This is a genomic window from Streptomyces gilvus (genome assembly GCF_022513565.1).
GTDB classification, from domain to species: Bacteria; Actinomycetota; Actinomycetes; order Streptomycetales; family Streptomycetaceae; genus Streptomyces; species Streptomyces gilvus.
On sequence record NZ_JAKWBE010000001.1, the window covers coordinates 461,374 to 516,495 of the forward strand.

At 72.6% G+C, this 55,122-nt stretch carries 52 protein-coding genes, 3 tRNA genes and 2 pseudogenes (2 of these 57 cut by a window edge); 32 read left to right on the forward strand and 25 right to left on the reverse strand.

From position 1 onward, the window contains the following. Together MKW14_RS02030 and MKW14_RS02035 are read left to right on the forward strand one after the other, a co-directional pair. Window positions 1-145, forward strand: the 3' portion of a protein-coding gene (locus MKW14_RS02030; RefSeq protein ID WP_240858376.1) for a phosphocholine-specific phospholipase C. The gene continues 1,910 nt to the left of window position 1, outside the view; only the last 145 of its 2,055 coding nucleotides appear in the window; its start codon lies off the left edge, out of view; the stop codon is at window positions 143-145. A gap of 77 nt (window positions 146-222) precedes the next feature. After that, complete coding sequence (locus tag MKW14_RS02035; protein ID WP_240858377.1) at window positions 223-1,047, forward strand: LURP-one-related family protein; 825 nt, start codon at window positions 223-225, stop codon at window positions 1,045-1,047. Between the two features lie 25 nt (window positions 1,048-1,072). Here the strand turns inward: MKW14_RS02035 and MKW14_RS02040 are convergent, their stop codons facing one another. Next, window positions 1,073-2,020 (reverse strand): DMT family protein, encoded by a 948-nt coding sequence (locus tag MKW14_RS02040; RefSeq protein WP_240858378.1) that lies wholly within the window; start codon window positions 2,018-2,020, stop codon window positions 1,073-1,075. Then, complete coding sequence (locus MKW14_RS02045; protein WP_240858379.1) at window positions 2,017-2,817, reverse strand: phosphatase PAP2 family protein; 801 nt, start codon at window positions 2,815-2,817, stop codon at window positions 2,017-2,019. Before MKW14_RS02045 ends, MKW14_RS02040 begins: the two co-directional genes overlap by 4 nt. A gap of 278 nt (window positions 2,818-3,095) precedes the next feature. Between MKW14_RS02045 and MKW14_RS02050 the strand changes: the two genes are divergently transcribed. Further along, the gene (locus tag MKW14_RS02050; protein ID WP_240858380.1) at window positions 3,096-3,710 is read left to right on the forward strand and encodes a TetR/AcrR family transcriptional regulator; all 615 of its coding nucleotides are present in this window, start codon (window positions 3,096-3,098) and stop codon (window positions 3,708-3,710) included. Between the two features lie 156 nt (window positions 3,711-3,866). Here the strand turns inward: MKW14_RS02050 and MKW14_RS02055 are convergent, their stop codons facing one another. Continuing rightward, entirely contained in the window at window positions 3,867-4,889 is a 1,023-nt protein-coding gene (locus MKW14_RS02055) for a DUF2510 domain-containing protein (RefSeq protein ID WP_240858381.1), read from the reverse strand. Window positions 4,890-5,118: 229 nt separating this feature from the next. On the opposite strand from MKW14_RS02055, the gene MKW14_RS02060 reads away from it, so the two are divergent. Beyond that, entirely contained in the window at window positions 5,119-7,803 is a 2,685-nt protein-coding gene (locus MKW14_RS02060; RefSeq protein WP_240858382.1) for an ATP-binding protein, read from the forward strand. Window position 7,804: 1 nt separating this feature from the next. Here the strand turns inward: MKW14_RS02060 and MKW14_RS02065 are convergent, their stop codons facing one another. From MKW14_RS02065 to MKW14_RS02090, 6 genes and pseudogenes are all read right to left on the reverse strand, one after another. Further along, complete coding sequence (locus MKW14_RS02065; RefSeq protein WP_240858383.1) at window positions 7,805-8,596, reverse strand: SDR family NAD(P)-dependent oxidoreductase; 792 nt, start codon at window positions 8,594-8,596, stop codon at window positions 7,805-7,807. 64 nt (window positions 8,597-8,660) lie between these two features. After that, complete coding sequence (pcaDC, locus tag MKW14_RS02070) at window positions 8,661-9,791, reverse strand: bifunctional 3-oxoadipate enol-lactonase/4-carboxymuconolactone decarboxylase PcaDC (protein WP_240858384.1); 1,131 nt, start codon at window positions 9,789-9,791, stop codon at window positions 8,661-8,663. Beyond that, window positions 9,788-11,122 carry a 3-carboxy-cis,cis-muconate cycloisomerase gene (gene pcaB, locus MKW14_RS02075; protein WP_240858385.1) on the reverse strand — a complete coding sequence of 445 codons (1,335 nt, stop codon included), beginning with the start codon at window positions 11,120-11,122 and terminating at the stop codon, window positions 9,788-9,790. Before pcaB ends, pcaDC begins: the two co-directional genes overlap by 4 nt. Further along, window positions 11,119-11,724 (reverse strand): protocatechuate 3,4-dioxygenase subunit alpha, encoded by a 606-nt coding sequence (gene pcaG, locus MKW14_RS02080; protein ID WP_240858386.1) that lies wholly within the window; start codon window positions 11,722-11,724, stop codon window positions 11,119-11,121. Before pcaG ends, pcaB begins: the two co-directional genes overlap by 4 nt. A gap of 6 nt (window positions 11,725-11,730) precedes the next feature. Next, window positions 11,731-12,504: a protocatechuate 3,4-dioxygenase subunit beta gene (pcaH, locus tag MKW14_RS02085; protein ID WP_240858387.1), complete on the reverse strand. Its 774-nt coding sequence runs from the start codon at window positions 12,502-12,504 to the stop codon at window positions 11,731-11,733. Window positions 12,505-12,524: 20 nt separating this feature from the next. Next, window positions 12,525-12,711, reverse strand: a pseudogene (locus MKW14_RS02090) (3-oxoadipyl-CoA thiolase); the annotation flags it as partial. 169 nt (window positions 12,712-12,880) lie between these two features. Between MKW14_RS02090 and MKW14_RS02095 the strand changes: the two are divergent. Then, the gene (locus MKW14_RS02095; RefSeq protein ID WP_240858389.1) at window positions 12,881-13,345 is read left to right on the forward strand and encodes a MarR family winged helix-turn-helix transcriptional regulator; all 465 of its coding nucleotides are present in this window, start codon (window positions 12,881-12,883) and stop codon (window positions 13,343-13,345) included. Window positions 13,346-13,361: 16 nt separating this feature from the next. Here MKW14_RS02095 and MKW14_RS02100 read toward each other — a convergent pair whose 3' ends face one another. Continuing rightward, window positions 13,362-14,324, reverse strand: coding sequence for a DUF3048 domain-containing protein (locus tag MKW14_RS02100; RefSeq protein WP_240858390.1), 963 nt, complete (start codon window positions 14,322-14,324; stop codon window positions 13,362-13,364). Window positions 14,325-14,576: 252 nt separating this feature from the next. On the opposite strand from MKW14_RS02100, the gene MKW14_RS02105 reads away from it, so the two are divergent. Then, window positions 14,577-15,767, forward strand: a complete 1,191-nt coding sequence (locus tag MKW14_RS02105) for a zinc-dependent alcohol dehydrogenase (RefSeq protein ID WP_240858391.1) — start codon at window positions 14,577-14,579, stop codon at window positions 15,765-15,767. A gap of 1 nt (window position 15,768) precedes the next feature. Here the strand turns inward: MKW14_RS02105 and MKW14_RS02110 are convergent, their stop codons facing one another. Continuing rightward, window positions 15,769-16,839, reverse strand: coding sequence for an ATP-dependent DNA ligase (locus MKW14_RS02110; RefSeq protein ID WP_240858392.1), 1,071 nt, complete (start codon window positions 16,837-16,839; stop codon window positions 15,769-15,771). Window positions 16,840-16,913: 74 nt separating this feature from the next. On the opposite strand from MKW14_RS02110, the gene ligD reads away from it, so the two are divergent. The 3 genes from ligD to MKW14_RS02125 all read left to right on the forward strand — a co-directional run bounded on the left by ligD (window position 16,914) and on the right by MKW14_RS02125 (window position 20,032). Then, on the forward strand, window positions 16,914-17,939 hold the full coding sequence (gene ligD / locus MKW14_RS02115; protein ID WP_240858393.1) for a non-homologous end-joining DNA ligase: 1,026 nt from the start codon (window positions 16,914-16,916) through the stop codon (window positions 17,937-17,939). Window positions 17,940-17,978: 39 nt separating this feature from the next. After that, the gene (locus MKW14_RS02120; RefSeq protein ID WP_240858394.1) at window positions 17,979-18,914 is read left to right on the forward strand and encodes an ornithine cyclodeaminase family protein; all 936 of its coding nucleotides are present in this window, start codon (window positions 17,979-17,981) and stop codon (window positions 18,912-18,914) included. Between the two features lie 80 nt (window positions 18,915-18,994). Further along, window positions 18,995-20,032 carry a LacI family DNA-binding transcriptional regulator gene (locus MKW14_RS02125; RefSeq protein ID WP_240858396.1) on the forward strand — a complete coding sequence of 346 codons (1,038 nt, stop codon included), beginning with the start codon at window positions 18,995-18,997 and terminating at the stop codon, window positions 20,030-20,032. Window positions 20,033-20,097: 65 nt separating this feature from the next. Here MKW14_RS02125 and MKW14_RS02130 read toward each other — a convergent pair whose 3' ends face one another. Further along, window positions 20,098-20,883 carry a VOC family protein gene (locus tag MKW14_RS02130; protein ID WP_240858397.1) on the reverse strand — a complete coding sequence of 262 codons (786 nt, stop codon included), beginning with the start codon at window positions 20,881-20,883 and terminating at the stop codon, window positions 20,098-20,100. 269 nt (window positions 20,884-21,152) lie between these two features. Here MKW14_RS02130 and MKW14_RS02135 point away from each other — a divergent pair, with 269 nt between their 5' ends. The 6 genes from MKW14_RS02135 to MKW14_RS02160 all read left to right on the forward strand — a co-directional run bounded on the left by MKW14_RS02135 (window position 21,153) and on the right by MKW14_RS02160 (window position 24,254). Beyond that, entirely contained in the window at window positions 21,153-21,401 is a 249-nt protein-coding gene (locus MKW14_RS02135; RefSeq protein WP_240858398.1) for a WhiB family transcriptional regulator, read from the forward strand. Between the two features lie 39 nt (window positions 21,402-21,440). After that, window positions 21,441-21,515: transfer RNA gene (locus MKW14_RS02140), tRNA-Gly, on the forward strand. A 7-nt stretch (window positions 21,516-21,522) separates the two neighbouring features. After that, a tRNA-Asp gene (locus MKW14_RS02145) sits at window positions 21,523-21,594 on the forward strand. An 11-nt stretch (window positions 21,595-21,605) separates the two neighbouring features. Further along, window positions 21,606-21,677, forward strand: a tRNA-Ala gene (locus tag MKW14_RS02150). A 28-nt stretch (window positions 21,678-21,705) separates the two neighbouring features. Beyond that, window positions 21,706-23,040: an SDR family NAD(P)-dependent oxidoreductase gene (locus MKW14_RS02155; RefSeq protein WP_240858399.1), complete on the forward strand. Its 1,335-nt coding sequence runs from the start codon at window positions 21,706-21,708 to the stop codon at window positions 23,038-23,040. After that, window positions 23,037-24,254 carry a leucine-rich repeat domain-containing protein gene (locus tag MKW14_RS02160; protein ID WP_240858400.1) on the forward strand — a complete coding sequence of 406 codons (1,218 nt, stop codon included), beginning with the start codon at window positions 23,037-23,039 and terminating at the stop codon, window positions 24,252-24,254. The genes MKW14_RS02155 and MKW14_RS02160 overlap by 4 nt, the downstream gene beginning before the upstream one ends. Before the next feature lie 42 nt (window positions 24,255-24,296). Here the strand turns inward: MKW14_RS02160 and MKW14_RS02165 are convergent, their stop codons facing one another. The 3 genes from MKW14_RS02165 to MKW14_RS02175 form a co-directional block, all read right to left on the reverse strand. After that, window positions 24,297-25,271 carry an acyl-ACP desaturase gene (locus MKW14_RS02165; RefSeq protein ID WP_240858401.1) on the reverse strand — a complete coding sequence of 325 codons (975 nt, stop codon included), beginning with the start codon at window positions 25,269-25,271 and terminating at the stop codon, window positions 24,297-24,299. Window positions 25,272-25,493: 222 nt separating this feature from the next. After that, the gene (gene ddaH / locus MKW14_RS02170; RefSeq protein ID WP_240858402.1) at window positions 25,494-26,270 is read right to left on the reverse strand and encodes a dimethylargininase; all 777 of its coding nucleotides are present in this window, start codon (window positions 26,268-26,270) and stop codon (window positions 25,494-25,496) included. A 98-nt stretch (window positions 26,271-26,368) separates the two neighbouring features. Next, window positions 26,369-28,009, reverse strand: coding sequence for an ABC-F family ATP-binding cassette domain-containing protein (locus MKW14_RS02175; protein WP_240858403.1), 1,641 nt, complete (start codon window positions 28,007-28,009; stop codon window positions 26,369-26,371). Window positions 28,010-28,330: 321 nt separating this feature from the next. Here MKW14_RS02175 and MKW14_RS02180 point away from each other — a divergent pair, with 321 nt between their 5' ends. After that, a complete protein-coding gene (locus tag MKW14_RS02180) occupies window positions 28,331-28,969 on the forward strand; it encodes a GOLPH3/VPS74 family protein (protein ID WP_240858405.1) in 639 nt (212 codons plus the stop codon). A gap of 73 nt (window positions 28,970-29,042) precedes the next feature. Here the strand turns inward: MKW14_RS02180 and ssgD are convergent, their stop codons facing one another. Beyond that, window positions 29,043-29,456 carry a spore wall synthesis regulator SsgD gene (ssgD, locus tag MKW14_RS02185; RefSeq protein WP_240858406.1) on the reverse strand — a complete coding sequence of 138 codons (414 nt, stop codon included), beginning with the start codon at window positions 29,454-29,456 and terminating at the stop codon, window positions 29,043-29,045. 272 nt (window positions 29,457-29,728) lie between these two features. Here ssgD and MKW14_RS02190 point away from each other — a divergent pair, with 272 nt between their 5' ends. Beyond that, window positions 29,729-30,781 (forward strand): WD40/YVTN/BNR-like repeat-containing protein, encoded by a 1,053-nt coding sequence (locus tag MKW14_RS02190; RefSeq protein ID WP_240858407.1) that lies wholly within the window; start codon window positions 29,729-29,731, stop codon window positions 30,779-30,781. Window positions 30,782-30,832: 51 nt separating this feature from the next. Next, window positions 30,833-31,171 (forward strand): plasmid stabilization protein, encoded by a 339-nt coding sequence (locus MKW14_RS02195; RefSeq protein WP_240858408.1) that lies wholly within the window; start codon window positions 30,833-30,835, stop codon window positions 31,169-31,171. A gap of 10 nt (window positions 31,172-31,181) precedes the next feature. Here the strand turns inward: MKW14_RS02195 and MKW14_RS02200 are convergent, their stop codons facing one another. Next, complete coding sequence (locus tag MKW14_RS02200) at window positions 31,182-31,478, reverse strand: YciI family protein (protein WP_240858409.1); 297 nt, start codon at window positions 31,476-31,478, stop codon at window positions 31,182-31,184. 50 nt (window positions 31,479-31,528) lie between these two features. Between MKW14_RS02200 and MKW14_RS02205 the strand changes: the two genes are divergently transcribed. Both MKW14_RS02205 and mmpA read left to right on the forward strand, forming a co-directional pair. Continuing rightward, complete coding sequence (locus MKW14_RS02205) at window positions 31,529-32,275, forward strand: endonuclease V (protein ID WP_240858410.1); 747 nt, start codon at window positions 31,529-31,531, stop codon at window positions 32,273-32,275. Window positions 32,276-32,469: 194 nt separating this feature from the next. Further along, window positions 32,470-32,622 (forward strand): morphogenic membrane protein MmpA, encoded by a 153-nt coding sequence (gene mmpA / locus MKW14_RS02210; protein WP_240858411.1) that lies wholly within the window; start codon window positions 32,470-32,472, stop codon window positions 32,620-32,622. Between the two features lie 6 nt (window positions 32,623-32,628). Here the strand turns inward: mmpA and MKW14_RS02215 are convergent, their stop codons facing one another. After that, complete coding sequence (locus tag MKW14_RS02215) at window positions 32,629-33,807, reverse strand: saccharopine dehydrogenase family protein (protein ID WP_240858412.1); 1,179 nt, start codon at window positions 33,805-33,807, stop codon at window positions 32,629-32,631. 182 nt (window positions 33,808-33,989) lie between these two features. On the opposite strand from MKW14_RS02215, the gene MKW14_RS02220 reads away from it, so the two are divergent. The 5 genes and pseudogenes from MKW14_RS02220 (at window position 33,990) to MKW14_RS02240 (ending at window position 40,324) form a co-directional block, all read left to right on the forward strand. After that, window positions 33,990-35,129, forward strand: coding sequence for a CaiB/BaiF CoA transferase family protein (locus MKW14_RS02220; protein WP_240858414.1), 1,140 nt, complete (start codon window positions 33,990-33,992; stop codon window positions 35,127-35,129). After that, on the forward strand, window positions 35,126-36,268 hold the full coding sequence (locus tag MKW14_RS02225) for an acyl-CoA dehydrogenase family protein (protein WP_240858415.1): 1,143 nt from the start codon (window positions 35,126-35,128) through the stop codon (window positions 36,266-36,268). The genes MKW14_RS02220 and MKW14_RS02225 overlap by 4 nt, the downstream gene beginning before the upstream one ends. Before the next feature lie 25 nt (window positions 36,269-36,293). Next, entirely contained in the window at window positions 36,294-37,508 is a 1,215-nt protein-coding gene (locus tag MKW14_RS02230) for an acetyl-CoA C-acetyltransferase (protein ID WP_240858416.1), read from the forward strand. A 33-nt stretch (window positions 37,509-37,541) separates the two neighbouring features. After that, entirely contained in the window at window positions 37,542-39,719 is a 2,178-nt protein-coding gene (locus MKW14_RS02235; protein WP_240858417.1) for a 3-hydroxyacyl-CoA dehydrogenase NAD-binding domain-containing protein, read from the forward strand. Between the two features lie 243 nt (window positions 39,720-39,962). After that, window positions 39,963-40,324, forward strand: a pseudogene (locus tag MKW14_RS02240) (thiamine pyrophosphate-dependent enzyme). Window positions 40,325-40,358: 34 nt separating this feature from the next. On the opposite strand, the gene MKW14_RS02245 reads toward MKW14_RS02240, so the two are convergent. Together MKW14_RS02245 and MKW14_RS02250 are read right to left on the reverse strand one after the other, a co-directional pair. After that, window positions 40,359-41,072 carry a MerR family transcriptional regulator gene (locus tag MKW14_RS02245; protein WP_240858418.1) on the reverse strand — a complete coding sequence of 238 codons (714 nt, stop codon included), beginning with the start codon at window positions 41,070-41,072 and terminating at the stop codon, window positions 40,359-40,361. A 102-nt stretch (window positions 41,073-41,174) separates the two neighbouring features. Next, on the reverse strand, window positions 41,175-42,659 hold the full coding sequence (locus tag MKW14_RS02250; RefSeq protein WP_240858419.1) for a M1 family metallopeptidase: 1,485 nt from the start codon (window positions 42,657-42,659) through the stop codon (window positions 41,175-41,177). Between the two features lie 219 nt (window positions 42,660-42,878). On the opposite strand from MKW14_RS02250, the gene MKW14_RS02255 reads away from it, so the two are divergent. The 4 genes from MKW14_RS02255 to MKW14_RS02270 all read left to right on the forward strand — a co-directional run bounded on the left by MKW14_RS02255 (window position 42,879) and on the right by MKW14_RS02270 (window position 48,208). Continuing rightward, window positions 42,879-44,843 carry a Xaa-Pro dipeptidyl-peptidase gene (locus MKW14_RS02255; RefSeq protein WP_240858420.1) on the forward strand — a complete coding sequence of 655 codons (1,965 nt, stop codon included), beginning with the start codon at window positions 42,879-42,881 and terminating at the stop codon, window positions 44,841-44,843. Window positions 44,844-44,961: 118 nt separating this feature from the next. Further along, window positions 44,962-45,978: an oxidoreductase gene (locus MKW14_RS02260; protein WP_240858422.1), complete on the forward strand. Its 1,017-nt coding sequence runs from the start codon at window positions 44,962-44,964 to the stop codon at window positions 45,976-45,978. Window positions 45,979-46,068: 90 nt separating this feature from the next. Further along, a complete protein-coding gene (locus MKW14_RS02265; RefSeq protein ID WP_240858423.1) occupies window positions 46,069-47,709 on the forward strand; it encodes an ABC-F family ATP-binding cassette domain-containing protein in 1,641 nt (546 codons plus the stop codon). Between the two features lie 22 nt (window positions 47,710-47,731). Further along, window positions 47,732-48,208, forward strand: coding sequence for a DUF1003 domain-containing protein (locus MKW14_RS02270; RefSeq protein WP_240858424.1), 477 nt, complete (start codon window positions 47,732-47,734; stop codon window positions 48,206-48,208). Between the two features lie 25 nt (window positions 48,209-48,233). Here the strand turns inward: MKW14_RS02270 and MKW14_RS02275 are convergent, their stop codons facing one another. From MKW14_RS02275 to MKW14_RS40800, 3 genes are all read right to left on the reverse strand, one after another. After that, window positions 48,234-48,809 (reverse strand): putative glycolipid-binding domain-containing protein, encoded by a 576-nt coding sequence (locus tag MKW14_RS02275; protein WP_240858425.1) that lies wholly within the window; start codon window positions 48,807-48,809, stop codon window positions 48,234-48,236. 16 nt (window positions 48,810-48,825) lie between these two features. After that, on the reverse strand, window positions 48,826-51,201 hold the full coding sequence (locus MKW14_RS02280) for a Tex family protein (protein ID WP_240858426.1): 2,376 nt from the start codon (window positions 51,199-51,201) through the stop codon (window positions 48,826-48,828). Window positions 51,202-51,302: 101 nt separating this feature from the next. Next, on the reverse strand, window positions 51,303-51,434 hold the full coding sequence (locus tag MKW14_RS40800; RefSeq protein WP_308314567.1) for an LPFR motif small protein: 132 nt from the start codon (window positions 51,432-51,434) through the stop codon (window positions 51,303-51,305). A 141-nt stretch (window positions 51,435-51,575) separates the two neighbouring features. On the opposite strand from MKW14_RS40800, the gene MKW14_RS02285 reads away from it, so the two are divergent. Continuing rightward, window positions 51,576-52,529 carry a GlxA family transcriptional regulator gene (locus tag MKW14_RS02285; RefSeq protein ID WP_240858428.1) on the forward strand — a complete coding sequence of 318 codons (954 nt, stop codon included), beginning with the start codon at window positions 51,576-51,578 and terminating at the stop codon, window positions 52,527-52,529. 10 nt (window positions 52,530-52,539) lie between these two features. After that, entirely contained in the window at window positions 52,540-53,190 is a 651-nt protein-coding gene (locus tag MKW14_RS02290; protein WP_240858429.1) for a DJ-1/PfpI family protein, read from the forward strand. Here the strand turns inward: MKW14_RS02290 and MKW14_RS02295 are convergent. Continuing rightward, complete coding sequence (locus MKW14_RS02295; protein ID WP_240858430.1) at window positions 53,162-53,917, reverse strand: enoyl-CoA hydratase/isomerase family protein; 756 nt, start codon at window positions 53,915-53,917, stop codon at window positions 53,162-53,164. The two genes, MKW14_RS02290 and MKW14_RS02295, sit on opposite strands and share 29 nt — an antisense overlap. A gap of 222 nt (window positions 53,918-54,139) precedes the next feature. Here MKW14_RS02295 and MKW14_RS02300 point away from each other — a divergent pair, with 222 nt between their 5' ends. Then, a complete protein-coding gene (locus MKW14_RS02300; RefSeq protein ID WP_240858924.1) occupies window positions 54,140-54,634 on the forward strand; it encodes an ATP-binding protein in 495 nt (164 codons plus the stop codon). 6 nt (window positions 54,635-54,640) lie between these two features. Here the strand turns inward: MKW14_RS02300 and idi are convergent, their stop codons facing one another. Beyond that, window positions 54,641-55,122 carry the 3' portion of an isopentenyl-diphosphate Delta-isomerase gene (idi, locus tag MKW14_RS02305; protein WP_240858431.1) on the reverse strand. It continues 112 nt past the right edge of the window, so only the last 482 of its 594 coding nucleotides appear in the window; its start codon lies beyond the right edge, outside the window — the gene reads right to left on this strand; it ends in the stop codon at window positions 54,641-54,643.

Below are 55,122 nucleotides of genomic sequence, written 5' to 3' on the forward strand. Positions count from 1 at the left end.
GCACACCGTCGACCTCACCGCGAGCCGCCGCTGGTACGACCTGACGGTCACCTCCGAGGCGGACCCGGCGTTCGTACGGCGGTTCGCGGGCCATGTCGAGAACGGGCGCCCGGGTGTGAGCGACCCGGCGATCCGCACCGCGTAGCGGAGTGGGTAAAGGGTGGTGCATGGTGGGGTGCTGAGGCTGGCCAGGCGGCGGTGGGCCCGGGGTAGTGTGCCCCGGTGACCACGCATTCGAACACACCTGCAGGCTGGTACCCGGATCCGCACGGCGCGTCCCAGACGCTCCGTTACTGGGACGGCGCCCAGTGGACCCAGCACACGCACGCGGAGCAGGCCCAGCAGGTGCCGCACCAGCAGGCGCCCCAGCAGCCCGCGGGGCCCGATCCGCGGGTGCAGCGTCAGGTGCAGCAGCAGGCCGGGGTCGCCGCGGGCGGCCCCGGTGGGGGCACCCTGTTCACCGAGCCGGTTCTGGTGGTCAACCAGAAGGCCAAGCTGATCGAGCTGACCAACGAGTACAAGGTCATGGATCAGAACGGCAACCAGATCGGCTCGGTGACCGAGGTCGGGCAGAGCACCCTGAAGAAGGTGGCGCGGTTCGTCTCCAGCCTCGACCAGTTCATGACGCACCGGCTGGAGATCCGGGACGCCCACGGGCAGCCGCAGTTGGTGCTGACCCGGCCCGCGAAGGTCTTCAAGTCCCGGGTGATCGTGTCCCGTCCGGACGGTTCGCCGGTCGGTGAGATCGTCCAGCAGAACATGATCGGGAAGATCAATTTCGCGATGAACGTCGACGGGCAGCAGGTCGGCGCGATCAAGGCGGAGAACTGGCGGGCCTGGAACTTCGCGATCGTCGACCACGCGGAGAACGAGGTCGCCCGGATCACGAAGACGTGGGAGGGGCTCGCCAAGACGATGTTCACGACCGCGGACAACTATGTGCTGCAGATCCACTACCAGTTGCCCGAGCCGCTGCTGAGTCTGGTCGTGGCGACGGCGCTGACCGTCGACACGGCGCTGAAGCAGGACTCCCGGGGCCTCGGCTGACGGCGGTCGCCTCGGCCGGCGGCGGTCAGAGCGAGGTGAGGTGCCCCGGGTCGGCCGACTGCCGGGGCACCAGCGCCGGTTCGAGGGTGGCCGTCTCCGGCTTGAGGGCCAGGACCGCCGCCACCGGGTGCTCCTCGTCCGCCGCGACCGGCGTCACCGGTGCCACGCGGGTCAGGAGCACGACCCCCCACGACGCGAGTGCCGCGCCCACGAGGCCCAGCAGCACACCCGCCGCGCCGCCGCGCAGGCCCTGGCCCAGCAGGGTGAGGCCGATCACCGCGGCCGCCACCGGGTTGGACAGGGTCACCACCGCGAGGGGAGCGCCGAGTCCGCCCCGGTAGGCGGTCTGCGACAGCAGCAGGCCGCCCACCGCGAAGGCGGCCACCAGGACCGCCACCAGGACGACCCGCAGGCTCAGCACCGGACCCGAGTGGTCGGTCGCGGCGACCGTCACCGTCTGGGTGAGCGCCGAGGCGGCACCCGAGGCGAAACCGGAGGCCGTGGCGTGGCGCAGGCCCGGGCGGGCTCCCGGACGGGCCAGCAGGCCGATCAGGGCGGCCGTGACGCCCGCGACGGCCACCGCCTCCGTCAGGCTCAGCACCTGCGCGGGCGCCGAGCCGGACGCGGTGACCAGCAGCGCGGCCAGTCCGGCCAGCGTCAGCGCCGTACCCCGCCACTCGCTTCTGCTCACCCTGCGGCCGGCCACCCGCGCCCCCATCGGCACCGCGGCGACCAGGGTGAGCGCGCCGAGCGGCTGTACGACGGTGAGGGGACCGTACTTGAGGGCGACCACGTGCAGCAGGGCCGCGCCGGCGTTGAGACCGACCGACGCCCACCAGGCGCCCGCGCCCAGCAGCCGCAGCATGCCGGTGTCGGAGCTGCGGGCGGCGAGCCGTTCCTGGGCGACGGCCGCGGCCGCGTAGGCGACGGCGGAGACCAGGGACAGGGCGACGGCGACGAGGGTGGCGGTCATCGGCCCGCTCCCACCAGGACGTTGTCCTCGGCCACGGGCGCGAGCTGTTCGGTGCCGCGCCCGGCTGTCGTGGTCGTGCGGTGAGGACGGGGGACGAGGGCGAGCGCGGCGCCGAGCATCGCGGTGGCCACGATCGCGTCGAGCCAGTAGTGGTTCGCCGTGCCGACGATGACCAGCAGGGTGACCAGCGGGTGCAGCAGCCAGAGCCGGCGCCAGCGGGACCTGGTCGCCGCGATCAGGCCGATCGCCACCATCAGGGCCCAGCCGAAGTGCAGCGAGGGCATCGCCGCGAACTGGTTGGAGAGGTGGTCGGAGGAGGGCGGGCCGTAGACCGAGGGGCCGTAGACGTGCGCGGTGTCGACGAGGCCGGTGGCGGCCAGCATGCGCGGCGGCGCCAGCGGGAACACGAAGGGCAGCACCAGGGCCGCCGAGGTCACGGTGGCGAGCACCCGGCGGGCCCAGACGTAGTGGGCGGGGCGCCGGAGGTAGAGCCAGACCAGGAAGGCCGCGGTGGCGGGGAAGTGGACGGTCGCGTAGTAGGTGTTGGCGATGTGCGCCAGGGTGTCGCCGTGCAGCAGCAGGGACTGCACCGAGCCCTCGCCGGGCAGATGGACCGCTCGCTCGAAGTCCCACACGCGGCGGGCGTTGTGCAGGGCCTCGCCGGTGTGTCCGGTCGCCAGCTGACGGCCGAACTTGTACACGAGGAAGAGCCCTGCGACGAGCAGGAGCTCACGGACGACCGGAGGCCGGGCTATGGCGCCGGTCGCTCCTTCTGCAGGCTCGGTGCGGGCATTCATCCCCCGGCCCCTTCGCTGACGGTGGTGCGGTGTGCTGGTACGACTCGCCGTGCGAGTCACTGGTACGAGTCCAGACCGCTGTCGTGGCCCGAACTCATCGGTACGCGTCCGTGCCGAAACGAAAGCGTTCCGATACGGGAGTGTACCGATACTGAGGCGTTCCGGTACACTGGCGTATCGATTGAGGAACGCCACACCGGATCCCGGGAATAAAGCCGGGATAAGGACTGATCGAGAGCCGGACCCGGCGCACCGCTTCGGACGAAGGAGAAGGGCACATGACGTCGCAGGCCGCGGACGGACCGGAGACGGTCGCCGCCTCGCGCCGCTCCAAGATCACGCCGGAGCGTGAGCAGGAGTTCTTCGACGCCGTGCTCGAGCAGATCCGCGAGTGCGGGTACGAGGCCGTGACCATGGAGGGCGTGGCCGCCAGCACGCGGTGCAGCAAGTCCACGCTGTACCGGCAGTGGAAGACCAAGCCCCAGTTCGTGGTGGCCGCCCTGCGCTCCCGGCAAAGCAAGCGTCTCGGTGGCATCGACACCGGGTCGCTCGCCGGGGACCTGCGGGAGGCCGCCCGCGCGATCGGACGCTGGTCCACCACGGACACCAAGCTGCTGCAGGCCCTCGGCCACGCCGTCACCCAGGACGCGGAACTCGCGCAGGCGCTGCGGGAGGCGGTGGTCTACCCGGAGATCGAGGCGCTGCGGGAACTGCTCCGGCGCGGGGTCGAGCGCGGTGAGGTGTCCGCCGACAACCTGGCGCTGGAGTACATCCCGGCCCAGATGTTCGGCATCGTGCGCGCCCGGCCCATCCTGGGCGACGGGTACGCCGACCCCGACTACATGGTCTGTTTCGTGGAGGCCGCCGTACTGCCGGTCCTGGGCCTGAGCTGAGACGCAGGCCGCCGTCCACGGGATGACTGGACGGTGACCTGGCCGCGCCGCACCGTGGGGACGGGGGCGGCGCGCACCCCCCGGCCGGGTGGGGCTCCTCCTTGAGCGGAGGGGAGCCCCGCCCGGCCGACCACTGTCCGGGGCCGCGGTCCGGGGTCAGACGTTGTGGCCGTCCCCGCCGCCGGTCGACACCTTGATGCCCTTGGTGATGTCGTCGATCACGGACTCCTTCTGACCGACGTCCACGCCGAAGCGGACCACGACGATCTCCGAGGGGTTCGCGGGCGACGGGAAGGCGAGCGACTCGACGTAGCCGTCGGCGCCCTTGCTGGTGATCGCCTTCCAGCGGACCAGATAGCCCTTCTGCCCGGCCACGGTCACGGCCTTGGACTCCAGCACGTCGTGGGAGGTGATCGAGCCGTAGGTGGTGCCGCCGTAGGACTCCTTGGCGTTCGCCGCGATGTCGGCCTTCGCCACCGCCTCGGCCGTGCTGCCGGCCGTCTTGAGCACGGAGGCCGGCGCCGAGTACGCACCGCCCTTCGTGCAGGTCTGGGAGGTGTCGCCGGGGCACTTGTAGGACGCGTCGGACGTGACCGAGGCGCCCACCTGGATCTGCTGCCCGTACCAGCCGTCCGGGATGGGCAGGCTGATCCCGCTGATCGGGTCGGCCACCGAACCGCTGGTGATCTTCGGCGCCTCCGACTGCCCGGGAGCGGGCGACTGACCGCCGTCGCCGCCGCCCGAACCGCCCGAACCACCCGAACCACCCGAGCCGCCCGAACCCCCGGAGCCGCCGCCCTGACCGCCGAATCCGCCCTGCCCGCCCGGACCCTGCTGGGAGGCGTTGCCGTTCGAGCCGCCGTTGTCGGTCAGCGCCCACACGCCCACCCCGATGCCGGCCAGCACCGCCGCGGCCACGGTGACGGCTATGCCCGTGCGCAGACCGCGCCTCGGGGCGGCCGGCGGGTGCGCGGGGTACGCCGGATAGGCGGGATACGCCGCGTACGCCGGATCCGCCCCGGCCGTCGGCGACTGCGCCGGGGGACCCCATACGGCGGCCGAGCCCACGGGTCGGGTCCGGTCCGTCCATGCCTTGCCGTCCCACCAGCGCTCGGCGGCGGGACCCTCACTCGTCTGCCCCGGATCGGGATACCACCCGGGAGGAGTCACCTGCGTCATGCCCCCACCGTATGAGGCGTCGGTGAAAGCGGGATGAGAGGATCCGGTCTTCCCCCCTCCGCCGCCTCGCGAGGCTCCCCAGCGGCAGGTCACACCCCGGGTGCGTCGACCCGTCGCGACCGGTGTCACCCGTCACGGGAACGGGTGGCCCGACCGGGCTCCGATCGCCGACGGCGACGGCTACGCTCGACCTCGGTACGTCGTTCGGGCGACTCGGGGAGGTAGCGGGATGACGGAGGCAGGGCCCATGGGGGCCGCCTCGGACTCCCTGTGGGAGCGCGAAGAGGAGATCGCCGCCGTCGAACAGGCGGTGGACGCCCTGTGCGTCGACCGTTCCTCCCCGGGCGGCCTGCTGGTGATCCGGGGCGAGGCGGGCCTCGGCAAGACCAGGCTGCTCGCCGAGATCCGGCGCATCGCCGAAGAGCGCGGCTGTGCCGTCTGGTCGGCCCGCGGCACCGAGACCCTCAGGTCCGTCCCCTTCAACGTGGTGCGCCGGCTGTTACAGCCCGCGCTGATCTCGCTGATGCCCGAGGAGGCCCGCGAGTACCTCGGCGACTGGTACGACGTCGCGGGCCCCGCCCTCGGCATCACCGAACCGGGCGAGCGCCAGGCCGACCCGCAGGGCGTCTGTGACGGCCTGGTCACCGCCGTCCGCCGACTGGCCCGGCGCGACTGGCCGTTGGTGCTGCTGATCGACGACGCGCACTGGGCCGACCAGGAGACCCTGCGCTGGCTCGCCGCGTTCGCCGAGCGCCTGGAGGACCTGTCGGTGCTGGTCGTCGTCACCCGCCGGCCCGCCGACCTCAGCGGTGAGAGCGCCCGCCACCTGGAGGCCGTCGCCGCCGCGGCCGGCCCCGCCGCCGTACTGCACGCCCTCACCCCCGAGGCCACCGCGGGCCTCACCCGCGCCACCCTCGGCGCGCACGCCGACGCCCCGTTCTGCCGCGAGGTGTGGGCCGTCACCGGCGGCAACCCGTACGAGACCGTCGAACTCCTCGCCAAGGTCCGCGACAGCGAGCTGGAGCCGACCGAGGCCGGCGCCGCCGAACTGCGCGCCCTCAACCGCTCGGCCCGGGGCGGCGGCCTCGTCGCCCGCCTGGAGGAACTGGGCATCGACGCCACCCGGTTCGCCTGGGCGGCCGCCATCCTCGGCACCGGCATCACCGTCGACCTGGTCGCCCGGCTCGCCACCATGCACCACGACGACGCCGCGCGCTGCGCCCGACTGCTCCAGGGCGCCCGCATCCTCACCGGGCCCGACCCCGCCGGCGCCCAAGGGGACGGCGCGGAGCTGGAGTTCGTCCACCCGCTGATCGCCTCCGCCGTCTACAACTCCATCCCGGACGCCCTGCGCACCGCCATGCACGGCATCGCCGCCCAGGTCGTCAGCGACTCCGGGCTCGGCGCGGCCATGGCCTCCCGGCATCTGCTGCGGGTCCACCCGGACGACGACGAGGAACTCGTCGCGCAACTGCGCGAGGCCGCCCGCGAGCACCTCGCCGTCGGCGCCCCCGACGCGGCCCGCCACTGCCTGGAACGCGCCCTGCTGGAACCGCCCACCCCGGACGTCCACGCGCACGTCCTCTACGAACTCGGCTGCGCCACCCTCCTCACGGCGCCGCCCGCCACCACCGTCGACCACCTCCGTGCCGCGCTCGCCCTGCCCGGACTCCAGGGCGACACGAGGGTGGACGCCGTCTTCCGGCTCTCCCAGGCGCTCATGCACAACGACCAGTTGGAGGAGGCCGTGCGCACCGCCGAGGCGGAGGCCGCCCGGCACGAGGACGGCCCCGCCAGACGGCGGCTGCAGGCCGGGCACTTCATGTGGGAGGCCGTCTACGTCGGCGAGGCCATCTCCCCCGACCGCTCCGAGCGCCTGGCGGCGCTCGCCCGCACCTGCACCGGCCGCGACAACTCCGAGCGCGCCCTGCTGATGCTGCGCGGCTTCGACGCCCTGATCCAGGGTCAGAACGCCGAGGAGGTCGTCGAGTTCTGCGACCGCTCCCTGGTCAACGGCCGGCTCGCGCCGGGGCTCGGCTGGACCGACACCGAGTGGGGCTTCGAACTGCTGCTGATGCTCGGCAACTGCTACGCCTTCACCGACCGTCTCGACCGCGCCGACAGCCTCTACAACGAGGCCCTGCACGCTTACGAGTCGGCCGGCTGGAGCGGCGGCCACCTCGCCCTGGCGCACGCCTGTGTGGGCCTCGGCCACCGGCGGCGCGGCCGCCTGCGGGAGGCGGAGACCTCCCTGCGCGAGTCGCTGCGCCTGGCCGAACGCGTCGGCCGCGGGCTGCCGTTGTACTGGAACGCCACCTGCAACCTCGTCGACACCCTGCTCGCCCGCGGACACGTCGAGCAGGCCTGGGAGATCGCCGAGCAGTACGGGTTCGCGCCGCCGTACCCGTCCACGATCGCCATGCCGGACTCACGGTCGGTGCGGGGCCGGCTGCTGCTCGCCGTCGGCCGGACCGAGGAGGGGATCGCCGAACTGGAGGCGGCCCAGAAGGCGGCGGCCGCCCGGGGCCGGCAGAACCCGGTCATCGTGCCCTGGGCACTGGACCTGGCGCGGGCCCTCGCCACGAAGGACCCGGACCGTGCCGCACGGCTCGCCGCGGACGCCCGTCGGCAGGCCGAGCGGTTCGGCACGGACACGGCGATCGGCGAGGCTCTGCGGTGTGCCGCGGCGCTGGAGAGCGGGCAGCGCGCGGCCCGGCTGGCCGCCCAGGCCGTGGCCTGCCTGGAGGCCTCGCCGTGCCAGTACGAGCACGCGGCGGCACGGATCGAGTACGGCATCGCCGCGCGGCAGGACGCCGACCTCGGACGGGGTCTGGCGCTGGCCCGTTCGTGCGGGGCGGACGGCCTGGTGGCGCAGGCACGTCAGGCACTGGAGGCGGGGCACGCGGTCCGGTAGGTCACAGCGCCAGCAGCTGGTCCGTGACCGCCGACAGACGCTTGTGCACCTCTCGGTCGTACGTCGCCTCGTGCGCCCTCGACGGGGTCGTGCCGTCGAAGTAGCCGCCCGTGCCCCGGTCCTCGGTGGCCAGGGACAGGACACCGACGGCGCCGTCGGCGACCGTGTTCCAGGGGGTGACGCCGCCCTCGCGGACCATGGCCGTGTCCATGAAGGTCGCCGGATGCAGCACGTTCACCGCCACCCCGGAGCCCGCCAGTTCCTCGGCCAGGGCGAAGGTGTGCGCGGCCAGGGCGAACTTGGCGCGGCAGTACGCGGCGAAGCCGGCGTAGCCGCGCCGGAACTCGATGTCGTCGAAGTCGACCGGTTCCTGGCCCACCGAGCCGACGTTGACGATCCGCGCGGGCGTGTTCGCGCGCAGCACCGGCAGCAGCGCCCGGGTGAGGACGACGGGCGCCAAGTAGTTGACCGCGAGGCGCAGTTCGTGCCCGTCGACGCTCAGCTCGCGGCCCGTGCCGGGGACGCCCGCGCCCACGCCCGCGTTGTTGATCAGGACGTCCAGGTCGGGGTGGGCGCCGGCCACGTGCGCCCCCAGCTCGCGGACCTGTGCGAGCGAGGCGAGGTCGGCGACGAAGCCCTCGGCGTCTCCCTCCGTGCGCAGCTCCTGAACCAGCCGCTCCGTACGGTCCGGATCGCGGCCGTGCGCGAGGACGACATGGCCCGAGCGGACCAGCTCGAAGGCGACGTACCGGCCCAGACCTGAGGTGGCGCCGGTGACGAGAATCGTGGACATGCCCCTACCGTAGGCACGCGGCGGGGGCATGTGCGAGGTGCTGCTGGAGCTACGACCAGCAGGGTCACCCTTGTTCCTCGTCCTCCTCCGCCAGCACCCGCTGGGCCGTCGCGAAGGCGGAGTTCGCCGCGGGCACCCCGCAGTACACCGCCGTCTGCAGCAGCACCGCGCCGATCTCCTCGGGCGTGAGCCCGTTGCGCCGGGCCGCCCGGACATGCATGGCGAGCTCGTCGTAGTGGCCGTGGGCGACCAGCGCGGTGAGCGTGATCATGCTGCGCTCGCGCCGGGAGAGCGTGGGGTCGGTCCAGATCTCGCCCCAGGCGTAGCGGGAGATGAAGTCCTGGAAGCGGGCGGTGAAGGGCGTCTGGCGGGCCTGCGCCCGGTCTACGTGCGCGTCCCCGAGGACCTGCCGCCGCACCTCCATGCCACGCCCCGCGCCTCCCCCGCCGAGGTGGGCCCGCAGGGCCGTGAGCACGGCTCGGGGGCACTGGGCGGGGGCGAGGTGCCCGGCGCCCGGCAGTTCGACGAGCGTGGAGCCGGACACGGCGTCCGCGATCTCCCGCAGATGCGGCGGCGGGGTGGCCCGGTCCTCGCGTCCGGCGATCAGCAGGGTGGGCACGGAGATGTCGGCGAGCCGTTCACGCAGGTCGAACGCGGCCAGCGCGTCACAGCAGGCCGCGTACGCCCCGGGGTCGGCGGCCCCCTGGTCCCGCACGAGTTCGGGATCGGTGAAACCGGGCGTGAACCAGCGCGCCGGAGCGTTCTCCACGAGCCACTCAAGGCCCTCGCGCCGTACCCGCTCGGCCCGCTCCTCCCACGGCCCGGCGCCGTTGAAGTGGGCGGAGGAGCAGATCACCGCCAGCGACGACACCCGCTCGGGATGGTGCACGGCGAGATGCAGGCCGACGGCCCCGCCCAGCGACACACCGGCGTAGGCGAACCGTTCGACGCCGAGTGAGTCGGCGAGCGCGAGCACCAGACCGGCGAGGTCGGCGACGGTGGCGCCGGGCCCGATCAGCCCGGGCGCGGAGCCGCCGTGCCCGGGCAGGTCCCAGCGCACCACCCGGTGGGTGGCGGACAGCTCGGGCGCCACCTTGTCCCACAGGGCGTACGACGTCCCGAGGGAGGGCCCGAGCAGCAGCGGAGGGGCGGAAGCGGGGCCCTCCGTGCGGTGGTTGAGGAGTTTCTCGGTCAACGTCGCTCCAGAGCACGGTCGGTGAGGTCTCCGGCGGAGCCGGTGCAGCGGGCGGGGTCGGTGAGCTCGGTGAGGTCGATGTCCTTCAACTCGAGCTCCTCGGCGAGGAGTTCGCCGAGGGAACGGCCCTCCGTGTAGGTCCGCCGGGCTGCCTCCGTCAGCAGGGACTTGGCGCGGGCGCGGCCCAGCACCGGTGCCAGCTCGGCGGACAGCCGCTCCGAGACGATCAACCCGTGGGTGAGACCGAGGTGTTCGCGCATCGCGGCGGCGTTCACCCGCAGCCCCTCGGTCAGTTCGGCCGCGTCCCGGGCGGCCCCGCCGACCAGCCGCAGCAGATCCCGCAGCGGCTCCCACTCGGCGTGCCAGGCCCCGGCGGGCCGCTCGTCCTCGGCGGCCATCGAACCGTAGAGCGTGGCCGCCAGCAGGGGCGCCCGTCGCGCGGCGGCCGCGATCAGCGTGGAGCGTACGGGATTGGCCTTGTGCGGCATGGCCGACGAGCCGCCGCCGCTGCCCTCCGCGACCTCGGCGATCTCGGTGCGGCCGAGGACGAGCACATCCGCCGCGATCCTGCCCAGCGCCCCGGCCGTGAAGGCCAGACAGCCGGCGAGGTCGGCGATCGGGGTGCGCAGGGTGTGCCAGGGCAGAAGGGGCTCCCGGAGGCCGAGTTCGCGGGCGAAGGCGGCCGTCAGCGCCCGGGTGTCCTCGGCGCCGTAGGCGGTGAAGGCGGCCAGGGTGCCGGCCGCGCCGCCGAGTTGGGCGGGCAGGTCCTCCCGTACCGCCCGGACGCGGTCCCGTGCGTCGAGCACCAGTGACCGCCAGCCGGCCGCCTTCAGCCCGAACGTCGTCGGTACGGCGTGCTGGGTGAGCGTGCGTCCCGGCAGCGCGGTGTCCCGGTGCGCGGCCGCGAGCCGGGCCAGGGCCCCCTCGGTGCGGGCGAGGTCGGCCAGGACCACGTCCAGGGTGCGCACGGCTACCAGCATCAGCGCCGTGTCCATGATGTCCTGGCTGGTCGCGCCCCGGTGGACATGGGGGCCGTACTCCTCGCCCACGGCCTGCGTCAGGTCCGCGACCAGGGGGATGACCGGGTTGCCGCCGGAACGGGCGCGCCCGGCGAGGGAACGCACGTCGAAGCGGCCGGCGGCGGCCGCCTCGGTCACCGCCGCCGACGCCTCGTGCGGGGCGAGATCCAGTGCGGCCTGGGCGCGGGTGAGGGCCGCCTCCGCGTCGAGGAGGGCCTGCAGGAAGGCCGTGTCGGAGGTCGCGGAGGCGGCCGGGGAGCCCACCCACCCGGGGGCGAGCAGGCCCGTGTCGTCGGGGTCGACAGAGGTCACGTGAACTCCAGGAAGACCGTCTCGCCTTCGCCCTGAAGGCGGATGTCGAAACGGTAGGTCCCCTTGCCCTCGTCCCGCGCGATCAGCGTGTCGCGTCGCGCCCCGTCCAGCCGGGCCAGCAGCGGGTCGGCGGCCAGCGCCGTCTCGTCGCCCGGCAGGTAGATCCGGGTGAACAGGTGCACCAGGAGCCCGCGTGCGAACACGCACACGCTGATGTACGGGGCGCTGCGCCCGTGGGCGCCCGGCCGCAGGGTGCGCGCGTACCAGTGGCCGTCGGCGTCGGTCTGGATGCGCCCCCAGCCGGTGAACTCCACGCCGTTGCGGCCCAGATAGCCGCCGGTCGCCGGGTCGCGGCGGATCGAGCCGTCGGTGGTGGGCACATTGCCGTCGGGGTCCGCGCCCCACAGCTCGACGAAGGCGTCGGGCAGCGGCTCGCCCGCGCCGTCCAGGACGTACCCGTGGACGGTGACGGTGTCCGGGTGTCCGACGGGCGCGATCTCCTCGCCGCCGCGGAAGGGCAGCGCGTACCCGTAGAAGGGGCCCACCGTGTGCGAGGGGGTGGGCAGAACGCTCTCCGGCCTGTTGGTGTCGATCTTCGTCATGGCAGGTCAGCGCCCTTCCTCGAGCCAGGTGGCGTTCGGTCCGTCCAGCACGATGTCCCAGTGGTAGCCCATCGAGAACTCCGGCACGGACAGGCTGTGGTCGTAGGTGGCGACCAGCCGCTGCCGCGCCGCGTCGTCCGTCACCGACTGGATGATCGGGTCGTAGGGGAACAGCGGGTCGCTCGGGAAGTACATCTGCGTCACCAGCCGCTGGGTGAACGCCGTGCCGAACATGGAGAAGTGGATGTGGGCAGGCCGCCAGGCGTTGAGGTGGTTGCGCCAGGGGTAGGGGCCGGGCTGGACGGTGGTGAAGTGGTAGCGGCCCTCGGCGTCCGTGAGGGTACGGCCGACACCGGTGAAGTTCGGGTCCAGCGGGGCGTCGTGCTGCTCGCGCTGATGGGCGTAGCGGCCCGCGGAGTTGGCCTGCCAGATCTCGATCAGCTGGCCGCGCACGGGCTTCCCGGCCCGGTCCAGCAGGCGGCCGGAGACGGTGATGCGCTCGCCGATCGGCTCGCCCCGGTGGTGCCGGGTGAGGTCGTTGTCGATCTCGGTGATGTCGCGCTCGCCGAAGGCGGGGGAGTGCAGCTCCACCAGCTCCGGGTCCTTGCTGACGTCGATGGCGACCGGCGGCTGCAGCGGGTGGCGCAGCACGGAGGAGCGGTAGGGCGCGTAGTCGCGGCGCGGGTGGTGTTCGACGGGGGCGCCGTCGGCGACCCGCTTCTCGTACGCGGCGCGCTCCGCCGCGATCTCCTGGTCGATGTCGTGCTGGGTGAGAGTCATGGGGATTCCTCGGGGGTTTCCTAATGTTCGAGGACGAGGACGAGGACGAGGGCGAGGCCCTGGCCGACGCCGACGCAGAGGGTGGCGACGCCGGTGCCGGAGCCCTTGCTGGCGAGCTGGTGGGCGACGGTGCCGGCGAGGCGCAGGCCCTAGCGGGTGGCCGAGCGCGATGGCGCCCCCCTGTGGGTTGAGGACGGCCGGGTCGAAGCGGATTAATCAGAGTACTGACTATTTCGGTGAAGTTTCCTTCACGCTGCCATCGGAGCCGCCCGGCGTCAAGACCCCGGAGGTCAGTGGGCACGTGCGGGGCCGGAGACATTGGCCTGAACCCCCGGTATCGTTCAGTGCACCAACGAATTCGACACGGGGAGCGCACATGGCAGCGGTGGACCTCGCCACCCACCCCGGGCATCTCGCCCGGCGCCTGCAGCAGGCCCACTACCTGCTGTGGAACACGATGGTCTCGGAGGAGATCACCTCGCCGCAGTTCGCGGTCCTCAACGCGCTCGTCGCCGAGCCGGGCCTGGACCAGCGCACGGTGGGGGAGCGGGTGGGACTCGACCGGTCCACCATCGCCGAGGTGATCAGCCGGCTCGGCAGGCGCGGCCTGCTCGACAAGGTGCGCGACCCGCAGGACGGCCGCCGGTTCCTGCTGCGTCTGACGGAGGACGGGGTGCGCACCCACCGCAAGCTGACCGTGCGCACCGCCCGGATGAACCAGGTCTTCCTCGCCCCGCTGTCGCCCGCCGAGCAGACGGTGTTCTTCGAGCTGATCCAGCGGGTCGCGGACGCGGCCGAGGGGCTCCGCAACCCCGCGGAGCCCCTGGCGGCGCAAGGCTGAGCGGGGCACCTGCCGCTCAGGAGGCCTTCGCGAACACGACCCAGACCTGACCCTTCGCGAAGTCGACGGGCTTGCCGTCGTTGGTCGTGAAGTCCGTGCCGTCCGTGGCCTTGGCGCGCTTCCAGCCGACGTCGTAGGCCCTGCCGTCGCGCAGCACCTTCGCCCGGCCCGAGCCGACCGTGACGGTGTAGGGCGTGTTGTTGCCGAGGAAGTCGTGGAAGCGGGACTGGCGCATCGTCACGTACTGCACGACGACCGTCGCCGGGGCCACCGGCTGCCCGTCGGTCGTCCTGCTGGGCGTGCCGTCCATCGCGACCAGCCAGCCGTGGCGGCTCGCGGACCAGGTGAAGGTGAAGCGGGCGGCCGGGTAGCGCACGGTGAGCGAGGTGTCCGGAGTGCCGCCGGCGGGCGCGGGGCCGTAGCGGAAGCCGTTGGTCAGCGCGCCGGGGCCGGGGGCGGTGCGCATCAGACGGGCCGGGCGCAGATAGAGGTTGTGCGGTGCGGCCCGGTCGCTGCCGCGGAAGTAGGCGTCGGACGCCTTCTCCGGCGGCTCGGCCTTCAGCGGGGCCTTGGCGATCAGCGGCAGCAGCTTGTGCTGCGCCCCGGAGAAGGCGAGCGTCGGATCGTCGTACTGGCGCAGCAGTTCCAGATCGGACTCGCGGGCGCTGCGCACCGGGCCGACGGCCTTGGGCAGGGTGCTCGCGTACACCGCCATCAGCCGGCTCAGTCCGCCCTCGACCTGTTCGACGTAGACGACGTCGGCCTGCCGCAGCCCGGTGTGGGGGCGGGCGTCGGGGGCGTTGTCGATCTTCACGGCGAGGACGTGGCCGTGTCTGGTGGCGCTGGTGGTCGGGCTCGGGGAGGTGGGGGTGGCGCTCGGCGGTTTGGTGCGGTCGCGGTCGTCGTCCGACGTGTGCGACTGCGTGCAGCCCGCCGCGAGCGCGGCGCTTGCCATGGCGGCCAGCAGGGCCACCGTCATCGAGACGTGTCGTCCGCGCGCCCGCCGTTGCGATCTGCCCACTGTGGCCCCGCATCCCGTGTCAGTGATTGTGCGTTTATAGGTTCATTGGTGGCCATACCCGCTCGGTTCTGGTTGCGCGCGTCGGGATACCCCGAATGATTCCGAACGACCCCGATGGGCGTACCGGGCGGCGCTTCGGCGGAGAGGGTCCGGGTACTCGGGCTGTCCATGCCACCGGAGACCCCTACGCGACGGAGGGAGCCCCACGCGATGAAGGCTGTGACCTGGCAGGGCAAGCGGGACGTACGGGTGGAGGACGTGCCCGATCCGAAGATCCAGGAGCCGACCGACGCGATCATCCGCATCACGTCCTCCGGTCTGTGCGGCTCCGATCTGCATCTGTACGAGGTGCTCACCCCGTTCATGACACCGGGCGACATCCTCGGACACGAACCGATGGGCATCGTCGAGGAGGTCGGCCCCGGGGTGCCGGACCTGGCCGCGGGCGACCGGGTGGTGGTGCCGTTCCAGATCGCCTGCGGCAACTGCTGGATGTGCCTGACCGGGCTGCCCACCCAGTGCGAGACCACCCAGGTCACCAGCGAGGGCATGGGTGCCGCGCTGTTCGGCTACACCCGGCTCTACGGCGCCGTCCCGGGCGCCCAGGCCGAGTACCTGCGGGTCCCGCAGGCCCAGTTCGGACCGATCAAGGTCCCCGAGGGCCCGCCCGACGACCGCTTCGTCTACCTCTCCGACGTGTTGCCCACCGCCTGGCAGGCGGTCGAGTACGCGAGCATCCCGAAGGGCGGCAGCGTCGCCGTGCTGGGCCTCGGACCCATCGGCGACATGGCCTGCCGGGTGGCCCGGGTGCGCGGCGCCGGCCGGGTCTTCGGCGTCGACCTGGTGAGCGAGCGACTGCGCAGGGCACGCGCCAGGGGCGTGGAGACGTACGACCTGAGGCACTTCGACAACGAGAAGGAACTGGTCGAGGCGATCCGCGCCGAGACCGACGGCCGCGGCCCCGACGCGGTGATCGACGCCGTCGGCACGGAGGCCCACGGCGGCGCGGCCGCCCGGCTCGCCCAGCAGGCCTCGGCGATGCTGCCGCGCAAGATCAGCGGTCCGTTCGCCGAACGCTTCAGCGTCGACCGGCTCGCCGCCCTCCACACCGCGATCGAGCTGGTCCGCCGCGGCGGCACCATCTCCCTGACCGGCGTCTACGGCGGCACGGCCGACCCGATGCCGATGCTCACCCTCTTCGACAAGCAGATCCAGATGCGCATGGGGCAGGCCAACGTGCGCCGCTGGAGCGACGAGATCATGCCGTATCTCACGGACGAGGACGAGCTCGGCGTCGACGACTTCGCCACCCACCGGGTACCGCTCTCGGACGCCCCGCACGCGTACGAGATGTTCCAGAAGAAGCAGGACGGCGCCGTCAAGGTGCTGATGACGCCGTGACTCAGCCGGGGGAGCCGAGGATCTCGTCCAGGTCATAGCGCACCGGCTCCTCCAACTGCGCGTAGGTGCAGCTCTCCGGCGTACGGTCCGGCCGCCAGCGGCGGAACCGGGCCGTGTGCCGGAAGCGCGCCCCGTTCTCCATGTGGTCGTACGCCACCTCGGCCACCCGTTCCGGCCGCAGCGGCACCCACGACAGGTCCTTCTTGCCCGACCAGCGGCTCGGCGCCCCCGGCAGCCGGGCCGTCTCGTGCGCCGCCTCGTCCGACCAGGCCGCCCACGGGTGCCCCGCCACGTCGTCCATCCGCAGCGGCTCCAGCTCCTCGACCAGCTCGGCCCGCCGCTTCATCGCGAACGCGGCCGACACGCCCACGTGCTGCAGCCGGCCCCCGTCGTCGTACAGCCCCAGCAGCAGTGAGCCGACGACCGGGCCGCTCTTGTGGAAGCGGTAGCCCGCGACGACGACGTCCGCGGTGCGCTCGTGCTTGATCTTGAACATGACGCGTTCGTCCTGGCGGTAGCGCAGGGTGAGCGGCTTGGCGATGACACCGTCCAGTCCGGCCCCCTCGTACTCCTCGAACCATCCCCGCGCCACCTCGATGTCGGTCGTCGCCGGCGCGAGATGGACCGGCGCGGTGACCCCCGCCAGCGCCCGGGTCAGCAGCGCCCGCCGTTCGGTCAGCTCCACGCCCGTCAGCGCCTCGTCCGCGAGCGCCAGGACGTCGAAGGCGACGAAGGAGGCCGGGGTCTTCTCGGCGAGCATCCGCACCCGGGAGTCGGCCGGGTGGATGCGCTCGGTCAGCGCGTCGAAGTCGAGCCGCCCCTCCCGGGCGATCACGATCTCCCCGTCCAGCACGCACCGCTTCGGCAGCCGCTCCTTCAACGCCTCCACCAGCTCCGGAAAGTACCTGGTCAGCGGTTTGCCGGTACGGCTGCCGAGCTCGACCTCGTCGCCGTCGCGGAACACGATCGCCCGGAACCCGTCCCACTTGGCCTCGTACTGCATGCCCGGCGGGATCTTCGCCACCGGCTTGGCGAGCATCGGCTTCACGGGCGGCATCACGGGCAGGTCCATGATTCCGATTCTGCGCGCATACGACGCCTCCCGCCCGGTGTGCGAGGTGTGCGCGGTGCGCCTACCGTGGCCGCATGGGCGAAGCGGTGGAACTTCAGGCGGGCGGCCGCACGGTCCGGCTCTCCAGCCCGGACAAGATCTTCTTCCCCGAGCGCGGCTTCACCAAGCTGGACCTCGCCCGGTACTACATCGCCGTCGGCCCCGGCATCCTGCGCGCCCTGCGCGACCGCCCCACCACCCTGGAGCGCTACCCGGACGGGGTGACGGGCGAGAACTTCTTCCAGAAGCGGGCGCCGAAGAACATGCCCGACTGGATCCCCACCGCCCACATCACCTTTCCCAGCGGCCGCAGCGCCGACGAGATGTGCCCCACTGAGGAGGCCGCCGTGCTGTGGGCCGCCCAGTTCGGCACGCTCACCTTCCACCCCTGGCCGGTCCGCCGCGACGACGTCGACCGCCCCGACGAACTGCGCATCGACCTCGACCCGCAGCCCGGCACCGACTACGACGACGCCGCCCGCGCCGCCCACGAACTGCGCGCCGTCCTCGACGAGTTCGGCGGGCTGAGGGGCTTCCCGAAGACCTCCGGGGGACGCGGACTGCACGTCTTCGTGCCGATCGAACCGCGCTGGACCTTCACCCAGGTACGCCGTGCCGCCATCGCGGTGGGCCGGGAGATGGAACGCCGGATGCCGGACCACGTGACGATCAAGTGGTGGAAGGAGGAGCGGGGCGAGAAGATCTTCATCGACTACAACCAGACCGCCCGCGACCGCACCATCGCCTCCGCCTACTCCGTGCGGCCCCGCCCGCACGCCCCCGTGTCGGCGCCCCTGCGCTGGGACGAGGTCGGCGTCGCGCATCCACGGGACTTCGACATCGCGACCATGCCCGCGCGCTTCGCCGAACTCGGCGACGTGCACGCCGACATGGACGACCACCGCTACTCCCTGGAGGCGCTGCTGGAGCTGGCGCGCAGGGACGAGCACGAGCACGGGCTCGGCGACCTCCCGTACCCGCCCGAGTACCCCAAGATGCCGGGCGAGCCCAAGCGGGTTCAGCCGAGCCGGGCCAGGAAGGACGGGCCTGGGGGTGCCTGAAGGCGCTCGCGTGCAGGCCCGCTGACCGATCATGGACGGGTGACGCTGCTCCTGACACACGGTGACCTGCGGACCCTCTTGGACGTCGACGACTGCCTCGACGCGCTGCGGGAGGGATTCCGCATCTCGGCCGCCGTGCCGGTGGCCGGCCGGCGGGTGCGGACCGATCTGCCGTTCCCGGGGACGGCCACCGCGCTGCTTCCCGGCCTGCTGCCCGGCGTCGAGGCGTACACGGTGAAGGTCAACGCCAAGTTCCCGGGCGCGCGACCGGCCCTGCGCGGGGTGATCTGCCTGCACAGCGGCGCGGACGGCGAACTGCTCGCGCTGCTGGACTCCGCCACGGTGACGGCCTGGCGCACCGGGCTGGCGGCGGCCCTGGGCACACACCTCCTCGCCGGGCACGGCGCGGCGACCGGGGTGATCGGGGCGGGCGCGCAGGCCGAGCTGATGCTGCGGGGGCTGGTGGCGCTACGGGGCCCGGGCGCGCTGGTCGTCCATGACACGGACGGCGGGCGGGCGGCGGAGTTCGCCGCGCGGCACGGGGGACGGGTGCTGGGATCGGCGGCGGAGGTCGCCGCGGCCGCCGATGTCGTCCTGCTGGCGACCTGGTCGCGGGAGCCGTTGTTCGGATTGGCGGACACGCGGGCCGGGCAGCACTTCACGAGCCTGGGCGTGGACGAACCCGGCAAGCGGGAGCTGGCGGCCGATCTGCTGGAGGCGGCGCTGCTGGTCGTCGACGACCGTGAACTGGCGGCGGAGGCGGGCGTGGTGGCGTCCTCCGGGCTCCCGGCCACGGCGGTGGCGGCGACGCTGGGCGAGGTGATCCGCGCAGAGCACCCCGGCCGGACGAGCGCCGAGGAGCGGACCGTGTACGCGCCGGTGGGTCTGCCCTGGCAGGACCTGGCACTGGCGTGGGCGGCGTACCGGCGGGCCGAGCGGGAGGGAGTCGGGCGGCGGATCGACCTGCTGGCGTGAGACAGATCGCCGAGAGCGCTCTCACAGCGTTCCCCGCCCGGAGCTATCCTGATCCGCACCCGCCGATGAGGAGCCTCGAAGTGACCGACACAGCGCCGCGTCCCACCCTGGAGGCCGTGGCGGCCCGGGCCGGGGTGTCGCGGGCCACCGTCTCCCGGGTGGTCAACGGCGGGGACGGGGTCAGGGAACCGCTCGTCGCCCGGGTGCGCCGGGCCGTCGAGGAACTCGGCTACGTGCCGAACCAGGCCGCCCGCAGCCTGGTCACCAAGCGGCACGACGCGGTCGCCGTGGTCATCGCCGAACCGGAGACCCGCGTCTTCGCGGACCCCTTCTTCGCCCTCCAGCTCCGCGGCATCAGCAAGGAGTTGACCGCCCACGACAACCAGCTGGTCCTGCTGCTGACCGAGGGCCGCGACGACCACGCCCGCGTCGGGCGCTATCTCGCCGGCGGCCATGTCGACGGCGCGCTCGTCTTCTCGCTGCACCTCGACGACCCGCTGCCGGGCCTGATCCAGCACGCGGGGGTGCCGACCGTGTTCGGCGGGCGCCCCGGCTGGAGCGACGGTCGCGGCGGGGCGCTGTACGTCGACAGCGACAACCGGGGCGGTGCCCGGGAGGCCGTACGTCACCTCGCCGCCCTCGGCCGCACCCGGATCGCGCACATCACCGGCCCCCTCGACCAGACCTCCGCGGCGGACCGGCTGGACGGCTTCCGGGACGTCATGGGCGACAGCGATCCGGGGCTGGTCGTGGAGAGCGACTTCACCCCGGCCGGCGGGGAACGGGCGATGAGGGAACTCCTGGACCGGCACCCCGACGTGGACGCCGTGTTCGCCGCGAACGACCTCACCGCCGCCGGTGCCCTGCGGGTGCTGCGCGAGCGGGGGCGGCGGGTGCCCGAGGACGTCGCCGTGATCGGCTTCGACGACATGGTGCCGGTCGCCGAGCAGACCGACCCACCGCTGACGACGGTCCGTCAGGACATCGAGGAGATGGGGCGGTTGATGGCGCGGCTGCTGTTGCGCCGGCTCGGCGACAAGGGGGCCGAGGCGGGCGGCGCGGGCACGCCGTCCAGTGTCGTACTGCCGACGACACTGGTACGGCGGGCCTCGGCCTAGGCGCTCCCGTCGCAGGACCGGCCCTTGTTCCGCGCTCCTTGTTCTGCGCCCTTGTCGTGCGCCCCTTACCCCTGCGGCGGAGCGCTCCTGATGACGGCGAAGCGGGCGCCGTACGGGTCGGCGAGCTTGGCGAAGCGGCCCACGCCCTCGATGTCCGTGGCGGGCAGGCGGACCGTGCCGCCCAGTCGCTCGGCCTCGGCGACCGTGGCGTCCGTGTCGGCGACCTCGAAGTACGGCAGCCAGTAGGCGCTGTCCTCGGACGGGTCGTCGGCCAGCGGCACGAGCCCGCCGAACATCGAGTCCTCGCCGCCCCCCGCGGGGTTGATCGTGGTGTACGTGCCGCCCGGGAAGGGCACCGCCGCCGTCTCCAGGCCGAGCGTCTCGTGGTAGAACCAGGCCGCCGCCGCGATGTCCGGGGTGTACAGCTCGACCCAGGACAGGGAACCGGTCTCGTTCGCCCGGTCGATGCCCTTGGTGCGGCCCGGCTGCCAGATGCCGAACGGCACGCTCGCCTTGTCGGCCAGGATCGCCATGTGGCCCTCGCCCATCACGTCCATGGGCTGCATCAGGACGCTGCCGTGCGCCTGCTCGGCGGCCTTGGCCGTGGCCTCGGCGTCCGCGCTCTGGAAGTAGACGGTCCAGGAGGGCGGGCCCTGCTCGGGCGTGGTCTGCATGCCGCCGGCCACGGTCTTCCCGTCGAGCTGGAAGAAGCCGTAACCGCCGGCGTCCGGTCCCGCCGACTGGAACGTCCAGCCGAACAGACCGCCGTAGAAGGAAGTGGCGCCGCCGATGTCGGAGGTACCGACGTCGATCCAGTTGGGAGCGCCGTTGACGAAACGGGTGGTGAGCATGTCGCCCTCCTCGGAAGGGTCCCGTTCTCTGCTCTGCCGAGTCTTGCACCGCCCACTGACAACGCGCTGCCGGAGCCACGCGGAGGACCGGAGACGTGAGGGAGTGACCGTGGGTCACCGGTGTCGGCCGTACGGTTTCGGCGCCGTTCCGCGCGCCGCCGTGCGCCGCGTGGTGCGCACACGTCACCATCGGGTGGCCGGGGGCCGTGAACGGCGTCATTGATCCCGCGTTGATCGAACGTTTTTCGCCGCCCGGCACGATCCCGTCCATGCACATCGACACGATCATCCCGGCCGACCTCGACTGGCAGGCCCAGGCGCTGTGCGCGCAGACCGGGGCGGACTTCTTCTTCCCCGAGCCGGGCAGCTCGGTACGCGAGGCGAAGCGCATCTGCGGCATGTGCGAGATGCGCCCGGCCTGCCTGGAGTACGCCCTGCGCAACGACGAGCGGTTCGGTGTCTGGGGCGGGCTGTCGGAGAAGGAGCGGCTGGAGCTCAGGCGGCACGGAAATCAGTGAGCCGCCGGGGCGGGGGAGCGGTTACGATCCGGGGGCGCACCCGGGCGTAGCGCAGAGGCAGGCGCACCCGCCTTGCCCAGGCGGAAGACATCGGTTCGAATCCGATCCCCGGGCTGCGTGCGGCCCTGTAGAGCAGAGGCAGACTCGCCACCTCATCAGGGTGGATACGCCGGTTCGAATCCGGCCGGGGCCGCGACCGCACAGGGGGCGGTAGCGCAGAGGCAGGCGCACCTTCATGGCATGAAGGACACGCCGGTTCGAATCCGGCCCTCCCCACGGCACGGCACGAACGGGGGCGGGATCCATGGGCGACGGCGCGGCGATCGGCGAGGAGGAGCTGGCCGCCTTCCACCGCACGGTCGGCAGGCTGCGCGAGCTGCCCGTCGACGACCCGGTGCGGCTGCGTGCCGAGCAGGTCGCCGCGTCCTTCGCCCGCGACGGACGGCTGCGGCGCCGCAGGGCGCGTGGTGCCGAGACCTCCGCCGCCGACGCCGAGGCGATGGCGGCGACCGCGACCGGCGCCCGCGACCGGCGCGAGGACGCGCCCCTGGCCGTCCCCGGCGACGCCGGCCTCTTCCGCAAGCCCCGCAGCTGCTATGTCTGCAAATCACCCTATCGACAGGTCGACGCCTTCTACCACCGCCTCTGCCCCCGCTGCGCCGCCGACAACACGGCCCGCCGGGGCCTGTCCACCGATCTGAGCGGCCGCCGCGCGCTGCTCACCGGCGGCCGGGTGAAGATCGGCTTCCAGCTGGCCCTGATGATGCTGCGCGACGGCGTGGAGCTGCTGGTCACGAGCCGCTTCCCGCACGACACCGTGCGCCGCTTCCGGGCCGAGCCGGGCAGCGGGAAGTGGCTCGACCGGCTGACCGTCCTCGCCGTCGACCTGCGCGACCCCCGTCAGGTACTGGGCCTGTGCGAGGAGTTGCGGCAGGAGGGCGAGCCGCTGGACATCCTCGTCAACAACGCCGCCCAGACGGTGCGGCGACCGCCCGAGGCGTACGCGCTGCTGGCCGGGGGCGAGTACGACGCGCTGCCCGAGGGGGCCAGACGGGCGCCGGGCTTCACGCCGATGCGGGCGCTGACGAGCGGCGCCGCGTCGCTGCCGGCCGCCCTGCGCGAGGCCGACGAGGCGGGCCTGCTGCCCGACCCGTCCCCGGAGAACTCCTGGTCCGCCCGGCTCGGCGCGCTCGACCCCGCCGAGGTCCTGGAGACCCAGCTGGTCAACGCGCTCGCCCCGGCACTGCTGTGCGACCGCCTGCTGCCGCTGCTGCTCGCCTCGCCGCACCCGCGCCGCTACGTCGTCAACGTGACAGCAGTCGAGGGCCGTTTCGCGGTCCGCAACAAGATGGCCGGCCACCCGCACACCAACATGGCCAAGGCCGCCCTCAACATGCTCACCCGCACCGGCGCGGCCGAACTCGCCGAGCAGGGCGTGCACATGTGCTCCGTCGACACCGGCTGGATCACCGACGAGAACCCGGCCCCGAAGAAGCGGCGCATGGCCGACGCCGGTTTCCGCACGCCGCTGGACGTCGTGGACGGGGCGGCGCGGGTGTACGACCCGATCGTGCGCGGCGAGGCGGGTGATCCCGTGTCGGGGGTGTTCCTGAAGGACTACCGGGAGGCGGAGTGGTGAGCGGGGAACCCGAGGACTTCGGGGCGGAGGACGCGGGCGTGGATGCCGCCGGTTTCGCCGGAGTACCGTCCGTCGTGCCCCGCCCGGCCGCCGAACTGGCCCCGCTGCTCGACTGGTTGCGGGCCGGCCGCCCCGCCGGTGAACGGCTGGACTTCACCGCGGGTACGGCGCTGCCCGACGGGCGCCTCGACCTGTGCAAGCAGGGCCTGGGCGCCAAGGGCGCCGCCCTGGTCGCCGAGGCGCTCGCCCAGGGGCCTTCGCCGGTACGGCATCTGCTGCTCGGGACCGACGGTCTGGGCGACGCCGGGGCGGCCGCCGTGGCCGGTTCGGGGACCGGCGTCGAGACGCTCTACCTCGGCTGTAACGGGATCACCGAGGGCGGCGCCTGCCGGATCGCCGACCAGCTGCGGGCCTCGCCGCAGGTCGTCACCGGGGTCTGGCTCAAGCGCAATCCGCTGGGCGCCGGGGGCGGCCGGGCGGCGGCCGAACTCATCGACGCCGCACGGTCCTTGCGCACCCTCGACCTCGTCCAGACCGGCCTGGACGCGACGGGCGCCGTCGTTCTGGCGGACGCCCTGCTGGCCGCGGCGGGCAACGGCCGCCGGATCGAGCGGCTCTTCGTCGGCGGCAACCCGCTGGGGGAGGCCGGAGCACGGCCGCTCGCCGAGCTGGTCAGGGCGGGCGCGATCGACGAACTGTACGTGTCCGCCGCCCGGTTGGGCGACGGCGGGGCGGTGTGTCTCGCCGAGGCCCTGGAAGGGGCACCCCACGGACGGCTCACCCGGCTGTCCGTCGCGAGCAACGGCATCGGCCCGTCGGCGGCGGCCCGGCTGGTGACGGCGGCGACCGCCGCCGGAGTGCGGCTGCTCGACCTCGGCCGGGTGCGGGCGGCCGCGGTGCTCGGCGCGGCGGACAACCGCCTCGACCTCGCCGCCGCCCGGTCCGTCGCCGACGCCCTCGCGGACACCCCCGGCCATCGGCTGACCCATCTGGTCCTCAGCCACACCGGCCTGCGCAGCCGCGAGGCCCACCGCCTCCTGTACACCGCCCCGCGCGCCACCACGGCCACCCGTTTCGTCCTGGGCCGGGGCATCGCGGCCAGCGTCAAGCGCCGGCTGGACGCCCTCAGCGCCCATGTCCCGCCGCCGTCGGTCCCGGTGGACGTGGCGGCCGTACGCAGCGTGCACCGCACCCGGCCGCCGGCCCGCGGCTGACGGCGTCACCGCCGCGCGGGCAGGAGGGAGATCCGGCTGTCGTCAGGCTCCCGCCCGTGCCGCCATCCGCGCCTTGCGCGCCGCGAGCCGCTCGTCGAACTTCGCGGCCTCCGAGTCGAGCCCGCCCATGAACATGCCGAGTTCCTCCTGCGCCTGCCGGCCCTCGCCGTCGAGGCCGTCGATGTCCAGGACCTTCAGGAAGCGCAGGACCGGCTGCAGGACGTCGTCGTGGTGGATGCGCAGGTTGTAGACCTCGCCGATCGCCATCTGCGCCGCCGCCCGCTCGAAACCGGGGATGCCGTGGCCGGGCATGCGGAAGTTGACGACGACGTCCCGGACGGCCTGCATGGTCAGGTCGGGGGCGAGCTCGAACGCGGCCTTCAGAAGGTTGCGGTAGAAGACCATGTGCAGGTTCTCGTCGGTCGCGATACGAGCCAGCATCCGGTCGCAGACCGGGTCGCCCGACTGGTGGCCGGTGTTGCGGTGCGAGATGCGGGTCGCGAGCTCCTGGAAGGCGACGTAGGCCACCGAGTGCAGCATCGAGTGGCGGTTGTCCGACTCGAAGCCCTCGCTCATGTGGGCCATGCGGAACTGCTCGAGCTTGTCCGGGTCCACCGCGCGGGAGGCGAGCAGGTAGTCCCGCATCACGATGCCGTGCCGGCCCTCCTCGGCGGTCCAGCGGTGCACCCAGGTGCCCCAGGCGCCGTCGCGGCCGAAGAGCGAGGCGATCTCGTGGTGGTAGCTGGGCAGGTTGTCCTCGGTGAGGAGGTTCACCACGAGCGCGATACGGCCGATCTCGGTGACCTTCGACTGCTCCTTGTCCCACGCCTCCCCGTCCTCGAACAGGCCGGGGAAGTTGCGGGCGTCCGACCACGGCACGTACTCGTGCGGCATCCAGTCCTTGGCGACCTTCAGATGCCGGTTGAGTTCCTGCTCGACCACTTCCTCGAGGGCGTACAGCAGCCGGGCGTCGGTCCAGACGGCAGGGCTGCCGAGGTGCGGGGAAGTGATCGTCACGGGGACTCCAGGGGACGGGCGACACGGGGAACGACCGGCGAGCGGCACCGGAACCTACGGAATCGTAGGCTACGAATCCGTAGGTTACGATTCCGTAGGTTAAGTGCGCTGTAAAGATCGCTGATCAGGCCCCTGCCAACGGTGTCCGGGGGTGTCCCGCAGTGTTCAGGGCAGCCCCAGGACCCGCAGGTCCCGGGGCCGAAGGGGTAAGTCGTCCACCCGTCAGGCGTACAGCTCCCTGAGCCGCACCGAGAGGCATGTCACACAGCCCTCGAGCTTCTCGAACTCGCTGATGTCGACCAGGACGGGCTCGAAGCCGAGGTCGGCCAGCAGCTCGGCCGTCTTCGGCGCGCTCGCGGCCATCAGCAGCTCGCCGCCGCCGAGCAGCACCACATGGGAGCCGGCCTCCTCGGGCACCGACAGGAAGCGCGGGAACAGCGAGGGCCGGTCCACCTTCGGGATGTGCCCGATGACGGTCCCGTCCGGCAGCGCGGTGACCGCCGACTTCAGGTGCAGCACCCTGCTCACCGGTACGGCGACGACCTGGGCGCCGAGCGGTTCGAAGGCGGCGCGCAGCTGCTGCACCCCGGCCGCGTTGGTACGTCCGCCCCGGCCGACGTAGATCGTGTCGCCGATCTTCAGCACGTCACCGCCGTCGAGGGTGCCCGGGTCCCAGATCCAGTTCACCGAGCAGCCGAGGCGGGCCACGGCCTCCTCGACCCCCATCGTCTCCTCGCGCCGCGACTCGGCGCCGGGCCGGGTGATCAGCGCCACGTTCTTGTACATGACGACCGTGTCCTCGACGAACACCGAGTCGGGACAGTCGTCGGCCGGGTCCACCTCGACCGTCTCCCAGCCGTGTGCCCGCAGCGTCTCGACGTAGCCCTCCCACTGTTCCACCGCGAGGTCCGCGTCGACCTTCTCCCGCTCGATGTGCGTCACCAGACCTTCGGCGAGGCGCGGGCTGGGGCGGCGGACGAGGGCCTTCTTGCTGGGCACGACGGGACTCCGTATCGGCGGGACAGTGGACCGGGCCCCGTCACGGGGCCCGGTCCGCCATCATGCAGGGCGGATCCGCGCAGGCAAAACCCCCGTGGTCAGGCCGTACCCCTGTCGAGACCGGGCAAGCCCACCTCCTCCGGTGTCGTCTCCCGCAGCTCGCCGTCGAGCAGCAGCCACCTGGTGATTCCGATGGACTCCAGGAACGGCAGGTCGTGGCTGGCCACGATCAGCGCCCCCTCGTACGACTCCAGGGCCGTGGTCAGCTGCCGGACGCTCGCCATGTCGAGGTTGTTCGTCGGCTCGTCGAGCATCAGCAACTGCGGGGCCGGCTCGGCCAGCATCAGCGCCGCCAGGGCCGCCCGGAACCGCTCGCCGCCGGACAGCGTCGCCGCCCTCTGGTCGGCCCGGGCGCCCCGGAACAGGAAGCGGGCGAGACGCGCCCGCACCCGGTTGTTGGTGGCGCCCGGCGCGAACCGGGCCACGTTCTCGGCGACCGTCAGCTCGTCGTCGAGCACGTCGAGACGCTGCGGCAGGAAGCGGAGCGGCACGTGCGCGTGCGCCTCGCCCGACACCGGCTCCAGCTCACCGGCGATCGTGCGCAGCAGCGTCGTCTTGCCCGCGCCGTTGCGCCCGATGAGCCCGACCCGCTCCGGCCCGCGCAGATCCAGCCCGCCCGCCACGCGCGCACCGTACGCGAGCTCCAGGTCCAGCAGGGTGAGCACGGTACGGCCCGGCGGGACGGCCGTGTACGGCAGGTCGACGCGGATCTCGTCGTCGTCCCGTACGGCCTCCGCCGCCTCGTCGAGCCGTTCCCTCGCCTCGCTGAGCCGCTCCTCGTGCATGATGCGGTGCTTGCCCGCGGACTCCTGGGCCGCCCGCTTGCGCGCCCCCATGACGATCTTCGGCTCGCGCTTCTGGTCCCACATCTTCTGTCCGTACCGCTTGCGGCGGGCCAGTTTGACCTGGGCGTCGGCCAGTTCGCGTTTCTGCTTGCGGAAGTCGGCCTCGGCGACGCGCACCATCCGCTCGGCCGCCTCCTGTTCGATCGCCAGCGCATCCTCGTAGGCGGAGAAGTTGCCGCCGTACCAGGTGACCTCCCCGGAGCGCAGATCGGCGATCTGGTCGACGAGGTCGAGGAGTTCACGGTCGTGGCTGACCACCACCATGACCCCCGGCCAGGCGGACACGGCCGCGTACAGCCGGCGCCGCGCGTACAGGTCGAGGTTGTTGGTCGGCTCGTCCAGCAGCAGCACGTCCGGGCGGCGCAGCAGCAGGGCCGCCAGCCGCAGCAGCACCGACTCGCCGCCGGAGACCTCGCCGATGGTGCGGTCCAACTGGATGTGCCCGAGCCCGAGTTCGCCCAGGGTGGCGAGCGCGCGCTCCTCCACGTCCCAGTCGTCGCCGACGGTCTCGAAGTGCTCCTCGGCCACGTCACCCGCCTCGATGGCGTGCAGCGCGGCCCGCTGCGCGGCGATGCCGAGCGTCTCGTCGACCCGCAGCCGGGTGTCGAGCGTGACGTTCTGCGGGAGGTGGCCGACCTCGCCGGCGACGCGCACGAGGCCGTCGGCCGGGGTGAGTTCACCGGCGATCAGCTTCAACAGGGTCGATTTACCCGACCCGTTGACGCCAACAAGGCCGGTCCGCCCGGGGCCGAAGGAGACGTCCAGTCCCTCGAAGACGGGGCTGCCGTCGGACCAGGCGAAGAAGAGGGACGTGACAGTGATGGATGGAGACATACGGGGCCTCGCGGTTGCTCGATGCGGTCAGGGGCAAACGCGTGTCGAGACACCGGCGACCACGGAGGGCCGGAAGAGCCCTGAAAGGGAGGGGGCATGAAAAAGGCCCTGCTCCGTCGGGGACGGCTCACCTGCCGAGGTCGCACACGGCACACACCAGTGGTGGGTGACACGGTGTCTCAGGACCTCAGAGGAGCAACGTCCTTCTCCGATCGACGGCAACAGAACCGTCGTACACCGTAGGAGCGCCGCAGAGCGCTGTCAACGAATTAACGTGACCCCCGGATCGCACCGCCGATCGCACCGCACCAAGGAGACCTCGTGCCGCACGCTTCGCTCTCGCTCCCGGCCCGGCTGTGCCTGCTGGCCTGGGACTCCACGCCCGAGGCGATGGACACCGCCCGTCTGGTGCGGGCCGGGGCCCTCACCGAACTGGCCCGGCGGGGCCTGCTCACCGACGAGGACGGCATCGCCACCCCGGCCGACATGGACACCCTCACGGCGGACGCGGTCCTCGACGGTCTCCTGGAACTCGTCCGCGAGTCCCGGCCGCACCCGTGGCGGACCTGGGTGACGCTGCACGCGCGCGTGACGTCCGACGCGGTGCGCGAGCAGCTGACCGCCGACGGCTGTCTGCGGGCGGAGCGGAAACGGGTCCTGGGAGTCTTCCCCAGCGTGGACCACGTACTCGAACGCACCGACGTCGTGGAGGCGCTGCGGGAGGAGGCTCGGAGGCTCCTGGAGCAGCCCCCGCCGGTCCCGGAGGTCGCGGAGGTCCCGGAGGTCTCGGAGGAGGAGGCGGCCGCCGTGGCCCTGGCGGTCGCGGCCGGACTGCCCGCGCTGGTGCCGGACGGAGACCGCGAGCGTCACAAGGACCGGGTCGAGGAGCTGATCGCGCGAACCGGGGTGAGCGGGATCCTGAGCGAGCTGTGCTCGGCCCTCGCGACAGTGCCCCATTGATGTCGGATTCCCGCCGGCCTCCGCCGTACCTACGGCGAGCTCAACACCCTGCTGGGCGGGGCGTGTTGAACGCTCACGCGTCCCGCATCAGCTCCGCCAGGCCGTGGTCCAGGTCCAGCTGCAGGTGCTCCAGGCCGACGGGCACCAGCTCGTTCGCCGCGCCGAGGAAGCGCCGTACCTCCTCCGAGCGCACATGCACCACGGCCGTGCCCTCGGGGGCGTGGAACTCCAGGACGGTGCGGTCGTACCCGTACGGCCGCACCCGCACGTCGCCGTGCCCCTCCGGCTCCTCCAGGCCGGCCGACAGCAGTTCGCGCGAGAAGGTCCAGCAGACCTCCACACCCTCCAGCGTGGCAGGCGCCGGGAAGGTCATTCTGACCGCGAACGGGTCGCGGCGGTCGTAGTGCAGGGTGGCCGGGATGCTCGGCATACGCGGCGCGGCGGCCACGAGGCGGGCCTCGACGGGCTGCTCGATGACGGTGGACAACGCCTTGCTCCCTTGCTGCGGCTGGACGGGCCTGGCGGACGGATCGGTCCGGGCACTACTGGAGACGCCGGAACCGGCCGATCCGTGCACATGAATGCCGAGTGACCTCCGTCACCGCGTTCATTCACAGAAGTGACGAGTCCCACCTCCCGTGCCCCGGTGGGCACTTGTGGCCCGCACGGCCCTCTGGACGCCGTCCGGGCGGTCGGCTAGCTTCGCCCGCCATGAGGCGCTCGGGGAAGACACGAGGGACGAGACGGACGGTTCGCGCGATGGCGGCGGTGGCCGTGTGCTCGGCGGCACTGGCGGCCCTGACCGCCGTACCGGCGCAGGCGCACGAGCCGGGACACCGGGCGCCGCACTGGGAGCTCACGGACACCGGCAGGCCGGACGTTCGCTTCCGAGGGCTCGCGGCCGTCGGCCGGGACACCGCGTGGGTGGCCGGCACCGGGGGCACCGTGCTGCGCACCACCGACGGCGGGGCGAGCTGGCGCGACGTCTCCCCGCCCGGGGCCTCGGACCTGCAGTTCCGGGACATCGAGGCCTTCGACGCGCGGCGGGCCGTGGTGCTGGCCATCGGCGAGGGCGAGGCGTCCCGCGTCTACCGCACCGACGACGGCGGCGCGACCTGGACCGAGTCCTTCCGCAACACCGATGCGGGGGCCTTCTACGACTGCCTCACCTTCTTCGACCCCCGTCACGGCCTCGCGATGAGCGACCCGGTGGACGGCCGGTTCCGCATCCTGTCGACGAGCGACGGCGGCCGCTCCTGGACGGTGCTCCCGAGCAAGGGCATGCCGGCCGCCCTCGACGGCGAGGCGGGCTTCGCGGCGAGCGGACAGTGCCTGGTCGCGTCCGGACCGTCGGACGTGTGGCTGGCCACCGGAGGCGGGGCACGCGCGCGTGTGCTGCACTCCCGTGACCGCGGACTGACCTGGACGGCCGCCGACACGCCCATCCCGGCGGGCGACCCCGCCAAGGGCGTCTTCGCGCTCGCCTTCCGCGACCGCGTCCACGGCCTCGCGGTGGGCGGCGACTACCGCCCCGACCAGGCCTCACCGCAGGCCGCGGCACGCACCGGCGACGCCGGCCGCACCTGGCGTCCGGCCGACCGGCCGCCGCCCGCCTACCGCTCCGGCGTCGCCTGGCTCCCGCACAGCCGCACCGCCGCCCTCGCCGTCGGCCCCACCGGCACCGACCTCACCACCGACGGCGGCCGCACCTGGCGGACGGTCGACACGGGCTCGTACGACACCGTGGACTGCGCCGGTCAGGGCTGCTGGGCGGCGGGAGAGCAGGGAAGGGTGGCACGACTGGAGCGGTGACGTGCCGGAATGCGGGTACCCGGTCGCCGACTGCGAAAGGAGTGAGCGACGATGCCCGCAGGTTCCAGCCCCAAGCGTGAACGTCAGTACGAGCACATCAAGAAGAGCGCCGAGGACCGTGGCGAGAGCACCGGACGCGCCAAGGAGATCGCGGCCCGCACGGTCAACAAGGAACGCGCCCGGTCCGGCGAGTCGAAGACCGCCAGCCGCAGCTCGACCAAGGACATGTCCTCCAGCAGGCGCGGCGGCCAGCGTTCGGGCAACCGGACCGGCTCCCAGGGGCCGACCCGGGACCAGCTCTACAACGAGGCCAAGCAGCGCGGCATCGAAGGCCGTTCGCACATGAACAAGGACGAGCTGCAGCGCGCGCTGAACGCGAAGAAGGGCTGAGCCGGGCCCTTCAGTGGCCGGTCTCGCGGTACGCCTCCAGGGCGGGTGCCGTCCTGGTCGCGTCGAACTCGGTGACGCGGTACGTGCACACGCCGCCGGTGGCGAACGGGTCGCCGGCGGCGATCTCCTCGGCCCGCGCGCGGTTCTCGGTGAGGGCGAGGATGATCCCGCCCTCACGGGGGTTCTTGCGCCCGGCCATCAGGAAGACGCCCTTGCCGAACTGCTCGTCCAGCCAGGCCACATGGGCCGGAAGCAGGGCGTCGACGGCGTCGAGCGGGGCGGTGTAGGTCAGCTCCAGTACGAACATGATCGCGAGCCTACGCGGCCCCCGCGCGGGGCCGTAGGCTCGGTCCCATCATGACGACCGTACGCGTTCCCGCGGGCTGGCCCGCGACCGAGGACCAGGCCCGTGCCGTGCAGGACGAGTTGCGGGCGCGGGTGGTGCTGGACGAGCCCGGGCCGCCACCCGGCACGGGGCGGGTGACCGGCGTCGACGTGGCCTACGACGACGAGCTGGACCTCGTGGCGGCGGCCGCGGTGGTCCTGGACGCGGCGACCCTCGACGTGGTCGCCGAGTCCACCGCGGTCGGCCGCGTCTCCTTCCCGTACGTGCCCGGCCTGCTCGCCTTCCGCGAGCTCCCCACGGTCCTCGCCGCCCTGGACACCCTGCCCTGCTCGCCGGGCCTGGTCGTCTGCGACGGCTACGGCCTGGCTCACCCCCGCCGTTTCGGCCTCGCCAGCCACCTCGGTGTCCTGACCGGCCTGCCCACCATCGGCGTCGCCAAGAACCCGTTCACCTTCGCCTACGACGACCCGCCCGCCGCGCGCGGCAGCGGCTCCCCGCTCCTCGCGGACACCGAGGAGGTCGGCCGCGCCCTGCGCACCCGGGACTCCGTCAAGCCGGTCTTCGTCTCCGTGGGCCACCGCACGACCCTCGACAACGCCTGCGCCCACGTCCTCGCCCTGACCCCCACCTACCGCCTCCCGGAAACGACCCGCAGAGCGGACACCCTGTGCCGCCGGGTCCTGCGGGAGGCGACCCAAGCCCCGGGTTCTGGGGACACCGCTCGTTCGGGAGCCCGTGCGCCCGGGGGACGCGTTTGACCTGGGCGGGCCGGCTGCTCGTCGCGGCGGCCGCCCGGGACCGGTGCCGCACGTCGACCAACAGGTGCGGTGGCAGATCGGCCCGCTCGCCATCTCGCCACCCTCGCTGCCGTTCACCGGGCAGCGGACTGAGTACCCGGACTGAGTATCCGTACGGATGTGGGCGCAGCCGTGTGCTCGGCAGGCTTGGGCGCATGACGACGCACCGTGCCCGGGCCGCCAAGCCCCTCGCCGATCCGAACCGTCCCGTCGAGCGGGCCGTGAACGCCGCGCTGGTCCTCGCCGTGCTGGCGGGGCTGGGGTGGATCTGCGGGATGATCTACACCGTGGCCGGATGGTCGATGTAGGGCCCGTCAGCGGCTCGCGGCGACCCGGAAGGTGATCCCGGCCCGGCGCAGCCGCTCGGTCAGGGAGTCGCCCATCGCGACCACCGTGGTGACCTGGCCGGCCGTCTCCGGAAGGTCGTCGAGGGCCAGGGACAGGGCCGACTCGGCGAACATCTTCGCCGTCTCGTCGTAGCCGGGATCGCCGCCCGCGACCTCCGTGAACACCCGCCGTCCGCCGCCCTCGCCCACGAACCGCACCGAGAACCAGCTCTTCGCGCGCTTCTCCGCGCTCGGCCCGTCCCCGGGCTTGAGCCGGTCGGACAACCAGCGCCGGGCGGGCGGCAGTTGGGCCGCCGTGACGAGCGCGCCCATCGCCGCCACCCCGCCCAGCGCCACCGGCAGACGCGGTACGGCCGCGTAGTGGCGGTAGCGGAAGTCGGGGCCGTAGCGGTCGAGGGCCTTCGCCGACCGGTGCACGATCCGCGGGTCGATCGTCGGCAGCGGCAGCGCCCACGCGCCGATCTCCTTCGCGAACCGCGGCGCACCCGTCGGCGCCGCGGCCCGCCGGCCCACCAGGCGCGGCTCGTGTCGGCGCCGGTCCCGCTCGGCGGCCAGCATGGGCCGCAGCCGGGAGAACTGGTTCAGCGCGGACGCGAACGTGCCGCCGGAGAAGGCGGCGTCGACGGTGACGAACCCGTCGACCGTCAGCGGGACCCCCTCCGGCAGTTGCCGGACGGTGAAGTAGGCGCCCAGGTCGTGCGGGATCGAGTCGAACCCGCACGCGTGCACCAGCCGCGCGCCGGTCTCCCGCGCGCGTGCGTCGTGCCGGACGTAGGTCAGGTCCACGAACTCCGGCTCACCGGTCAGGTCCAGGTAGTCGGCGCCGGCGTCCGCGCAGGCCGCGACGAGGTCCTCGCCGTAGCTCACGTACGGCCCCACGGTCGTGGCCACCACGCGCGCGTGCCCGGCGAGTTCGCGCACCGACTCCGGCTCGGCCACGTCCGCGCGCAGCACCCCGACCTTCTCGCCGGCGGGCAGCCGTTCGCGCAACTGCTCCAGCTTCCGCTCGCTGCGCCCCGCGATCGCCCAGCGCAGGCCCTCGGGGGCGTGCGCGGCGAGATATTCCGCGGTCAGCGTCCCCACGAAGCCCGTGGCTCCGAAGAGCACGATGTCGTACGGACGGTCCGCCCCGTTCAGCCTGCTCATGACACTCCTCGGTCCGCACCACGCGCCGTTGTCGGTGGCCGAGGCTAGCGTGAGGAGACGGCCGAGCCGACGCGGACCCCGAGAATTGGCTAAGCGCTTGCTCGCCCAGGTCTTGTGTTCAGTGGAACGTGTTCTTAGCATCACTGGTGTTACATCAGTTGTGTCACAGCGCTGGGGGCTGGATGGCAACGGCAGGGACGCCGCCCGGGCAGGGCCCGCTCACCGGCGTGCGCGTGGTCGAGCTGGCCGGCATCGGGCCGGGCCCGTTCGCTGCCATGCTCCTCGCCGACCTGGGCGCCGACGTCGTACGTGTCGACCGCCCCGGCGGTGTCGGCCTCGCGATCGACCCCGCGTACGACGTCACCAACCGCAACAAGCGCTCGGTCGTCGTCGACCTGAAGGCCCCGGACGGCCCAGCCCGCGTCCTCGGCCTGGTCGAGCGCGCCGACATCCTCGTCGAGGGCTACCGCCCGGGCGTGGCGGAGCGCCTCGGCGTGGGCCCGGAGGCCTGCCACGCCCGCAACCCCGCGCTCGTCTACGGCCGCATGACCGGCTGGGGCCAGGACGGTCCGCTCGCCCCGCGGGCCGGCCACGACATCGCCTACATCGCCGTCACCGGCGCCCTCGGCCTGATCGGCGAACCCGACCGGCCCCCGGCCGTCCCCGCCAACCTCCTCGGCGACTACGCGGGCGGCTCCCTCTACCTGGTCGTCGGCGTCCTCGCCGCCCTGCACCACGCGCGCGCGGGCGGCGCCGGCCAGGTCGTCGACGCCGCCATCGTCGACGGCACCTCCCACCTGTCCGCGATGCTGCACGGCATGCTCGCCGCCGGCGGCTGGCAGGACCGGCGCGGCGCCAACCTCCTGGACGGCGGCTGCCCCTACTACGGCACCTACGAGACGGCCGACGGCGGGTACATGGCGGTCGGCGCCCTGGAGCCGCAGTTCTACGAGGAGTTCGTGACCGTGCTCGGCCTCCCCGAGCACGCCGGCGACCGCAAGGACCGGACCCGCTGGGGCGAGCTGCGCGAGGCGGTCGCGGCCCGCTTCAAGTCCCGCACGCGCGACGAGTGGACGGCCCTCTTCGAGGGCACCGACGCGTGCGTGGCGCCCGTACTGTCGCTGCGCGAGGCCCCCGGCCACCCGCATCTGGCCGCCCGCGGCACCTTCACCGACCATGGCGGCCTCACCCAGCCGGCGCCCGCGCCCCGCTTCTCCGCGACGCCGACCGCCGTGCGCACCGGCCCCGCCCGGCCCGGCGCCGACGCCGCCGACGTGGCCCGCGACTGGGACGTACCGGACCTCCTGAAGGACCGCGCATGAAACGGCAGATCTTCGCCCCCGAGCACGACGCGTTCCGCGAGACCGTGCGCGCCTTCCTGGCGAGGGAGGTGCTGCCCCACTACGAGCAGTGGGAGAAGGACGGCATCGTCTCCCGCGAGGCCTGGCGGGCGGCCGGCAAGCAGGGGCTGCTCGGGCTCGCCGTGCCCGAGGAGTACGGCGGCGGAGGCACCGCCGACTTCCGCTACAGCGCCGTGCTGGCCGAGGAGTTCACCCGCGCGGGCGCCCCCGGGCTCGCCCTCGGCCTGCACAACGACATCATCGGCCCCTACCTGACCTCGCTCGCCACCGAGGAGCAGAAGCGGCGCTGGCTGCCCGGCTTCTGCGACGGCACGCTGATCACCGCGATCGCCATGACCGAGCCGGGCGCCGGCTCCGACCTCCAGGGCATCCGCACGCACGCCGAGGACCGTGGCGACCACTGGGTGCTCAACGGCTCCAAGACGTTCATCTCCAACGGGATCCTCGCCGACCTGGTGATCGTCGTCGCGAGGACGACCCCCGAGGGCGGTGCGCGCGGGTTGTCGCTGCTGGTCGTGGAGCGGGGCATGGACGGCTTCGAGCGGGGCCGCAACCTCGACAAGATCGGCCAGAAGGCGCAGGACACGGCCGAGCTGTTCTTCCACGACGTGCGCGTGCCGAAGGAGAACCTCCTCGGCGAGCTGAACGGCGCCTTCGGCCACCTCATGACGAACCTCGCGCAGGAGCGGCTGAGCATCGCGGTCTCCGCGATCGCCGCCGCCGAGCACCTGCTGGAGATCACCACCGGCTACGTCAAGGAGCGCGAGGCCTTCGGCCGGCCCCTCGCCACCAAGCAGCACGTCCGGTTCGAGATAGCCGAGATGGCCACCGAGTGTGCCGTCACCCGCACCTTCCTCGACCGCTGCATCGAGGACCACGCGAACGGTGAACTCGATGCCGTGCACGCCTCCATGGCCAAGTGGTGGGCGACCGAACTGCAGAAGCGGGTCACCGACCGCTGCCTCCAACTGCACGGCGGCTACGGCTACATGAGCGAGTACCCCGTCGCCCGGGCCTTCACCGACGGCCGTATCCAGACCATCTACGGCGGGACCACCGAGATCATGAAGGAGATCATCGGCCGTTCCCTGCTGGGCTGACCCTCACCCCCGAAAGGCGTTCGAAGTGACCACCGAAGCGTACGTGTACGACGCGATCCGCACCCCGCGCGGCCGCGGCAAGGCGAACGGCGCCCTGCACGGCACCAAGCCCATCGACCTGGTCGTCGGACTCATCCACGAGATCCGCGGCCGCTTCCCGGACCTGGACCCGGCCGCCATCGACGACATCGTGCTCGGCGTCGTCGGCCCGGTCGGCGACCAGGGCTCCGACATCGCCCGCATCGCCGCGATCGCCGCGGGCCTGCCGGACACCGTCGCGGGCGTACAGGAGAACCGCTTCTGTGCGTCCGGTCTGGAGGCCGTCAACATGGCCGCCGCCAAGGTCCGCTCCGGCTTCGAGGACCTCGTCCTCGCGGGCGGCGTCGAATCCATGTCCCGGGTGCCGATGGCCTCCGACGGCGGCGCCTGGTTCAACGACCCGATGACCAATCTCGCCGTCAACTTCGTGCCGCAGGGCATCGGCGCCGACCTGATCGCCACCATCGAGGGCTTCTCCCGCCGGGACGTCGACGAGTACGCGGCCCTGTCGCAGGAGCGGGCGGCGACGGCCTGGAAGGAGGGCCGCTTCGACCGCAGCGTCGTCCCCGTGAAGGACCGCGGCGGGCTGACCGTCCTCGACCACGACGAGCACCTGCGTCCGGGCACCACCGCCGACTCCCTGGCGGGGCTCAAGCCGTCCTTCGCGGACATCGGCGACCTCGGCGGCTTCGACGCCGTCGCGCTGCAGAAGTACCACTGGGTGGAGCGGATCGACCACGTCCACCACGCCGGCAACTCCTCCGGCATCGTCGACGGCGCCTCCCTGGTCGCCATCGGCACCAAGGAGATCGGCGAGCGCTACGGGCTCACCCCGCGCGCGCGGATCGTCTCCGCGGCCGTCTCCGGCTCCGAGCCGACCATCATGCTCACCGGCCCGGCCCCCGCCACCCGCAAGGCGCTCGCCAAGGCCGGGCTGACCATCGACGACATCGACCTCGTCGAGATCAACGAGGCCTTCGCCGCCGTCGTCCTGCGCTTCGTCAAGGACATGGGCCTCTCGCTGGACAAGGTCAACGTCAACGGCGGCGCGATCGCGCTGGGCCACCCGCTCGGCGCCACCGGCGCGATGATCCTCGGCACGCTCGTCGACGAACTGGAGCGCCAGGACAAGCGGTACGGCCTCGCCACGCTGTGCGTGGGCGGCGGCATGGGCATCGCCACCGTCGTCGAGCGCATCTGACCCCCTCCCACGGATCACACGGAGCACACCCTCATGACCACTGAGCCCACCGCCATCCGCTGGGAACAGGACCGCACCGGCGTCGTCACCCTCGTCCTCGACGACCCCGACCAGTCCGCGAACACCATGAACCAGGCGTTCCGCGACTCCCTCGCCGTGATCACCGACCGTCTGGAGGCCGAGAAGGACTCCATCCGCGGCATCATCATCACCTCCGCCAAGAAGACCTTCTTCGCGGGCGGCGACCTGCGCGACCTCATCCGCGTCACGCCCGAGACCGCGCAGGAACTCTTCGACGGCGGCATGGCGATCAAGCGGAACCTGCGCCGCATCGAGACCCTCGGCAAGCCGGTCGTCGCGGCGATCAACGGCGCGGCCCTCGGCGGCGGTTACGAGATCGCCCTCGCCTGCCACCACCGGATCGCGCTGGACGCGCCCGGCTCCAAGATCGGCTGCCCCGAGGTCACCCTGGGCCTGCTGCCCGGCGGCGGCGGAGTCGTCCGCACGGTCCGCCTCCTCGGCATCGCCGACGCGCTGCTGAAGGTGCTGCTCCAGGGCACCCAGTACGACCCGCGGCGCGCGCTCTCCCAGGGGCTCGTCGACGAAGTGGTCGACGCCCCCGAGGAGCTGTTGACCCGGGCCCGCGCCTTCATCGACGCCAACCCGGAGTCGCAGCAGCCCTGGGACAAGCCGGGCTACCGCATCCCGGGCGGCACCCCCGCCAACCCCAAGTTCGCGGCCAACCTGCCCGCCTTCCCCGCCAGTCTGCGCAAGCAGACGGGCGGCGCCCCCTACCCGGCCCCGCGCACCATCCTCGCGGCCGCGGTCGAGGGCTCCCAGGTCGACTTCGAGACCGCCCAGGTCATCGAGGCCCGCTACTTCGTCGAACTGGCAGCGGGCCAGACCTCGAAGAACATGATCCAGGCGTTCTTCTTCGACCTCCAGGCCGTCAACTCCGGCGCCAACCGCCCCAAGGGCGTCGAACCCCGTCAGGTCCGCAAGGTCGCCGTCCTCGGCGCCGGGATGATGGGCGCCGGCATCGCCTACTCCTGCGCCCGCGCCGGCATCGAGGTCGTCCTGAAGGACGTGTCGCTCGAGGCCGCCGTCAAGGGCAAGGGCTACTCCGAGAAGCTGTGCGCCAAGGCCGTCTCCCGGGGCCGTACCACCCAGGAGAAGGCGGACGCGCTGCTCGCCCGCATCACGCCGGCCGCCGACCCCGCGGACGTGGCGGGCTGCGACGCGGTGATCGAGGCCGTCTTCGAGAACCCCGAGCTCAAGCACAAGGTGTTCCAGGAGATCCAGCACATCGTCGAGCCGGACGCGCTGCTGTGCTCCAACACCTCCACCCTGCCCATCACCGCGCTGGCCGAGGGCGTCGAGCGCCAGGCGGACTTCATCGGCCTGCACTTCTTCTCGCCGGTCGACAAGATGCCGCTGGTGGAGATCATCAAGGGCGAGCGCACGGGCGACGAGGCCATCGCCCGCGCCTTCGACCTGGTCCGCCAGATCAAGAAGACCCCGATCGTCGTCAACGACTCCCGGGGCTTCTTCACCTCGCGGGTGATCGGGCACTTCATCAACGAGGGTGTCGCGATGGTCGGCGAGGGCGTCGAGCCGGCCTCCGTCGAGCAGGCGGCGGCCCAGGCGGGCTACCCCGCCAAGGTCCTGTCCCTCATGGACGAACTGACCCTCACGCTCCCGCGCAAGATCCGCAACGAGTCGAGGCGGGCCGTGGAGGAAGCGGGCGGCACCTGGGCCACGCACCCCGCCGAGGCGGTCATCGACCGCATGGTCGACGAGTTCGGCCGCACCGGCCGCAGCGGGGGAGCGGGCTTCTACGACTACGGCGACGACGGCAAGCGCGCGGGCCTGTGGCCGGGGCTGCGCGAACACTTCACCCAGCCGGGGTACCGGATCCCGTTCGAGGACATGCGGGAACGCATGCTCTTCTCCGAGGCCCTCGACACGGTCAGGCTCCTGGAGGAGGGCGTCCTGACCTCCGTCGCGGACGCCAACATCGGGTCGATCTTCGGCATCGGGTTCCCCGGCTGGACCGGCGGTGTCCTGCAGTACGTCAACGGCTACGAGGGCGGCCTGCCCGGTTTCGTCGCCCGCGCACGCGAGCTTGCGGACCGCTACGGGGAGCGCTTCACCCCGCCGGCCCTGCTGGTGGAGAAGGCGGAGAAGGGGGAGCGCTTCACGGACGCCTGACGGGAAGCGGACCGGCGGCGGGGTGAGGGCCGGCGGCGGCGTGAGGACCGGTGGCGGGGGCGTGGGCCGTCGTGGGCAGGCTGTACAGCTTGGCCGTACGGCGCCTCGCCCTCGGCGCCCCACCCCCGCACGCTGATCCGTGAACCGGCCCCGAGGTCCCTCCGGAGGAGCCCCCATGGGATACCGTCCCGCCCTCGCCGCCCGGGACATCCTGCGCGACGAGGGCGTGTCCTCGGCTGGGGCATCGGCGTCGCGGTCGGCCGCGCCCTCGCCGAACCCGGACGCCCGGTCGTCGCCGTCCTGGGCGACGGCTCCAGCCTGTTCGGCCCGCAGGGCCTGTGGAGCGCGGCCCGGCAGAACGCCCCGTCCTGTTCGTCGTCATGAGCAACGGCGCCTACCGCACCGTCCAGAAGACCTACGCGGCGTTGGGCCACCAGGGCCCCTGCCCGGGCACCGACCTGGGGTCGCTCGACTTCACCCAGGCGGCCCGCTTCTTCGGCGTCGACGCGGTACGGGCGGACAGCGCCGATCATCTGCGTGAACTGGTCGCGGGCGCGGGCAAGTTGACAGGCCCGCTGCTGGTCGACGTACCCCTGCGGACGTGATTGGGTCCCCGCGCGAAGCGATCGGTCCCGCGCGTCAGGCAGGTCGCCCGTCCTGCGCGTCCGTGAGCCAGCCCAGCACCTCTTCCTTCAGCGAGCGCTGGAACGTCGTCAGCAGCGCCTGCACCACCAGCGGCTGCATATGCGCGGACAGTGACTTCACGTCCTCCTCGGCCCGCTCCGACACCTCGCCCCGGAACAGCTGCGACAGCTCGTGCGCCGCCGCCCGCGAGTGCTCGATCAGCACCTTGCGCGCCGCCAGGATCGCCTCCTCGGACAGCGGTACGTCCAGCAGCTGCACGGCGAGCCGCAGCAGCCCCGCGTCGACGCGGTAGGCGTCTCCGTCGGCCCGGACCACGCCCATGGCGACGAGCCGCTCGACCTCGTCCGCGCCGAGCGCCCGTCCCGCCCGGCGCCGCAGCTCCTCGACCGTCACCGTCTCCACGGTGTCCGGAGCCCAGGAGGCCACCACCGCCCGGTGGATCGCCAGGTCGTGATGGCTCAGACCGGCCGGCAGCTGCTCCATGTAGCGCTCGATCGCCGCCAGCGTCATGCCCTGGTGCTGCAGCTCCTCGATCAGCGCCAGCCGCGCCACGTGCTGCGGCCCGTAGTGACCGACCCGCCGCGGACCGATCACCGGGGGCGGGAGCAGGCCCTTGGTGCTGTAGAACCGGACCGTGCGGACCGTGATGCCGGCCCGCGCGGCCAGTTCGTCGATGGTGAGCGTCGGCTCCCCGGTGTCGGTCGTCATGTGCAGCAGTATCGCTGTCACACCAGTACTGCGAAACCCGTCAGGGCCGGCAGCGAGGACGGGCGTTGCCGGTGTGCTTCGAGGCGCGAACCCGGCACCCCCTCAGTGCACGCTGTTCGTGGCCGCGATCTTCTTCCAGGACTTCGGCTGCGCAGCAACCGCGGACCGAGCGATCGCCGCGCCCCGCGCCGCAGGCGCCGCCGGCTTCGACGGCTGGAACAGCCACGTGTCGAACAACGCCCCCAGCGACTTCCCCGACACCCGCTCCGCGTACGCCTCGAAGTCGGCCACGGAAGCGTTGCCGTACGCGTGCTCCTGCGGCCACCCCTTCAGAATGGCGAAGAACGCGTCGTCACCGACCGCGTTCCGCAGCGCCTGGATCGCCAGCGCCCCCCGGTCGTAGACGGCGATGTCGAACTGGTCGTCCGGCCCCGGATCCCCCGGCTCGACGGTCCAGAACGCGTCGTCGGCGGGATGAGAGTCGTACACGTAGTCGGCCAGTTCCTGCGTCGTCCCCTCGCCCTCGTGCTCGGACCACAGCCACTGCGCGTACCGCGCGAACCCCTCGTTGATCCAGATGTCCTTCCAGCCCTTGAGGGACACGCTGTCGCCGTACCACTGGTGCGCCAGCTCATGGACGACCACGGACGTGTTGGACCCGTTCGCGAACTGCTTCGGGCTGTAGTACACGCGCGTCTGCGTCTCCAGCGCGTACCCGGTGGTCGTGTTGGGCACGTACCCGCCCGCCGAACTGAACGGATACGGCCCGAAATAGCCGCTCAGCCAGTCGACGAGCTCCCCGGTGCGCTCCACGCTCGCCCGCGCGGCCCCGTCGTTGTCGCCGAGGTCCTTGCTGTAGGCGTTGACGACCGGCACCCCGCCCTCCGAGGTACTGGTCGTGATGTCGAACTTCCCGATCGCCAGCGTGGTGAGGTACGTCGCCTGCGGCTTGTTCTCCCGCCAGGTGTACCGCGTCCAGCCCAGCTTCGAACTCGTCGACTGCAGAAGCCCGTTGGAGATGACCTGCGTCCCGTCCGGCACCGCCACGGACACGTCGTACGTCGCCTTGTCGAGCGGGTGGTCGTTGCTCGGGTACCACCACCAGGCCGCCTCGGGCTCGTCCGCGGCGACCGCCCCGTCCGGGGTCCGGTGCCAGGTGTTGAAGCCGTACGCGCTCTTCGTCGACGGCACCCCGGTGTAGCGCACGACGACGGTGATCGGCGTGCCCTTGTCCAGCGGCGTCCTCGGCGTGATCACCAGCTCGTGCTGGCCCGAGGTGGTGAAGGAGGCCTTCGCGCCGTTGACCCGCACCTCGCTGACGTCCAGCAGGAAGTCCAGGTCGAAGCTCGACAGGTCCTGCGTGGTCCTCGCGAGGATCGTCGCCGTGCCCTCCAACTCGTCGGTGGCGGGCTGGTACCGCAGGCGCAGGTCGTAGTGGGAGACGTCGTATCCGCCGTTGCCGTAGGCCGGGTAGTAGGGGTCGCCGATGCCCGGGGCGCCGGGGGTGTGGCTCGCGGCCGACGCCGGGATCGCCAGCATCAGGGTGGCGGCGGCGAGGGCGCCCGGCGCGATGATTCTGCGGTGCACGAAAGCTCCAAGTGGTAGGGGCACATGGGTCTGTTCGGATGTGCGGAGCCTATTGAGTCCCTGTGTGACGGAGCATGTCCATGGCCGCATGTGTCACACGATCGCCATTCGGCCGTCACGCACGGTGCCGCGCCAGGGGCGTCATTCGGCCACACCCGCCCCACCTGGCCGTCTACTGCCCTCTTCTGCACGGGAGTTGACCGATGTAGCGTCCCGCGCATGCCGACACGCACGCGCTTCACGACCTGGAGACCGCTCGCGACGGCGGCCATCGCCGTCCTGATGGCAGCCTTCCTCACCCCGGCGGCGGCCCACGCGGCCCCACGGGAGAGCCAACCCGTCTACTCCTACGCGAACGCCATCCGCGAGGCCGTATGGGTGGACACCGGACTCGACTCGGACGGCGACGGGAAGACCGACCGCGTGGCCGTGGACATCGTCCGCCCCCGCGAACCCGCCCAGCACCACCGCCGGGTCCCGGTCATCATGGACGCCAGCCCCTACTACTCCTGCTGCGGCCGCGGCAACGAGAGCCAGAAGAAGACGTACGACGCGAGCGGCGACGTCGTCCAGATGCCGCTCTTCTACGACAACTACTTCGTCCCGCGTGGCTACGCCTTCGTCGGTGTCGACCTCGCCGGCACCAACCGCTCCGACGGCTGCGTCGACGTCGGCGGCAGGTCCGACATCCAGTCCGCGAAGGCCGTCGTCGACTGGCTCAACGGCCGCGCCCGGGCGTACACGACGCGCACCGGAACCGTCCGGGCCACGGCGGACTGGACCAACGGCAGGACCGGAATGATCGGCAAGAGCTGGGACGGCACCATCGCCAACGGCGTCGCCGCCACCGGCGTCAAGGGCCTCAGGACCATCGTCCCGATCAGCGCCATCTCCTCCTGGTACGACTACTACTTCGCCAAGGGCGCCCCCCTCTACGACTCCGGCCCGGACTGGCTCTCCGACTACGTCGAAAGCCCCGACGCCCGCGCCAAGTGCGCCGCCGAACAGCAGAAGATAGTCGCCGGGGCCCCGCGCACCGGCGACTGGACGCCGTTCTGGACCGAGCGGGACTACGTCAAGGACGCCGGCAAGGTGAGGGCGAGCGTCTTCCTGGTGCACGGCATGCAGGACCTCAACGTCCGCACCAAGCATTTCGGGCAGTGGTGGGACGCGCTGGCCAAGCACGGCGTGGAGCGCAAGATCTGGCTCTCCCAGACCGGCCACGTCGACCCCTTCGACTACCGGCGCGGCGCCTGGGTCGACACCCTGCACCGCTGGTTCGACCACGAACTCCTCGGCTACGACAACGGCATGGACCGTGAGCCGATGGCCGACATCGAGCGCCACCCCGACCAGTGGGTCACCTCCACGGTCTGGCCGCCACGAGGGACGGCCGCCACGACCCTGCGCCCCGCCACCGGAACCCCGGCGGGCGTCGGCACCCTCCGACTGAAGACCGGCTCCGGCACCGCGACCTTCACCGACAACCCCCGGCTGAGCGAGACCGACTGGGCGGCCCAGATCGACAAGTCGACTCCGGACAAGGCCGGTTTCATCACCAAGCCCCTCACGCGCGACCTGCGCCTGTCCGGCTCCTCGAAGGTGACGGTCACCGCGACCCCGACCACCCCGACGGCCCATCTCTCCGCCGTCCTGGTCGACCTCGGCCCCGACACCATCAGGGACTACGCGGACGCAGCCGAGGGCATCACCACCCTCACCGACCGCTCCTGCTGGGGCGCGAGCACCCCGGGCGACAGCGCCTGCTTCCGTGACACCGCGGCCAAGAAGGCGAGCGTCGACCACACCGTGTTCAGCCGCGGCTGGGCCGACCTCGGCAACTACGCCTCCGACCGCAAGGGCGTCCCGCTCACCCCGGGCAAGGCGTACACCATCACCCTGGACCTCGCGGCCACCGACCATGTAGTCCCGGCCGGCCACCGTCTCGCGCTGATCGTCGCGGGCACCGACAAGGACCTCATCGACCCGCCGGCCGACAGGCCGACCCTCACCCTGGACCTGTCCCGCACCTCGGCCCGCGTCCCGCTGGTCGGCGGCGCCGCGGCCTTCGCCCGGGCCACCTCGGGCAAGGCGTCGGCGACCGCGTCACCCCGGCACCTGGACGGCGTACGCGCCCCGAGCGGCACGCACCGCGTTCCCGGCCCCGCCGGCCAGGACGGCTGACCGCGCGTCAGGCGGCCGGGGCCACCGCTCCGGCCGCCTCCGCGCGCCTTCCCCACCCGCGATAGCGGAATGTCCAACACCGTGCACGGAGTGCTTCCGGGGCGGGAATACTCACAGCATGTCTGCCGAGTACGCGACCTTCGGCCTGGCACCGGCGATGCGTGCCGGTGACGTCCTCGCCAACGGTGCCTACCAGGTGCACCGGGACTTCGTGGACTTCCTCGTCGACGGGCGCCCGCTGCTGTTCCGGCTCTCCGACCTCGACGCCGTCTCCCCGCTCGCCTCCGACATCCCGCCCGCCATCTTCACCGAACAGGTCCGCGGTCTGCTGCTGGAGGCGCCGGCCCCGCTTCCCGACGGCCGTCACGTCATCTACGGCTGCCCCGAGTGCGCCGACCTGGCCTGCGGTGCCGTCACCGCGGTCATCGACCGGGACGGCGAGGACTACGTCTGGCGGGACTTCGCCTGGCAGACCGACGAGCACGCCGACCTGGAGCTGGGCGGCTACCACGGCATAGGGCCGTTCCGGTTCCGGGGCGCCGAGTACCGGCAGGCCCTTCTCGCCGCCGAGGCACAGGGCGGGCGGCGCCGCGTGCTGCTGATCGGCGCCCGCGTCGCCGTACTGGCGAAACTCGCGGCGGCCCTGCGCACCATCGGCATCGGCGCCGACATCGCCCACGACGCCACCGACGTCCACGCCGACGAACTGCGCGCCTACGGAGCCGTCGCCTTCGGTCGCGCGGTCACCCGGGAGGAACGGTCCGCCGTACGCCGCGCCTTCGAGCAGGCCGGTGTCCAGGTCGCCTACGTCGACGGCCTCGCCCCGATCGTCCCGCTCCTGGTCGCCCAGATCGAGAACGCCCTGGACCGCAGCCCGGTGGAACAGCGCCGGCTGACCCGCCTGGTCGCCGCCGACGGCGAGGCGGGCGTCGAGGTCACCTCGCCCTGCCGGGTCCGCCTCACCGCGTACCGCCTGGACCGCCTCTACCGTTCCCACGTACAGGAGGTCTTCGACGGCATCCTCGAACCGGGCCGGCACCGCATCGCCCTGGACGCCAAGGCGGTGCGAGGGGAGTCCTTCGTGGTGGCTCGGACGACGGGGAGCGTGTTGGTGGAGGCCATGGCACCCCGCTAGGAACCGCCAGGGCCTGGGGGACCCCGGCGTCCGCGGCCCACGGGAAACCCCGACGCGTCCGATCCGCCCCGCCCGTTAGGATCGCCCCCTGTGACCGCCACTCTCGTCGCCAAGAACCTCGCCGCCGGGCACGGTGACCGCTCCCTGTTCTCCGGGCTCGACCTCGTCGTGGCGCCCGGCGACGTGATCGGGCTGGTCGGTGCCAACGGCGCGGGCAAGTCCACGCTGCTCAGGATGCTCGCGGGGCTGCTCGCACCCGAGCAGGGCGAGCTGCGGCTGTCCCCGCCGACGGCGACCGTGGGGCACCTCCCGCAGGAGCCGGAGCGGCGGCCCGGCGAGACCGTCCGCGCCTTCCTCGCCCGCCGTACCGGCGTCGCCGAGGCCCAGCGCGTCATGGACGAGGCCACCCAGGCCCTGGTGGAGGGGGCGCCCGGCGCCGACGACGCCTACGCGACGAGCCTGGACCGCTGGCTGAACCTCGGCGGCGCCGACCTGGAGGAGCGGGCCGAGGAGGTCGCCGACTCACTGGGCCTCGCCGTCGACCTGGACCAGCCGATGACCTCCCTGTCCGGCGGCCAGGCGGCCCGTGCGGGACTCGCCTCCCTCCTGCTCTCGCGCTACGACGTCTTCCTCCTCGACGAGCCCACCAACGACCTCGACCTGGACGGCCTGGAACGCCTCGAACGCTTCGTCTCGGGCCTGCGCGCCGGCACCGTCGTCGTCAGCCACGACCGCGAGTTCCTCACCCGCACGGTCACCAAGGTCCTCGAACTCGACCTCGCCCAGCGGCAGATCAACCTCTACGGCGGCGGCTACGAGGCCTATCTGGAGGAGCGGGACGTGGCCCGCCGGCACGCCCGCGAGGACTACGAGGAGTACGCCGACAAGCGCGCCGCCCTCCAGGACCGGGCCCAGACGCAGCGCTCCTGGATGGACAAGGGCGTGAAGAACGCGCGCCGCAAGGCGGGCAACGACAACGACAAGATCGGCCGCAAGTTCCGCAGCGAGGCCAGCGAGAAGCAGGCCGCGAAGGCCCGCCAGACCCAGCGCATGATCGAACGCCTCGAGGTCGTCGAGGAGCCACGCAAGGAGTGGGAGCTGCGCATGGAGATCGCGTCGGCCCCGCGCTCGGGGTCTGTCGTGGCCACCCTGCGGGACGCCGAGGTACGGCGCGGCGACTTCACCTTCGGCCCGGTGTCCCTGCAGATCGACTGGGCGGACCGGGTCGCCGTGACCGGCGCGAACGGCGCCGGCAAGTCCACCCTGCTCGGCGCCCTGCTGGGCCGCGTCCCCCTGGACGCCGGCGCGGCCGCCCTCGGCTCCGGCGTCCTGGTCGGCGAGGTCGACCAGGCCCGCAAGCTGTTCCACGGCACGGAGGCCCTGCTGGACGCGTTCTCCGCCGCGGTTCCCGACACCGAACCGGTCGAGGTGCGTACCCTTCTCGCCAAGTTCGGCCTGAAGGCGGATCATGTGCTGCGCCCGGCGGCGACCCTGTCACCGGGTGAACGCACCCGCGCCGCCCTGGCCCTGCTGCAGGGCCGGGGCGTCAACCTCCTCGTCCTGGACGAGCCGACCAACCACCTCGACCTGCCGGCCATCGAGCAACTGGAGTCCGCCCTCGACTCCTACGAGGGCACCCTGCTCCTGGTCACCCACGACCGCCGCATGCTGGACGCGGTGCGTGTCACCCGCCGCCTGGACGTGTCGGCGGGCAAGGTCACCGAACGCTAGCGGCTCGACCCAGGGAGAGGCCATGGGCACTTCGGCGAAGCGGCCGGCGGTGCGGATCAAGCACGAACAGGTCGTGGTCGCGCGGATGCGCGGCACCCAAGACCGCATCGCGGACGCGATCACCGCCTTCGCCGGGACCATGACCTTCGTCTATCTGCACGCCCTCTGGTTCGCGGTGTGGATCGTCTGCAACGAGGGGGCGTTCGGCAAGGCGGCCGTCTGGGACCCGTACCCCTTCGGCCTGCTCACCATGATCGTCAGTCTGGAGGCGATCTTCCTGTCCACCTTCGTCATGGTGAGCCAGAACCGCCAGGCCGCCCGTGAGAACGTCCGCGCCGACCTCGACTTCGAGACCAACGTCCGCTCGGAGGTCTGGGCCGTCCACATGGGCCGTGCCCTGGGCGTGGACCCGGTGGAGGTCGAACGACGGGTGCAGGAACTGCTCGCGGAGAACCGCGCCCGGATGAACGGCACCGCCCAGCCCCCCGAAGGGAGCTGAGCGGCGTCCGCGGGGCCTCTCCCGCTCAGGCGCCGGGGCCCAGTCGCCGGGCCAGCCCCGGATAGTCGACGACGCAGCCGTCCGCGTCGAACTCCAGGTCGCTGCGGAAGTCACCGGAGGCGAAGCGGACGTGCCCACCGCCGTTCGTCCGGCCGAGGTGGGTGTACGTCTGCAGCGACGGCCGTACGACCAGTCCCGGCACCGACACCCACGCCATCAGCAACTCCCGCTCACCGGGCTCCAGATGGAGGTCGTGGCGCAGCACCGGCATGGTGTTGGTGAGCGGGCACAGCCCCAGGTCGCAGTCGAGCGCGCCGTCCACGCCGGGCAGCGGTTCGCCGTCCGCAGTCCACCGGCCGTGCCCGTCGTGGACCAGATCCAGGGTCCGTGCCCCCGCCTCCGTCTCCGCCGTCACCCGAAGCCGGCGCGTCACGAACCGCGCGCCGGTCTCGAGCTCGTACGTCACCCAGTACGGCTCCGGGACGGTCCCCACGGCCCGCCCACGGGCCCGCAGTACACCGTCCCCGAAGTCGACCCACGCGGTCTCGTACCCGCGGCTGCCGGGCACTTCCCAGGTGATGGCACGTGCAGCGGACACCATGGTGACGAATCTCCGACTACCGCTTCCCGGGGTCGAGCAGACCCGCCTTGCGCAGGGCGTCGGCCATCGCGCTGTTGGCCGGCGGCGCTGCCTGACGAGAACCGCCACCGCCCGCACCGCGTCCCTGTTGGCGCTGCTGGGGCGGACGCCCGCCCCGCCGGCGACGCTCGCCCTCGTCACCCTGCCGGCCGCCCTGCGCGGCCGGCTCGTCGTCCAGCCGCAGCGTGAGCGAGATCCGCTTGCGCGGGATGTCGACGTCCAGCACCTTCACCTTGACGATGTCCCCGGGCTTCACCACCTCGCGCGGGTCCTTCACGAAGTTCTTGGACATCGCGGAGACGTGCACGAGCCCGTCCTGGTGCACACCGACGTCGACGAAGGCGCCGAAGGCCGCCACATTGGTGACCACGCCTTCCAGCACCATCCCGGACGACAGGTCGGAGATCTTCTCGACGCCCTCCTTGAAGGTGGCCGTCTTGAAGGCGGGCCGCGGGTCGCGCCCCGGCTTCTCCAGCTCCCTGAGGATGTCCGTGACCGTCGGCAGCCCGAAGGTCTCGTCCACGAAGTCCCCCGCCCGCAGCGAGCGCAGCACGCCCGTGTTGCCGATGAGCGAGGCCACCTCCTGCCCGGACGTCTTCACCATGCGCCGCACGACCGGATACGCCTCCGGGTGCACGCTGGAGGCGTCCAGCGGGTCGTCGCCGCCCCGGATCCGCAGGAAGCCCGCGCACTGCTCGTACGCCTTGGGGCCGAGCCGCGCGACGCCCTTCAGCTGGGTGCGGGACCTGAACGGACCGTTGGCGTCCCGGTGCGCCACGATGTTCTCGGCGAGCCCGGAGGTGATGCCGGAGACCCGGGCGAGCAGCGGGGCCGACGCCGTGTTGACGTCCACGCCGACGCCGTTCACACAGTCCTCCACCACCGCGTCCAGCGAGCGCGAGAGCTTCACCTCGGACAGGTCGTGCTGGTACTGGCCGACACCGATCGACTTCGGGTCGATCTTGACCAGTTCGGCGAGCGGGTCCTGCAGCCGACGCGCGATGGACACCGCGCCGCGCAGCGACACGTCCATGGCGGGCAGTTCCTGCGAGGCGAACGCGGACGCCGAGTACACCGAGGCGCCGGCCTCGGAGACCATCACCTTGGTGAGCTTCAACTCGGGGTGTTTGGTGATGAGTTCACCGGCGAGTTTGTCGGTCTCGCGGGAGGCGGTGCCGTTGCCGATCGCGATCAGCTCGACCGCGTGCTCCTTGGCGAGGCGGGCGAGCTTGGCGATCGCCTCGTCCCACTTGTTGGCCGGGACGTGCGGGTAGATGACGTCGGTGGCGACGACCTTGCCGGTCGCGTCGACCACGGCGACCTTCACGCCCGTACGGAAGCCGGGGTCCAGGCCCAGCGTCGCGCGCGTGCCGGCCGGGGCGGCGAGCAGCAGGTCGCGGAGGTTGGCGGCGAACACCTGCACGGCCTCGTCCTCGGCGGCCGTCCGCAGCCGCAGCCGCAGGTCGATGCCGAGGTGGACCAGGATGCGGGTCCGCCAGGCCCAGCGGACCGTGTCGACCAGCCACTTGTCGGCCGGCCGGCCCCTCTCACCGATCCCGAACCTCGAAGCGACGATCGCCTCGTACGACGAGGGCCCGTCCGTCGGCTCCTCCGGCTCCAGGACGAGGTCGAGGACCTCCTCCTTCTCGCCGCGCAGCATCGCGAGGACGCGGTGCGAGGGCAGCTCGGTGAACGGTTCGGCGAAGTCGAAGTAGTCGGCGAACTTGGCGCCCGCCTCCTCCTTGCCCTCCCGCACCTTCGCCGCCAGCCGCCCGCGCACCCACATCCGCTCGCGCAGCTCACCGATCAGGTCGGCGTCCTCCGAGAACCGCTCGGTGAGGATCGCCCGCGCGCCGTCGAGGGCGGCCTGCGGATCGGCGACGCCCTTGTCGGCGTCGACGAACGCGGCCGCCGCGGCGAGGGGTTCCACCGTCTGGTCGCCCAGCAGCCCCTCGGCGAGCGGCTCCAGGCCCGCCTCGCGCGCGATCTGCGCCTTGGTGCGCCGCTTGGGCTTGTACGGCAGGTAGATGTCCTCCAGGCGCGCCTTGGTCTCGGCGGCCCGGATCTGCGCCTCCAGCTCGGGGGTGAGCTTGCCCTGCTCACGCACCGAGTCCAGGATCGCCGTCCGCCGTTCCTCCAGCTCCCGCAGATAGCGCAGCCGCTCCTCGATCGTGCGCAGCTGCGCGTCGTCGAGCATCTCGGTCGCTTCCTTGCGGTAGCGGGCGATGAAGGGCACCGTCGAACCGCCGTCGAGCAGTTCGACGGCGGCCCTGACCTGCCGCTCCCGTACGCCGAGCTCCTCGGCGATCCTGCCTTCGATGGACCCTGCTGCCGCAGACCCGGGTGTCGTCACGATCCCGTACCGCCTTCTCACTGAGGTTGCGCCGCAATTGTGGCAGGTGACACCGACAGTCGGGGCTCAGGGCGGCACGTGGCGGGCCGCGGCGGGCGGGATCAGGCCCGGTGCCCCCGCGCGGAGCCCGAGGCCCCGCCGAAGAGCCGGGCCAGTGCCCGGAAGGGCAGCGTCACGACGGTGGCGATCGCGCCACCGATCTGGCGCAGTACGTCGGCTGTCGCACGGAACACGGAACTTCCCCTTTCGTCTCCCGGCCGCCACGGCCGGGAGAGGCCCGGGTACCCAGCTTCCGCGGACCGCCCCACGGGATGGCAGGAAAGGTGGGGTGCTCGTCGTTGCGGCCATCGGACGGGCGCCCAAGGATGGACGGTATGCGAACCGTCCTGGTCGTTCTCTTCGACGATGTGCAGAGCCTCGACGTCAGCGGTCCGGTGGAGGTCTTCAACGGCGCCGAACTGCAGCGCCCGGGCACCTACCGGATCCGCACGGTCGGCGCGGACGGCCGGGCCGTACGGACCTCCAGCGGGCTCACGCTCGTACCGGACCACTCCTTCGCCGACGCCCCCGCCGCGCACACCCTGCTGGTCCCGGGCGGGGCGGGCACCCGCGACCCCGATCCACGGGTGGTGGACTGGCTGCGCCAGCACGGTCCGCGGGCCGAGCGGCTGGTGTCCGTGTGCACGGGCGCGCTGCTGCTGGCCGGGGCCGGCCTGCTGGACGGCCGCCGGGTGACCACCCACTGGTCGGTGTGCGACAGGCTGGCCCGCGAGCACCCGGCCGTCGAGGTCGACCCCGACCCCATCTACATCCGCGAGGGACACCTCGCCACCTCCGCCGGCGTGACCTCCGGCATCGACCTCGCCCTCGCGCTGGTCGAGGAGGACACCGGCCGTGAGACCGCGCTGTCCATCGCCCGGCACCTGGTCGTCTTCCTGCGCCGGCCGGGCAACCAGGCCCAGTTCAGCGCCCAGCTCGCCGCGCAGACGGCCCGTCGCGAACCGCTGAGGGAGGTCCAGCAGTTCATCACCGAGCACCCCGACGCCGACCTCGGCGTCGAAGCCCTCGCCGCCCGCGCGAGCCTGTCGCCGCGGCACTTCGCCCGCGCCTTCCAGGCCGAGACCGGCATGACCCCCGGACGCTATGTCGACCGGGTCCGGCTGGAGCACGCGCGGCGCCTGCTGGAGGACACCTCCGACGGGGTCGAGGAGATCTCCCGCGCCTGCGGCTACGGCACCTCCGAGGCCATGCGCCGCGCCTTCGTCCGAACCCTCGGCACCGCGCCCGCGGAGTACCGCCGACGCTTCCGTCCCGTACCCACCGGCTGAAAGGCACCCGATGCAGATCGCCATCGTCCTCTACGACCGCTTCACCGCCCTCGACGCCGTCGGCCCCTACGAGACCCTCGGCCGGCTCCCCGACGCCGAACTGCTCTTCGTCGCCGAGCGGTCCGGCCCCGTACGCACCGACAACGGCACGCTCGCGCTGACCGCCGACCGGACCTTCGCCGACGTGCCGGCCCCCGACGTCGTGGTCGTCCCGGGCGGGCCCGGGCAGACCCCGCAGATGGAGAACGCGGCCCTGCTCCAGTGGATCCGCGCCGCCGACGCCACCAGCACCTGGACCACGTCCGTGTGCACCGGCTCCCTGCTGCTCGCCGCCGCGGGCCTCCTGCGGGGGCGCCGCGCCACCTCGCACTGGCTCGCCCTGGACGAGCTGAAGAGGCTCGGCGCCGAGCCGGCGGGGGAGCGGGTGGTGACCGACGGCAAGTACGTCACCGCGGCCGGGGTCTCCTCCGGCATCGACATGGGCCTCGCCCTGTTGGGCCGCATCGCCGGTGACTTCGTCGCGCAGGCCGTGCAGCTCGGGATCGAGTACGACCCGCAGCCGCCCTACGACGCCGGGTCCCCGCACAAGGCGCCCGCGGACGTCGTCGAACTCATGCGCTCCCGCAGCCGGTTCATCCTCGGCCAGGAGCCGACCACGTGAAGCGCGGCTGACGGCGTTCCAGGAACGCGGCGACCCCCTCCTCGGTGTCCCCACCGGCGCGTGCCTGCTCGCTCCAGTGCGCGTCCCGGTCGGTCCGCCCGCCGACGAACTCCTTCGCCGCGGCCTGCGTCAGCTGCGAGCGGGAGACCAGGATCCGGGTGAACTCCGCGACCCGCTTGGCGAGTTCGCCCTCGGGCAGCACCTCGTCCACGAAGCCGGTGCGCAGCGCCCGCCCGGTCTCGATCAACTCCCCGGAGAACAGCAGGTACTTGGCGGTCGCTGGTCCCACCAGCGACACCAGCCGCCGGGTGGAGGACGCCGGATACACGATCCCGAGCTTCGCCGGCGTCACCCCGAACAGCGCGCCCTCCATGGCGAAGCGCAGATCGCAGGCGCCCGCCAGCTGCGCCCCGCCGCCCACGCAGTGTCCGCGGATCGCGGCCAGCGTCGGCTTGGGAAACTCCGCCAGGGCCTCCTCCGCCCACACCGCGAGCCGCTGCGCCTCCTCCGGCGATCCCCGCAGCGTGGAGATGTCGGCCCCGGCGCAGAACGTCCCGCCCTCTCCCGTCAGCACCAGCGCGCGCACCTCCGGATCGGCGGCGAGGGTGTCGAGCAGCGGCGGCAGGGCCGCCCACATCGCGGCCGTCATGGCGTTGCGCTTGGCCGGGTGGTGGATGACGACCGTGGCGACCGAGTCGGCGACGGTGTGCAGCAGCTGGGGCTCCATGGCCGGATGCTAACCGCCACGTCGTGTGCGTGATCAAGAAGGGATCGGCGAGAGTTACGACACCCGGGGCGACAAGAGCGGTCCAAGAGCCGACCGGATCGTGCGCGGACGGTCGCGAACGCTCGATAGTCGCTGACTTCTGTTCAGTCCCCGGGAACGATGCGCTTGGTTACCAACACTCGACGTGTGGTGACAATCGAGCGCGAGGGTGGCGACCGGACGATGGAGAACCACGGGGGCGGGTCAGGTCCGAAGCCGCCGGATCCGTTGCCCCACGAGCCGGATCCGCTGCCCTACGAGGGCGTCTGGCGGTTCACCGCCCCTGCCGTGGACGCCTCGGTCCCGCAGGCCCGGCACGCCGTGCGGGACCTCCTGCACCGCCAGGGCGTACCGGTCTGCGACGACCTGACGCACGGTCTGCTGCTGATCGTGTCGGAGCTGGTCACGAACGCAGTCAAACACGCGGCGCTGCTGTCGCCGATGCTCGCAGTGGAGGTCGCCGTCGGCGCCGAGTGGGTGCGGGTGTCCGTGGAGGACAACCACCCCTACCGTCCGACCGCCCTGGAGGCGGACCACGGGCGGACCGGTGGCCGGGGTCTGCTGCTGGTCCGCGAGATCGCCCGGGAGGCGGGCGGGGTGTGCGACGTCGAGCACACGGCGGGCGGCGGCAAGGTGATCTGGGCCGCCCTGCCGCTCAAGCCCGTACAGGTGCTCTGACGGGGGTCACCAGCCGGCCGACGGGCCCGTCAGCTCCCTGATCGCGGGGCGGGCCGCGTCGAGCACGGTCATGAACCAGGACGAGAAGGTGTCCTTGGCGTGCCGTTCGGCCAGCTCGGCGGAGGTCACGAAGGCGGTCTCGCCGACCTCCGCCGGGTCGGGCCGCAGCGGGGACTGCACCATCCCGACGAACAGGTGGTTGTACTCCTGCTCGACCAGCCCCGAGGCCGGGTCCGGGTGGTTGTAGCGGACCGTGCCCGCCTCGGCGAGCAGCGACGGGGAGACCCCCAGCTCCTCGAACGTCCGCCGGGCCGCCGCCGCGAAGGGCGCCTCTCCGGGGTAGGGGTGGCCGCAGCAGGTGTTGGACCACACACCGGGGGAGTGGTACTTGCCGAGCGCCCGCCGCTGCAGCAGCAGCCGGCCGTGCTCGTCGAAGAGGAAGACGGAGAAGGCGCGGTGCAGCCGGCCCGGCGGCTGGTGGGCGGCGA

What these genes read in the sequence shown, in the direction of transcription:
- MKW14_RS02040 (WP_240858378.1), bottom strand. Translation starts at nt 2,020, where the DNA reads ATGACCGCCACCCTCGTCGCCGTCGCCCTGTCCCTGGTCTCCGCCGTC.
- MKW14_RS02045 (WP_240858379.1), bottom strand. Translation starts at nt 2,817, where the DNA reads ATGAATGCCCGCACCGAGCCTGCAGAAGGAGCGACCGGCGCCATAGCC.
- MKW14_RS02050 (WP_240858380.1), top strand. Translation starts at nt 3,096, where the DNA reads ATGACGTCGCAGGCCGCGGACGGACCGGAGACGGTCGCCGCCTCGCGC.
- MKW14_RS02055 (WP_240858381.1), bottom strand. Translation starts at nt 4,889, where the DNA reads ATGACGCAGGTGACTCCTCCCGGGTGGTATCCCGATCCGGGGCAGACG.
- MKW14_RS02060 (WP_240858382.1), top strand. Translation starts at nt 5,119, where the DNA reads ATGACGGAGGCAGGGCCCATGGGGGCCGCCTCGGACTCCCTGTGGGAG.
- MKW14_RS02065 (WP_240858383.1), bottom strand. Translation starts at nt 8,596, where the DNA reads ATGTCCACGATTCTCGTCACCGGCGCCACCTCAGGTCTGGGCCGGTAC.
- pcaG (WP_240858386.1), bottom strand. Translation starts at nt 11,724, where the DNA reads ATGACGAAGATCGACACCAACAGGCCGGAGAGCGTTCTGCCCACCCCC.
- pcaH (WP_240858387.1), bottom strand. Translation starts at nt 12,504, where the DNA reads ATGACTCTCACCCAGCACGACATCGACCAGGAGATCGCGGCGGAGCGC.
- MKW14_RS02095 (WP_240858389.1), top strand. Translation starts at nt 12,881, where the DNA reads ATGGCAGCGGTGGACCTCGCCACCCACCCCGGGCATCTCGCCCGGCGC.
- MKW14_RS02100 (WP_240858390.1), bottom strand. Translation starts at nt 14,324, where the DNA reads ATGACGGTGGCCCTGCTGGCCGCCATGGCAAGCGCCGCGCTCGCGGCG.
- MKW14_RS02105 (WP_240858391.1), top strand. Translation starts at nt 14,577, where the DNA reads ATGAAGGCTGTGACCTGGCAGGGCAAGCGGGACGTACGGGTGGAGGAC.
- MKW14_RS02110 (WP_240858392.1), bottom strand. Translation starts at nt 16,839, where the DNA reads ATGGACCTGCCCGTGATGCCGCCCGTGAAGCCGATGCTCGCCAAGCCG.
- ligD (WP_240858393.1), top strand. Translation starts at nt 16,914, where the DNA reads ATGGGCGAAGCGGTGGAACTTCAGGCGGGCGGCCGCACGGTCCGGCTC.
- MKW14_RS02130 (WP_240858397.1), bottom strand. Translation starts at nt 20,883, where the DNA reads ATGCTCACCACCCGTTTCGTCAACGGCGCTCCCAACTGGATCGACGTC.
- MKW14_RS02135 (WP_240858398.1), top strand. Translation starts at nt 21,153, where the DNA reads ATGCACATCGACACGATCATCCCGGCCGACCTCGACTGGCAGGCCCAG.
- MKW14_RS02155 (WP_240858399.1), top strand. Translation starts at nt 21,706, where the DNA reads ATGGGCGACGGCGCGGCGATCGGCGAGGAGGAGCTGGCCGCCTTCCAC.
- MKW14_RS02175 (WP_240858403.1), bottom strand. Translation starts at nt 28,009, where the DNA reads ATGTCTCCATCCATCACTGTCACGTCCCTCTTCTTCGCCTGGTCCGAC.
- MKW14_RS02190 (WP_240858407.1), top strand. Translation starts at nt 29,729, where the DNA reads ATGGCGGCGGTGGCCGTGTGCTCGGCGGCACTGGCGGCCCTGACCGCC.
- MKW14_RS02195 (WP_240858408.1), top strand. Translation starts at nt 30,833, where the DNA reads ATGCCCGCAGGTTCCAGCCCCAAGCGTGAACGTCAGTACGAGCACATC.
- MKW14_RS02200 (WP_240858409.1), bottom strand. Translation starts at nt 31,478, where the DNA reads ATGTTCGTACTGGAGCTGACCTACACCGCCCCGCTCGACGCCGTCGAC.
- MKW14_RS02205 (WP_240858410.1), top strand. Translation starts at nt 31,529, where the DNA reads ATGACGACCGTACGCGTTCCCGCGGGCTGGCCCGCGACCGAGGACCAG.
- mmpA (WP_240858411.1), top strand. Translation starts at nt 32,470, where the DNA reads ATGACGACGCACCGTGCCCGGGCCGCCAAGCCCCTCGCCGATCCGAAC.
- MKW14_RS02215 (WP_240858412.1), bottom strand. Translation starts at nt 33,807, where the DNA reads ATGAGCAGGCTGAACGGGGCGGACCGTCCGTACGACATCGTGCTCTTC.
- MKW14_RS02220 (WP_240858414.1), top strand. Translation starts at nt 33,990, where the DNA reads ATGGCAACGGCAGGGACGCCGCCCGGGCAGGGCCCGCTCACCGGCGTG.
- MKW14_RS02225 (WP_240858415.1), top strand. Translation starts at nt 35,126, where the DNA reads ATGAAACGGCAGATCTTCGCCCCCGAGCACGACGCGTTCCGCGAGACC.
- MKW14_RS02235 (WP_240858417.1), top strand. Translation starts at nt 37,542, where the DNA reads ATGACCACTGAGCCCACCGCCATCCGCTGGGAACAGGACCGCACCGGC.
- MKW14_RS02245 (WP_240858418.1), bottom strand. Translation starts at nt 41,072, where the DNA reads ATGACGACCGACACCGGGGAGCCGACGCTCACCATCGACGAACTGGCC.
- MKW14_RS02255 (WP_240858420.1), top strand. Translation starts at nt 42,879, where the DNA reads ATGCCGACACGCACGCGCTTCACGACCTGGAGACCGCTCGCGACGGCG.
- MKW14_RS02260 (WP_240858422.1), top strand. Translation starts at nt 44,962, where the DNA reads ATGTCTGCCGAGTACGCGACCTTCGGCCTGGCACCGGCGATGCGTGCC.
- MKW14_RS02270 (WP_240858424.1), top strand. Translation starts at nt 47,732, where the DNA reads ATGGGCACTTCGGCGAAGCGGCCGGCGGTGCGGATCAAGCACGAACAG.
- MKW14_RS02275 (WP_240858425.1), bottom strand. Translation starts at nt 48,809, where the DNA reads ATGGTGTCCGCTGCACGTGCCATCACCTGGGAAGTGCCCGGCAGCCGC.
- MKW14_RS02285 (WP_240858428.1), top strand. Translation starts at nt 51,576, where the DNA reads ATGCGAACCGTCCTGGTCGTTCTCTTCGACGATGTGCAGAGCCTCGAC.
- MKW14_RS02290 (WP_240858429.1), top strand. Translation starts at nt 52,540, where the DNA reads ATGCAGATCGCCATCGTCCTCTACGACCGCTTCACCGCCCTCGACGCC.
- MKW14_RS02295 (WP_240858430.1), bottom strand. Translation starts at nt 53,917, where the DNA reads ATGGAGCCCCAGCTGCTGCACACCGTCGCCGACTCGGTCGCCACGGTC.
- MKW14_RS02300 (WP_240858924.1), top strand. Translation starts at nt 54,140, where the DNA reads ATGGAGAACCACGGGGGCGGGTCAGGTCCGAAGCCGCCGGATCCGTTG.